The sequence below is a fragment of the Polaromonas sp. P1_G1 genome (assembly GCF_056405595.1).
In genome coordinates, this window is record NZ_JBFUBU010000025.1 from 1 (window position 1) to 53,510 (window position 53,510).

A 53,510-nucleotide genomic window follows, 5' to 3' on the forward strand; every position below is an offset into this window, starting at 1 on the left:
TGCTGGCCGGGGGTAGCCCGGCGGCTACTCACTTTTCTTTTGCTTCGCCAAAAGAAAAGTAAGCAAAAGAAAAGGCGACCCTGGTTGCTGCGTCCCTGCGCTTCGCTGCGGGCAACCTGCGGTGCTCGGTCCAGACGGGGTCTCGCTAAACTCGCCTTCGGCTCAAACAACGCGATCCCTGATCCGTCTGGMCCTSCGCTCCTCGGCGCATCCACAAGGGGTGGGGAAGGAATACCAAATCCAATACCGAATACCTGAAGAAACAAGGACTCGCCACGGCGAGTCCTTGTTTGTATTTGTCTTCTTTCCCCGCTCCCGATTGCCCCGTCCTGGCTGGGCCGAGGAGCGCAGAGACAAGCGGATCAGGGCCGGCGTTGTCTGAGCCGAAGGCGAGTTTAGCCGGACCCCGCTTGGCTCGAGCACCGCAGGTTGCCCGTAGCGAAGCGTAGGGACCCGAATCGCATCCAAAGGAATGTCATGCGGCTCAGGCTCCATATCCGGCAACCACCCATTCGTATACCCCAACCCAACCGTAAACGGCCGAGGTTGCAGCGTCGCCAGCGTCCGGTCATAAAACCCCCCGCCATAACCCAGCCGGTAACCCCCCGGCCCATAGCCCACGCAGGGCACAAACAGCAGGGTCGGGACAATCACCTCGGTGTCTTTGGGTTTGGGGATGCCGTAGGCATCTTCTTCCATCGGGCAACCGGGATACCAGGCATGGAAAGTCAGGGTTTTGTGCAGCTTGTTGACCACCGGCAGTCCGATCTTGCGCGGCGACCGGGCCGCGATGCTTTCGGTGGCCAGCTGGGCAGTCTCTACCTCGGCCAGCGCCGGGTTTGACGAAGAATCCTGACTCAGGATCGCGTCTTCCTGCCATCGGTACAGCGCGGGCAGCGGGTCAAACTCCCCCTTGATGGGCCAGTAGGCGCCGATCACCTCATGGGTGGAACCGACCAGCCAGATGCGCATCACACGCTGGAGCAGGTCGGCGCGCTCCAGGCGGTCTGGCATGTTCAGTCGCGCTTCGACCAGCGCCTTGCGTGTACTTAATTTGTCCATAATGTCCCAGATGCTATACAAATTTCTTATCAACCCCCTGCGGGCGGCGACCCTGGCGCCTTTTTTGGGCGCGATGGCCTCTCTCGCGCTGCTGGCCCCGGCTGCGGCGCAAGCGCCCGCCAGCGCGGGCGACAACGTGATCGTTGAGATGAACAAGGCCTTCAAGCGCGGCGACAGGGCCCGGCTGGCGCAGTTGCTGCCGCAGGCCCGCGGCCATGCGCTGGAGCCATGGGCTGCGTATTGGGAACTCAAGCTGCGCCTGGGCGAGGCCGGCGCGCAGGAGGTGCAGGACTTCTTCAGCCGCTACGCCGGCACCTACCAGGAAGACCGCCTGCGCAACGACTGGCTGCTGCTGCTGGGCCAGCGCCGCGACTGGGCAGGTTTTGCCGCTGAATACCCCAACTACAGAATGAACGACGACAAGGAGGTGCGTTGCTACGCGCTGCTGGTCGAACACCTGAAAAACCCGGTGGCCGATACGCGCCTGGCCGATGAAGTCAAGAAGAACTGGTATGCGCAGCGCGAGGCCGACGACGGCTGCAATTCGGCCGCTGAGCGGCTGGTGACCACCAAAAACCTCAAGCCGCAGGACGCCTGGGTCAAGGCCCGGCTGGCCACCGAAGCCAACCGCCCGCGCTCGGCTGCAGCCGCCGTGCAGATCGTCGCACCCGACGCCGCGGCCATGGTCAACGACCTCAACGCCAGCCCCATCAAGTTCCTGGCCGGCAAGCACCTCGCCCTGAGCAAGTCGCGGCGCGAAATCATCACGCTGGCGCTGATCAAGATGGCGATCAGCGACATCGAGGGTGCGGCCTTCCAGCTGGAAAACAAATGGGGCATGCAGCTGAACACCGAGGAACGCAACTGGGTCTGGGGCGTGATAGGCCGGCAGGCCGCCACGCGCCTGGGCGCCACCCCGGCCGGCGACGCATTGCAATATTTTGCCAACGTCACCAAGGACACCGACCTCAGCGACGACATGCTGGGCTGGAAAGTCCGGGCGGCATTGCGCGCGGGCACACAGCCCAACTGGACGCTGGTGCTGGCAGCCGTCAACGCCATGAGCGAGGACGCGCGCAAGGACCCGACCTGGAGCTACTGGAAAGCGCGCGCACTGCTGGCCACCGCGCCGCCCGATGCGGCGCCCAAGCCCGTCGTTGTGGCCACCACGCCCGGCGTGGCGCAGACCATCCCCACCGGCATCACGATTTCGCCGCAGCGCGCCGAGGCCCTGGCCCTGCTGCAGTCCTTCGCATCGGTGCGCGGCTTCTATGAGCAGCTCGCGCTCGAGGAAACCGGCCAGAAGATCACCGTGCCGGCCAAACCCGCGCCGCTGACACCTGAGGAGAAAGAAGCCGCGCGGATCAATCCGGGTCTGAACCGCGCCGCCTACGCGATTGCCATCGGCCTGCGCCCCGAAGGCACGCGCGAGTGGAACTACAGCACCAACCTGCACCAGCGCGGCGGCATGGGCGACCGCGATCTGCTGGCCGCCGCCCAGTTCGCCTGCGACCGCCAGATCTGGGACCGCTGCATCAACACCAGCGAGCGCACCAAGGGCGAGATTGATTTCGAGCAGCGCTTTCCGATGCCTTTCCGTGAAACCGTGACCAAGCGCGCCCAGTCCATCAGCCTGGACCCGGCTTACGTCTACGGCCTGATCCGCCAGGAAAGCCGCTTCATCATGGACGCGCGCTCCGGCGTGGGCGCCTCGGGGCTGATGCAGGTCATGCCCGCGACGGCGCGCTGGACCGCCAAAAAAATCGGCCTGGAAGGCTTCACGCAAGAGCAGCTCAACGACCGTGACACCAACATCGCGATCGGCACGGCCTACCTCAAGTTCGCACTGGACGACTTCAACGGCTCCATGCCCATGGCCGCGGCCGCCTACAACGCCGGACCCGGCCGGCCGCGCACCTGGCGCAACGGCCCGGTGCTGGACGCGGCGATCTGGGCCGAGAGCATTCCCTTCAGCGAGACGCGCGACTACGTGAAAAAAGTGCTGTCCAACACCACCAACTACGCGGCCCTCCTGACGGGGCGGCCGCAATCGCTGAAAGCCAGGTTGAGCACTGTGGGGCCGCGCGATGCGGCGCAGCCCGAGCCCTACAAGGATCTTCCTTAAACGAGAAGCCTAGGCAGGATAGACCGCGCCCAGCACCCTGAGGCCGCGCGCGCCGGTCACGCTGGGCAGGTTGCCGGGCCGGCCCAGCACCAGTTGCCGAGCCAGCCACGCAAACGCCGCCGCCTCCACCTGCAGCGGCGGCAGGCCGTGCTGGTCGGAGGTGCTGACACGCAGCGAGGGCAGGCCGGCCTGCAGGCGCGCCAGCAAGTGGGTGTTGAAGGCGCCGCCGCCGCAGACGATCAGCGACTCGCTGCCTTTGCCGTAAGCATCGATGCCCAGGATGCAGGCCCTGGCGGTGAACTCGGTCAAGGTGTTCTGGATGTCCTCGGGCCGCTCTGACGCAAACGGTTGGAGCTTGCCCGCCAGCCAGTCCAGGCTGAACAGGTCACGGCCCGTGCTTTTGGGAATCGGTTGCGAAAAATACGGTTCGGCCAGCAGGCTGTCCAGCAGCGCGGGCAGCAGCGTGCCGCTGGCCGCCCAGGCGCCGCCGGCGTCATAGGGCTGGCCGGTATGCTGCCGGCACCAGGCGTCCATCAGCGCATTGCCGGGCCCGCAATCAAAGCCCAGCACCGGCGAACTCGCCGCCTTCGGCAGCACGCTGAGGTTGGAAATACCGCCCAGGTTGAGCACGCACACCGCGCTATCCTCACGGCCGAAGACGCCCTGGTGGAAAGCCGGCACCAGCGGCGCGCCCTGGCCGCCCGCCGCCACGTCGCGGCTGCGGAAATCCGCGCCCACGGTGATGCCCGTGAGCTCGGCCAGCAGGGCCGGGTTGTTGAGCTGCAGCGTATAGCCCGCGCCGGCGGGCTCGTTTGATGTTCTTTGCGGCTGGTGTCGCACGGTCTGGCCGTGTGCGCCTATGGCCTTGATGTCCAGGGGCGAGATATCTTGCTTCGCGGCCTGGGCCAGCAGCGCGGCGACGACCTTGGCATAGACCGCTGCAACCTGGTTGCCGGCGAGAGCGGCGCGGTGCAGTTCGTTGTGGGTGGGTGTATTCAGCGCCAGCAGTTCGGCATGGAAGGCGTCGCTGAAAGCTTCGGTCGCGGCGGCAAGGACGCGCGGCTTGTCGCCCTCAAACACCACGAGCACCCCGTCGGCACCGTCCAGCGAGGTGCCCGACATCAGGCCAATGTAGTAATCCATCATGCGGCTATTTTGCCGCAGGCCATTATTCAGCGCGAGTCTGGGTGATGGTGGCAGCAGCCAGCAACTGCGTCTTCACGCCAGCCGCACGCTCCCGGAACAGCGGCATGGAGGCCGCGGCGACGGGAATGGTCTCGCTTTGCTTGGCGATCATCATCGGGTCCTGGTGCACGCCGTTGACGCGGAATTCGAAATGCAGGTGCGGGCCGGTGGCCCAGCCGGTGCTGCCGACGAGACCGATGGTCTGGCCCTGGCTCACGTTCTGGCCTTTTTGCACCATGAGTTTGCTCAGGTGGGCGTAGACGGTCTCGTGGCCGTTGCGGTGCCGGACGAAAACCACGTTGCCGTAGCCGTTCTGCACGCCGGAAAATTCGACCACGCCGTCGCCCACAGTGCGCGCGGGGGTGCCGGTGGGGGATGCGAAGTCGGTGCCCAGGTGGGCGCGCCACTTTTGCAGGATGGGGTGAAAGCGCATCGAAAAGCCGCTGCTGATGCGCGAGAACTCGACCGGCGAGCTCAGGTAGGCGCGGCGCAGGCTCTGGCCGTCGAGGGTGTAGTAGCCGCCCTTGTTGGCGGCGCCGGCGGCGTCCAGGCCCGGGGGCTGGAACCACATGGCTTGGTAGGCCTTGCCGGCATTGACGAATTCGGCCGACAGCACGCGGCCGGTGCGCAGCGGCTCGCCGTCGGCTTCGAGGGATTCATAGACCACGTTGAAGCGGTCGCCCTTGCGCAGCGCGCGGCGGAAATCGATGTCGCTGGAGAAGATTTCGGCGATCTGCACGGCCACGCCGTCGGGGATGCGGGCATCGTCGGTGGCGGCGAACAGCGAGGTCTGGATGCTGCCGCTTGAGAGGCGCGCGGTGGCGACGTAAGGCGCGGTTTCAATGCGCGACGTGAAGCCGGCGGCGCCGCGCTCGACGACCAGGCGCTTGAACATGGTTTCATCGTCGGTGGGCCAGCGCATGCTGAGCTTGAGCAGTTGCTGGCTGTCGCTGGCTTCGGCCGTCACGTTTTTGCCGGCGCGGCCCATGAGCAGGGTGCGCGCATTGGCGTCGCTGCGCAAAAAGGCGGCGGCGGCGCTGTCGTCGATGTTCAGGCGCTTGAGCAGGGAATCGGCGGTGTCGCTGCTGCGCGTGCTTTCGGTTCGGAACAGCTTGAAGCGGAAATCGATCAGCGAATCGGTCTGGGCCTGGGTGGGCAGGGATTCCACCGCTTCGAGCACCTGGCGTACCGGCAGGTCGGCGGCGTCGGGCGCCATGGGCGCCACACCGAAGGCGGTGACGGCGGTGCCCAGCAGCAGCACAGCGAGGCTGGCGGCAAGCCGTTTGGGGTGGCGGCGAAGGCTGTGGGCGACGGGAAACAGTATCTGGGAGGGGGTTGGCAGTTTCAAGACAAAATTCCCAACAAAAATGCATCGGGCGCTGCGGAGCGCCGGACTGCTGTATAAAACATGGAGAGCTTTGATGGCCAGCCCTGGATTGAGGGGTGGGGCCTGAGCCATCCAGACGATGTGGTTCCTGATCAGCAATTTGCAGGCCAACTAAAATGGCCCGCTGGATGCAGGAGAGCCGCCAGTATATCTGTCGGACAAGTCCCCGACATGTGAAAAACCCTTATGAATCAAGCGCTTGTTACAAAATACCCCGTCACCGACCGTGTAAAGATGGCCCTCCAGACCACCTTGCGAGGCTGCGAAGAACTGATCCCGGAAAACGATTGGATACAAAAACTGGCCAAATCCGAGGCCACCGGCGTCCCGCTGCGCATCAAGCTGGGCCTGGACCCGACCGCGCCTGACATTCATGTCGGCCACACCGTGGTGCTGAACAAAATGCGTCAGCTCCAGGATCTGGGCCATACAGTCATTTTTCTTATAGGCGACTTCACCAGCCTGATCGGCGACCCCTCGGGCCGCAATAGCACGCGCCCGCCGCTCACGCCCGAACAGATCAAGGTCAACGCCGAAACCTATCGCGCACAGGCCGACAAGATCCTCGACCCCTCCAGGACCGAGCTGCGCTACAACAGCGAATGGAGCGAGCCGCTGGGCGCCACCGGCATGATCCAGCTGGCCTCGCGCTACACCGTGGCCCGCATGATGGAGCGCAACGACTTCAACGACCGCTTCAAGGCCGGCACGCCCATCAGCGTGCACGAGTTCTTGTACCCGCTGATGCAGGGCTACGACTCGGTGGCCCTCAAGAGCGACCTCGAGCTTGGCGGCACCGACCAGAAGTTCAACCTCCTGATGGGCCGCCACCTGCAGCAAGAGTATGGGCAGGAGCCGCAGTGCATCCTGACCATGCCGCTGCTTGAGGGCCTGGACGGCATCGACAAGATGTCCAAGAGCAAGAACAACTACATCGGCATCAGCGAGGACGCCAACACCATGTTCGCCAAGGTGCTGTCGATCTCCGACGTGCTGATGTGGAAGTGGTACACGCTGCTGTCCTTCAAGAGTGAAGCCGACATCGCGGCCCTGAAAGCCGAGGTGGCAGGCGGGCGCAACCCCAAGGACGCCAAGGTGGCGCTGGCCAAGGAGATCACGGCGCGCTTTCACTCGGCCGCCGCGGCGGACGCCGCCGAGCAGGACTTCATCAACCGCAGCAAGGGCGGCGTGCCCGACGAGATTCCCGAGGTGTCCCTGACGGGCGCGCCCATGGGCATAGGCGCGCTGCTCAAGGCCGCGGGTCTGGCGCCTTCTGGTAGCGAAGCCACGCGCCTGATCGACGGCGGCGGCGTGCGGGTGGATTCCAGCGTGGTGAGCGACAAGGCGCTCAAGCTGGCGGCCGGCACCTACGTGTTGCAGGTCGGCAAGCGCAAGTTCGCGCGCGTGACGCTGGGCTGAGCCTGCGCCACCCCAGCGCCTGAATTCTGATTAACGAACCTCGATGGTGACGCGCCGGTTGCTCGGCTCGTCCACTTCGTCGGCCGTCGGCACGGCAAGTTCGCGCTCGCCCCGGCCGGCCGCCTCGATGCGCTCAGCCGGAAATTGGCGCTCGGCCAGCATCTGGCGCACCTGTCGCGCGCGCTCAGCCGACAAGGCGTCGTTGCTGGCGCCCGAGCCCACGGTGTCGGTATGGCCGGTGATCACCATGTCGCCGCCGCTGCGGGCCAGCGCCGCGGCCAGCACTTCCTCAAGGACCTTCTGCGATTCGGCCGTGAGCACCGTGCCGCCCGCGTCGAAATACAGCGTGTAGCGCTGCGGCCGGGGCGGCGCCATCTCAAACAAGGAGCGATGCTCGGCCTGCACTTTGGCCGGGTCGGCCTGGTCCAGCCGGGGCGCACCGCCGGCCCCCGATGCCGCGGTGGCGCGGTGGTAGGGTTGGCTCAAGGTGGTTTCGGCGCCGGGGCCGGCTTTGGCGCGCACCACCACGGCGGACGGCGCGCCGCCCTCTTGCGGCAGCAGCACCACGCGCGTGCCGGTCTTGGAACAGGCCGCCAGCAGCAGGGCCAGCGAAAGAGAAAGAAAACGGCCGCTCATGGCTGCTCGTCCGCTTGCACGATAAAGTCCGTTCCGCGCACGCCGACGAAGGCGAACTGCGTTTCGATGCGCACCGCTTCCGGGTGCGACTTGCCGAGCAGGCCGGTAATCATGCGCAGCGAGCCCTTGAGCAGCGAGGCCAGCAAGTTGCCGTCATGGGTGGTCGCATCAAAGCTGAAGGCCTTGAGTTCCATGTGCGAGGACGGCCCGACCACCAGCGTGGTGCCGTCGCGTAGCACCAGGCTGGCGGCGGAATCGGGGCCGGTCGTGATGCGCCCGCCGGGCAACAATGCATCGCCGGCCTGTGCCGGGCGTACCGCGGCGCCGGCGGCTTCCTGCAGTTGCACGTTGCCCCTCAGGGTCTTGATGAAACCAGCCTGCCGGGTGAGGACTTCAACGGGGGTGGGGACCAAAGCCGCCGCGGCGATAACGGGGGCTTCGGGGACGGAGGGTGGCGTGGGCGTTGTTGCCGACGGGGCCTGCGCATGCGCGCCGGCCACAGCCAGCGCCAGCGCCGTGGCTGCGATCAGATGCGGAAAAGTCATTGTTGTACTCCCGCGCCCATTGTCGCACTGGCGACGGGAGTTTCCCGCGCGCGCAAAGCCCGCGCATCCGCCTGGCGCCGCGGGCGCGGCTCAGGGCGCGGGCGAGGCCAGCGGCTTGCCTTTTTCCACGACGTAGACGCCCACCAGCTTGATGGGCACGGCCGCGTTGTTGTGGGCGTCGTGCACCACGCCGGCTGGAATGACAAAGGACTCGCCGGCCTTGACCTGGCGCGGCGGCTGGCCGTCGATCAGCAAGGTGGCCTCGCCTTCGAGCACGTAGCTGATCTCATCGCCGGGATGTGTGTGGCGGCCGGCCTTGGCGCCGGGGGCCACGTCGACGCGAGCCACCACGGCCTCGCGCCCCGGCACCGACACATCGGCTTTGCCGACCAGGGTGCGCGTAAGGCCCGAGGCCTGTGCGAACAAGGCGCCGGCCGAGACGGCCAGCACGGTGCCCAGCATCAGGGCCACACTGCGTTTCTGGATTTTCATGGGTGATTCCTCAGGAGTTGTTCAAGCTTGGGTTGGATCGCGCGCAGGGGCCTGCGGCGCGCACCCATCCTAGCGGCCGCGTCCGGCGCCGGCCTTGGGAACAACCCTTGGCGCGCGCGCCGCCGCGGCCCGTCGTTCACAATAGCGCCATGAGTTCGACCGCCCTCCAGGCCCTGACGCCGCAGCGCATGCTGCTTGCCTCCGTGGCCGTCGCGGTGCTCACCATTGCCCTGAAGACCGCGGCCTGGTACATCACCGGCTCAGTGGGGCTGCTGTCGGATGCGATGGAGTCCTTCGTCAACCTGGCCAGCGCGTTGTTCGGCCTGGCGATGGTCACCATCGCGCAGCGGCCCGCCGACACCGACCATCCCTACGGCCACCACAAGGCCGAGTATTTTTCATCCGGCTTTGAAGGCGCGCTGATCATAGGCGCGGCCGCGGCCATCATCTGGGCCGCGACCCATCGCATCCTGAACCCGCAGCCGCTGGAGAAAATGGGCTGGGGCCTGGCGCTGGCGGTGGGCAGCTCGGCCCTCAACGGCCTGCTGGCCTGGGTGATGTTTCGCGCGGCCAAAGCGCACCGCTCGATCGCACTCGAGGCCGACGCCAGGCACCTGGTGACCGACGTATGGACCTCGGCGGGCGTGGTCGTGGGCATAGGCGCCGTGATCGCCACCGGCTGGCTGTGGCTGGACGCGGTGGTGGCCATAGGCGTGGCCCTCAACATCCTGTGGGAAGGCTGCCGGCTGGTGTGGCGCTCGTCGCAAGGCCTGATGGACGAGGCCGTGGAGCCCGAGGTGATGGCCGAAATCCAGAAGGCACTGGACGGCTTTGCCCATCCCACCATCCGCTTTGACCACCTCAGCACGCGCCGCGCCGGCCAGCGGCGCTTTGTCGACCTGCACATGCACATGCCGGCCAACTGGTCGCTGGGGCGAGCCGCCGCCGTGCGGGCCAGCGTCGAGCAGGCGCTGATGAGCGCCGTGCCCGGCCTGCGCGCCACCATCCAGTTGTTGCCCAGCGACGTGGAAGCGCATTCCGGCGACGAAGCCGACCTGATCTGAATACGCTTTCTCTCTCTCCGATAATTTCCCAGTTCCTTTATTGCCCAGGAGTCCTTCATGAAACCCATCTCGATACTTGCCCAAGCGCTGGCCGGTGCACTGCTCAGCTTGGGCGCGCAAGCCGCCGAGCTTGCGGTGCTCAGCGCCGGCGCCATCGAGCCGGGCCTGAAGGCCGCGGCCGCCGCGTTTGAAAAGCAGACCGGCCACAGCGTGAAGATCAACTTCAACACCGCGCCCGAGCTGAAAAAGCGCATGGAATCCAACCCGGCGTTTGACGTGGTGATTGCACCGCCCGCCGTGATCGGCGAATTCGCGGCGGCCAGCAAGCTGGCCGAAACACGCGCCAACGTCGGCCGTGTCGGCATGGGCGTGGCGGTGCGCGACGGCGCCGCGGCACCCGATATTTCCAGCGCCGAGGCGCTCAAGCGCTCGGTGCTCGTCGCCGACTCGCTGGTGTTCAACCGTGCCTCCACCGGCCTGTACCTCGAAGGCCTGCTCAAGAAGATGGAGGTCTATGCCCAGGTCGAGGGCAAAACCACGCGCTATCCCGACGGCGCCGCCGTGATGGAGCATGTCATCAAGGGCAAAGGCAATGAGATCGGCTTCGGCGCGATCACCGAAATCCTGCTCTACCAGGGCAAGGGCCTGAAGTTCGCCGGCCCGGTGCCGGCCGAAGTGCAGAACTACACCTCCTACACCGCCGCGCCGCTGGCCTCGGGCAAACAGCAGGAACTGTCCCAGCAGTTCGTGAGCTTCCTGTCGGGGCCGGTGGGCAAGCCGCTGTTCGTCGCGGCCGGCGTGACCGACTGATGAAGGCGCTGCTTCAGCGAGTGGCCGAGGCCCGCGTGGTGATTGCCGGCGAGACCGTCGGCCAGATTGGCCCCGGGCTGCTCGTGCTGGTCTGCGCCGAGCGCGGCGATGCCGAGGCGCAGGCCGACAAACTGCTCGCCAAGATCCTCAAGCTGCGCATCTTCTCGGACGAGGCCGGGAAAATGAACCTGTCGGTGCAGGACGTCAAAGGCAGCCTGCTCGTCGTGAGCCAGTTCACCCTGGTCGCCGACGCCTCAGGCGGCAACCGGCCCAGCTTCACCGGCGCGGCGGCGCCTGAGGAAGGCAGGCGGCTTTACGACTACTTTGTGGCCCAGGCGCGGACGCTGCATCCGCAGGTGGAAACGGGACGATTCGCCGCCGACATGCAGGTGCACCTGGTCAACGACGGGCCGGTGACCATCCCGCTACGTATTGACCCGCCAGCCTGACCAGGAGAGGCTGGGGTATAAATCGGCAGATAAATGGTCGGCAAGCGTTTCCCCACGGCCGCCCCAACACCGCAAATTCTTTAGGTTGCCCATGATCCGTTTTGTCGTCGCCACTCGCAGCAGTTTCGAAAATTTTTTCACCGATACGGCCACAGGCCGGACACTGGCTTTGTACTATCGCCTGGGCGGCATGCAGGTACGTGTGTTTGAAAAAAATACCGCCGGCCTTCCTTCGGTATACAACCAGGCCATTGAAGAGTCGCGGGAAAACCCGGCACTGCTGGTTTTTTGCCATGACGACATATGTCTGAGCGACTTTTTCTGGGCCGACCGTCTGCGCGAAGGTATCCAGCACTATGACATCGTGGGCCTGGTTGGCAACCAGCGCCGCGTACCGCGCCAGCCGAGCTGGGCCTTTGTCGATGACAAGAACACCTGGGACGCCCCCGAAAACCTTAGCGGTGTGGTGGGCCACGGCAATAGCTTCCCGCCGAGCAAGCTACACATCTTTGGTCCGTCGGGCGTACCCGTCAAGCTGCTGGACGGCCTGTTGATGGCCTGCGACAGCGAACTGCTGATCAAAAAAAACCTGCGCTTTGACGAGCGCTTTGATTTCCATTTTTACGATCTCGATTTTTGCCGCCAGGCTGAACAACTGGGTCTCAGCATGGGCACCTGGCCGATTTCCGTGATGCACGAAAGCGCCGGCGGTCATGGCCCCTCCTGGGAAGCTGCCTATGCGGTTTATCTGGAGAAATGGCAGTCTTGAGGAGACTCAGGCCTTCAAGACCTGAAATTCAGCGATAGGGATTAGCGAATCCCAATCCCGCCAGGATGCGGATCTCTTCCGCCTCCATGGCCTCGGCATCTTCCTCGCCGGTTTCATGGTCCCAGCCCTGGGCGTGCAGCGTACCGTGCACCAGCAAATGCGCGTAGTGGGCCTGCAGCGTCTTGCCGTTGTCTTTCGCTTCCTGGGCCACCACGGGCGCGCACAGCACCAGGTCGGCGGTGACCACCGGTTCCTGCGTGTAGTCGAAGGTCAGCACATTGGTAGCGTAGTCGCGTTGGCGGTAGTCGCGGTTCAGCGCCTGGCCTTCTTCGGCGTCCACGATGCGCACGGTGATCTCGCCGTCCTGCGCGAGCGCATGGCGTATCCAGCGGATCACGCCGTGGCGCGGCAGGGCCGCGCGGTGGCGCGCGGCGTTCTTCAGGTCGCTGAACTGCAGCGACAGGCTCAATTGCTTAAGAGCCATTGCGGCTCCTGGCGCTAGCACGGCGGGCCGGCGCGGGTTCGGTGGCGCCGTCCTCCGCGGCGGCGGCCACGCCCGGGGATTTGTCGTAGGCATCAACAATGCGCGCCACCAGCGGGTGGCGCACCACGTCAGCGCTGGTCAGGCGGGTGATGGCGATGCCCTTGACGCGCTTGAGCACGCGCTCGGCATCCACCAGGCCGCTGAGCTGCGTGCGGGGCAGGTCCACCTGGCTCACGTCGCCCGTGACCACAGCCTTGCTGCCGAAACCGATACGCGTCAGGAACATCTTCATCTGCTCAGGCGTGGTGTTTTGCGCCTCGTCGAGGATGACGAACGCGTGGTTCAGCGTGCGGCCGCGCATGAAGGCCAGCGGCGCGATCTCGATCTGCTGGCGCTCAAAAGCCTTCTGCACGCGCTCAAAGCCCATCAACTCATGCAGCGCGTCGTAAAGCGGGCGCAGGTAGGGGTCCACCTTCTGGCTCAGGTCGCCCGGCAGAAATCCGAGGCGCTCACCAGCTTCAACCGCGGGGCGCGTCAGCACGATGCGCTGTACGGTGCTGCGCTCCAGGGCATCGACCGCGCAGGCCACGGCCAGATAGGTCTTGCCGGTGCCGGCCGGGCCGATGCCGAAGGTGATGTCGTGTGTTGCGATGTTTTCCAGGTAGGTGCCCTGGTTGGTGGTGCGGGCGCGCAGGTCGGCGCGCCTGGTCGTCAGCGCGATGCCGCCGTCGGGCGCGGTGCTCAGGGCTGTGTCGCCGGCCAGCATCAGCTGCACGGTTTCGGGTTCTATGGGCCGCTGGGCTATTTCGTACAGGGCCTGCAACACTTCCAGCGCCAGCGTCGCCTTGACTTTGGTGCCGTCGATCTTGAACTGCTCGAAGCGGTGCGCGATCGTGACGTCCAGCGCCGCCTCTATGGTGCGGATGTGGCTGTCCATGGGGCCGCACAGGTGGCCCATGCGAGTGTTGTTTGGCGGCGTGAAGGTGTGGCGAAGAATCAAGGGCGGGCTTTCCGGGAGAGATTGCACCAGGCGTGGCCGGCTGGATACAGGCAGATGGGTGATTGTCTCTCCAATATCAAGGCTGCGGGGCCTGCCGGTTTTCATCCCTCCCGGGGGCGGCGGCGCTCCTTACGGCACCCACCAATAGCGCAGCGCATGGAAGTAAATGGGCGCGGCGAACACCACCGAATCCAGCCTGTCCAGCATGCCGCCGTGGCCTTCTATCATGGTGCCCCAGTCCTTCACGCCGCGGTCGCGTTTGATGGCCGACATCACCAGGCCGCCGAAAAATCCCATCATGCAGACGGTGAGCGCCATCAGCGCCGCCTGCCAGGGGTTAAAGGGCGTCGCCCAGTAAAGCGCCGCGCCCAGCGCGGTGGCGCTGGCCACGCCCCCGACCAGGCCTTCCCAGGTTTTGGAAGGTGACAATTCGGGCGCCACCTTGCGCTTGCCGAAAAGTTTGCCCCAGACATACTGCAGCACATCGCTGCCCTGCACCACGATCACCAGGAAGGCGATCAGGAGCAGGTTGCGTCCCTCAAAGCCGGGGATTTGCAGCGTGAGCAGCGCCGGCACGTGGCTGATGCAGAACACGCAGATCATCAGGCCCCATTGCACTTTGGAGGTGCGCTCCAGAAAGCGCTTGGTGTCGCCGCCCACCGCCGCGAGTATGGGCAGCACCAGGAAGGCATAGACCGGGATGAAGATGGAATACAGCCCGTACCAGTCGATCCAGATCAGGAAATACTGCACCGGCAGCGCGATGAAGAACGCCACCGCGATCGCAACGTGGTCGCCGCGCCGCGTGTAGGCCAGGCTCATGAATTCGCGCAGCGCGTAAAAGGAGATCAGGTAGAACAGCACGATCACGCCGCTCCTGCCGCAGGCAAAGGACAGGCCGATGACGCCTATCATCACCCACCAGGCATTGACGCGGGAGTTAAGGTTGTCGATCACCGAATGCGGCTCGCCGCGCGCGATGCGCCACTTGAGCAGTGCGCCTATGCTGGAGGCCAGCAGCAGCACGCCGAAGACACCGCCGAAAAGCATCAGCGTGGTTTGGGTGGAGGGGGAAAGGTTCATGGCGTCGTGTCCTCCGCCCGGTCGTATTCCGGTCGCAGGTCCAGCATGGCGGCGCGCGCACGCGCGATGAAGGTGTTTTTGTCTTCGCCCTCGGCCAGCGCCATGGGTATGCCGTAGCGCACGCTGCAGGCCAGGGGAATGGGCACCAGCGTGCCCTTGGGCAGCACGCGCTTGAGGTTCTCTATCCAGACCGGCACCAGCCGCACCTGCGGGCAAGCCCGCGCCAGGTGGTAGAGCCCGCTTTTAAGCGGCAGCAACACCTCGTCGCCGGTGTTGCGCGTGCCTTCGGGAAACATGATGAGCGAATCCCCGGCGAGCAGCGCCTCGGTCATCTGCCCGACCGGGTCGGAGCCGGCCTGGCCGCCGGCACCGTCGCGCCGGATCATCAGCGCATTGAACACGTCATTGCCGATAAACCGCCGCAGCGCCGAAGTTTCCCAGTAATCCTGGCCCGCCACCGGCCGCGTGATGGCGCGCAGGTCCGCCGGCAGCGTGGCCCACAGCAGCACGAAATCGCCATGGCTGGTGTGGTTGGCGAAATAAAGCGTCTGCTCCGCCTTGGGCGTCGTGCCTGCCCAGATGGCGCGCACGCCGGTCAGCAACCGCGCCGCCAGCACGATCAGCCAGGCTGATGCGGCCGCCGCCAGGCCTAAACCGCTTTGAGGGGATCTACTCATGAAACAAGTCCTTTAAAGGATGAAGCGCGGTCAGCGCAGGTCCTGGGTCAGCAGCGCCAGCAGGAACAGCCCGCTCTGGCAGGCCACGGCAACGCCATGGCGCTGCAACAGCCGGCGCGCGCCCGCCACACGGTCTTCGAGCGCGCGCGGCTGGCCGCTTGCTGGGCGCAAGCCCAGGCGCTGCAATGCGCTGTCCAGGTCGCCCAGTGACGCGATGGCGCCGCCGGCCAGGTCCTTGAACAGGCCGGCATCGAAAGACAGCCGGAAGGCGAGGTAGCGCTCCAGCACGCCGACCAGCGCCACCGCAGCAAAACCCATCGTGGACAGCATGGGCAATGAGCGCCCGGTGAGGGCCAGGACGGCGATTGCCACCACGCTCAGGGCCAGTCCCCATGCGGCCACTATGCGGGCGGCCTGGAGCAGCCTGGCCGTGGCGGAACACAGTGCGCGATCCATGTCGTTCATGCTGCCGTCCGGCGGGTGGCATGGTCCAGCGCTTGCTGCCACGCTGCGCCCAGCACGATTTGCGGCCGCGCCTGGCGCACCAGCCCTTCGGCCTGCACCAGGCTGCCGGCCGCGCCGTGCAGGCGCAGCCAGGTGATGGCCACAGCGGCACTGCGCGAAAAACCAAGGGCGCAACACACCCATACCGCTTTGCCGGCGCGGCGCTGGCCTTCTATCACGCCGGCCGCGCGCTGCAAGTCCAGCGGCGCCGGCACGGCCAGGTCCAGCAGAGGTACGCAGCGCGCGCCTTCGACGCTCGGCAATTGCAACTCCGCGCTGAGGCTGACCAGGCGGGGCCGCCCCGCGGTCTCCCATTCGGCAAGCGTCGGGATGCGCCCAAGCCGCAGGCCCGGCGCGACCTCGACCGATGCCGGCAGGCGGCGCGTCCACAGCCGCGCGTTGATTGCGGCGCCCAGCCGGTACGGCGCCAGCAGCCAGCGTGCGGCCCAGCGCATGCGCCCGCGCCCGTCCATCTGGAAGCCGCGCGCGCCCAAGCCTACATAGTTCAATGCCACCAGCGCCAGCGATACGGCCGGCCAGGCGAGCCAAAGCCCCAGGCCGCCCAGGGCGAACGCCGCGGCAAGAAAAGCGATGGCCCCCAGGGCGTACAACCCGGCCAGCTTCCAGCGCCGCGCGTCGCGCGCCAGGCGCCAGCCCCGCGGCAGCGACACCACCCGCTCAAGCGGCCACAGCCACACGCAGACCAGCCCCAGCAGCGCGCCGGTCGGAATGTCGATGAAGTGGTGCTGCCAGGTCGTGAGCACCGACGCACAGATCGCGAAGGCCCACAGATGCAATACGGCGCGCGCCCAGGCAGCGGTGACGAAACGGCGGTACCAGTCCCACAGGATTACCGCCAGCGCGATGTGCAGCGACGGGGCCTGGTTAAAGGGCTGGTCGAAACTGCGCAAGGCATTGAACAGAAAGGCCGGTGCGCCGCTGACCTCCGGCTGGCCGAAACTGAAGCGCAGCGGCCACAACACAAAACAGGCCACCGCCAGGCAGGTCGCGGTCAACAGCCGCGCGCCATGCCGGTCCAGCGTGTGGCGGTCACGCGCCAGGAACAGCGACAGGGCATAAAAGACGTTGATGGTCCAGTAGGGAAAGATGGTCCACGGCCAGAACGGCAGCGAGCGCTCCCAGTCGAAGGCAAGCGTCGGAACGGCCGCGCGGGAAGCGGCCCACCAGTTGGCGAAACCGTAGGCCGCGTAAAACAGTGGCCCCAGCAGCGCCAGCCAGGCGGCCGCGCGCTTCCAGGGACGTTGCGCGAACCGGCGTGTCATGCGCCGACGCGGACCGCGAGGGAAACCGTGAAAATGCCCCATTCGTCGATGCGCTGCGCGATCTTGCGAAAGCCCGCCTCTTCCACCAACTGGTCCATTTCGGCCTGGGTGCGGCGGCGCATGACCCAGGCTTCGCCCTGGCGGTGGCTGGTGAGCGCCCGCGCGATCATCTCCAGCTGCGGATGCCAGGGCTGGCCTGTGTAGACCAGGTAGCCGCCTTCTTCCACCGCGTCGCCGACACCGGCGAGCGAGCGGCGCACCATCGCGTTGTCGGGAAAAAGCTCATAAAGCCCCGACACCACAGCCACCGTGGGCCGCGGCACGACGCCCGCCAGGCTGGTACGGTCGAAGGCGTCGGCCTGCACGAATTGCGCAACGCCGGCGAGCCCTTTTTCCGCGATCAGCGCGCTGCCGTCGCGCACGTTGATGTCGCTGTAGTCGCGCAGCAGAATGGAGGCCGGCTTCACCGGGCTGGACAGCGCGGCGTCAAGCACGTAGCGGCCGTGGCCCGCGGCGATGTCCATCAGCCGCACGTCACGGTGCTGCGCAGCCAGGCGCTCCATGGCCTCGCGCAGCAGTTCCTCGACATGGATCTTGCGCTGGCGTATGCCGCGCCAGCCTATCGAATTGAGGTAGGTCTTGTCGATGTTCCGGCCCAGCGGGCCCGCGCCTTCGGGCTTGTTGCGGTAAACATAGTCCAGCGTGCTGCCGGAATCAAAACCCGTGTCATGGCCCAGTTTGACGCCGCGCGAGAGCAGGCCGCCCAGGCGCAGGCTGCCGCGGGTCAGGGCCCAATAGGCGCCACGCGGCGACAGGGGTGACAGCGGCTCGGCCAGCGCGCGCGATTCATCGGCCGTTTCGCCGCGCAGGTGGGCCTCGCGCAGGTCGACGGGCGGCGCGGGGGCGTCAAAGCGCTCCAGGATGAAGCTGCGTATGCCCAGCACCGCCGGCGCGCGGTCCCTCTCGCCCAGCGTGTCGTGAAAAAACCCGGGCAGCTCGGTCTTGGTTTTCACGGCGCTGCCCAGGCGCTCGAAGAAGCGGTGCTGGGGTTTGTGGTGCACCACCCAGTCGGCGCCGGAGATAAGCAACTGCACCGGCTGGGTGATGGCATTGGCGTCCGCCACGATGCGGTCGGCCGCCGTGTACAGGTCCAGCAGGATGTTGACCGCGATGGGGCGCGAGATCAGCGGGTCGCTTTCGTAGCTCGCGATGCGCGCGGGGTCGTGCGTGAGGAACTTCGCCTTGACATAGCTGTTGACGAAAAACAGGCCGCGCAGCTTGTGCATCAATGCCAGCCCGGCGCGCGCGAAAGGCACATAGAGCTTGACCTTGAAAGCCGGTGAGGCCAGCGTCAGGCCGCGAACCCTGGGCGCATAGTCGTGCGCCCAGGTCGCGATCAGCACCGCTCCCACGCTTTGCGCGATGACATGGATGTCGCGCTCCGGCACGCCGTGCGCGCTGCCGATGTGGTCGACAAAGGTCTGCACGTCGCGCACCGAGGTCGCGAAGCTGGGGCTGTAGCCGCGCTGGCCCGGTGAGCGGCCGTGGCCGCGCGCATCCCAGGCGAAAAAGTCGAACTCCGGAAGGTTGAGCTCATCCACCAGATGCGCCATGCGCGCGCCATGTTCGTGGCCGCGATGGAACAGCACGACGGCGCCGCGCCTCGGGCCTTGCGTGGCGGGCCAGTGCCGGTAAAACAGGGACTGCCCGTCATGCGTGCTGAAGTGGTGTTCGTCGGGGGTGCGGGAAGTGCTCATTCAATCCTTGGGGTTGTTGTTGGCATGGGTCGCAAGAGTTTTTGCCTCAGCCACGGCCAGGCGTGTCCGGTTGGCAATGGTCCAGGCGATGAGGGCGGCAAGCAGCGGCATCAGCCAGGCGGTCCATGCCGGCAGGGGCCAACCTGATGCGACATAAAGCGCCAGCGCGCCGAACACAAAAGCCCGGTCGCTTTTTCCGAGCGGGCCGTCGTAGCGGCGCGATGCGCCTATGGTGGGCCCGAGCGCGCCTGCGAATTCGCTGAGGCCGGCCAGCACGATCACGGCGCCAACCCAGAAAGGGCTGAAAGGCGCCACCAGGGCAAAGGGGAGGTAAAGCGCGGCATCCGACACAACGTCGGTCAGCTCGTTGAGAAAGGCGCCCAGGGGGCTTTGCTGGCCGTGCTCGCGCGCCAGCATGCCGTCGATGGCATTGAAGCCCATGCGCACGAGCATCCACAGGGCAATCAGGCCGAAAGCAAGCGGTGAAGGCTGCGCGAAGAAAAGCCAGAGTCCCAGGGCCGTTGAAATCACGCAAGCGGCCAGCGTGACCTGGTTGGCGGTCACGCCCAGGGCGTGCAGCCACCTCACCAGGGGCCTGAGCAGGGCCTGAAAACGCGGCTTCAATCGATAGATCGACATTTCTTTTGACTCCCCCTCTTTCGCCGGATTCTATAGATGACTGCGTTTTCACGGGAACTCTGGAATTCCGGCCGGATCCGCAAGCCTCCCGGCGCTTCCCTGGCGGTGGATCGTCGTCTGGTGTGGAAACAGGCGCGACTGATAAGATTTGCCCATGATTGGAAGACTCTCCGGCCAACTGGCCGAAAAAACCCCCCCGGAAATCCTGGTGGACTGCAACGGCGTCGGCTACGAGGTGCTGGTGCCCATGAGCACCTTCTACAACCTGCCCGGCCTGGGCGAAAAAGTCAGCCTGCTGACGCATTTTGTGGTGCGCGAAGACGCGCAAATCCTCTACGGCTTCGGCAGCGCCACCGAGCGCGCCGCCTTCCGCCAACTGATCAAGATTTCCGGCGTCGGCCCGCGCACCGCGCTCAGCGTGCTAAGCGGCATGAGTGTCGAAGAACTCTCGCAAGCAGTGACCCAGCAGGAGGCCGGCCGCATCATCAAGGTGCCCGGCATCGGCAAAAAAACCGCCGAGCGCCTGCTGCTCGAGTTGAAGGGCAAGCTGGGCGCCGACATCGGCGTGCAGGTCAGCGTGGCCAACGACGCCCAGTCCGACATCCTGCAGGCCCTGGTGGCGCTGGGCTACAGCGACCGCGATGCCGCGCTGGCGCTCAAGGCCTTGCCCAAGGACATCGGCGTGAGCGACGGCATCAAGCTGGCGCTGAAGGCGCTGGCGAAATAGCCGATAAAGCACCATGAGCATTCAGACTGACGATTTCTCTCCCGGGGATTTTCCGCCGGCCAAGCGCGTGATGTCGGCGGCGCCGGCCTCGCCCGGCGAGGAGGCCATCGAACGCGCGCTACGCCCCAAGCTGTTTGACGAGTACGTGGGCCAGACCAAGGTGCGCGACCAGCTCGAAATTTTCATAGGCGCGGCCAAAAAGCGGCAAGAGGCGCTGGACCACGTTCTGCTGTTCGGCCCGCCCGGCCTGGGCAAGACCACGCTGTCCCACATCATCGCGCACGAACTCGGCGTAAACCTGCGGCAGACCTCGGGCCCGGTGCTCGAAAAGCCCAAGGACCTGGCGGCGCTGCTGACCAACCTCGAAAAGAACGACGTCTTGTTCATCGACGAAATCCACCGCCTGAGCCCGGTGGTGGAAGAAATTCTTTACCCCGCGCTCGAGGACTACCAGATCGACATCATGATCGGCGAAGGCCCGGCGGCACGCAGCATCAAGCTCGACCTGCAGCCCTTCACCCTGGTGGGCGCCACCACGCGCGCCGGCATGCTGACCAACCCGCTGCGCGACCGCTTCGGCATCGTCGCGCGGCTGGAGTTCTACACCCCCGACGAACTCGCGCGCATCGTCAGGCGCAGCGCCAAGCTGCTCAACGCGCCCATGGACGAGGAAGGCGGCTTTGAGATCGCCCGCCGCTCGCGCGGCACGCCGCGCATCGCCAACCGCCTGCTGCGCCGCGTGCGCGACTATGCCGACGTCAAGGGCAGCGGCCACATCTCGCTGGACATCGCCAACAAGGCGCTGGCCATGCTGGACGTGGACCCGCAGGGCTTTGACGTGATGGACAGAAAACTGCTGGAGGCTGTCATCCACCGCTTCGACGGTGGGCCTGTGGGCCTGGACAACATCGCCGCCAGCATCGGCGAGGAACGCGACACGATCGAGGATGTGATCGAGCCCTACCTGATCCAGCAGGGCTATCTGCAGCGCACGCCGCGCGGGCGCATCGCCACGCTGGCCGCTTACCGGCACCTGGGCGTGGCGCCGCCGGCCAGCGGCAACGACATGTTTAACGCCTGAACATGGGGCAGTGGGTGGCCCTGTCGACGGCGGCAGACCCGAAGGCGGCCTGGACGAAATCCAGTGCCGAGCAGCGCTTCTTCAACTCAACAGGCCTGGGCGTGACGGTGGCGGTCATGCTGGCCTATGCCCTGAGCGGTGTGGTGTTCGGCTACCTGCCTTTGTTTGTGCTGGAGGGCTTCGCCATGCTGCAGGGAACGGGCGCATGGCTTGGCTCGGCCGGGACCACGCTTCTGGCGCTGGGATGGGCCACGCACCTGGTGCAGCGCCACTGGTCGAACGCCTCGGCAGCCGCCTGTACGACGTTTCGCCACATCTGCTACGTTGCCGTGGCCACCTGCGTGTGTGTCCTCGCCCTGGCGGAAGTGTCAGGCGGGCCCCTTTCCAGACTTCGATGGAGCGGGCTGGCGCCCACGTCCGAATGGCTGTTCGCGCCTCTGCCCTGGATATGGCAACAACTGCTGCCGCTGGGATCGCCCAAGGTGACGGGAAAGTTTTTTTTCGCGGGCGGCGCAAGCTTTGCGCTGGCACTTTTCTTCCTCAAAATCGAGTGGCGAAGGGCGTTTATGTTTTTCTTTGGCGTGGCCACTTGCATCATGGGGTTTTATTTTCTGGGCGATGCCGCGCTTGACTACAGCGCGGCTCGTGGTCTGCCCGGCGCGTCACCGGACTATGCCAGGGAACTGAAAACCAACCCAGGCCGCTATAACGCCTGGAACTTTTTGTCCTGGCTGGGAGCGCTTGCCTGCCTGGCCTATGGGGTGCTCATGGTGTCCATATCCCTGGTCGTCCACGCGCATGACGCCGAAGCCTTGGCCGCGAGATCATGACGCCACGGTTTTACTTCCGGCTTTTCCCGAGGCTTGCGGATCGTATGCCTGCCGCCCTCCTGGGCCTGGCCTGCCTGCTGGCCGGCTGCGCGGCCACCGGCACTCCGCCCGCACCGCGCACACCCAACCCGGCCGTGCCGCTGGCGGCCACCTCCAGCCTGCCGGAATTTCCCGAGCTGTTCAAGCAGATGAGCAAGCTCTACGCCGACCACCCGCAGGCGCCGAAGATGCAGGACGGCGACGGCATGGGGCAGAAGATTTCCATCGCGCGCGTGCGCAAGCCGGGTGCGCTGGATGCGCTGCAGGCCKGGCGTGCGCAGGGCCTGCACGGCCGTGTCGTGGTGATTGCGCTGCTGGACGCCGAAGGCAAGCTGCTTGATGTGCGCGTGCTGTCGTCCACGCATGCCGAGTTCAACGAGGCGGTGCTGCAGTCGGCGCGTGAGGCCGAGTACCGCGGCGGGCGCATCAACGGCGCGGCCTCAGCGATGTATGCCGTCTACGGCGTGAACTTCTAGAGCGAGACCGGCTGCCTCAGGTCAGCGCGCCGCGCGCATCGACCCGGAAGATGCGCTGCACGGTGCCGCTGCGCAGGCCGCCCGTCACGGCGATCATCACGTCGTGCAGGTTCACGGTCGGGTCGCAGTGCCCCGGGATCAGCCACAGCATGCGGCCCAGGCCGGGCAGGCGGGTGCTGTCGCCGGCGGGCCGCAGGATGCCGTGCTCGTCGCCGCCGTTGAAATACTCAAGCTCGCTTTCGGCGTCGAAGGCATGCACCAGCGGCAGGCCGGAATCGATCGCATGGCTTTTGTGGCCGGCGTCGCAGACCGCGTGGCCGCCGTGCGTGCTGATGACCTGGGTCTTGATGAAGAGCGCGTGCTCGAACTGCGGCTGGGCCGCGTCGCGCTCGTTCTTTGCGTAGTCGGCGTCCATGAACATGAAGGACCCCGCCTGCAGTTCGCCGTAAACGCCGCTGGCCGCTTCCAGCATCAGGCTGCCGGTGCCGGCGCCGGTGACCAGGTCCACCGTGATGCCCTGGGCCTCGACCAGCTTGCGCGTGAGCACCACGGCCTCCACGGCCTTGGCGATGGCCTCGCGCCTTTCCTGCCCGCTGCGCATGTGCTGGGCCTTGCCGTGGTAGGCCTGCAGGCCGGCAAAGCGCAGGGCCGGGTGTTTTCGGATTTCCAGCACCAGCGTGACGGCGGCGGCGCCGGGCTCGACCCCGCAGCGGCCCTGGCCGACGTCGATTTCGACGAACACGTCGATCACGGTGGCCACGCCGGTGGCGCTGCGCGCTTCGGTCATGGCCTGAGCCAGGCGGATCACGCCTTCGGTGCTGTCGACCGCGATGGCGAGCCGGCCGCCCTGGGCCGCGAGCTTCTGGGCAAGGGCAGCCACACGCGCCAGCTTGGCGGGGGCGATGACCTCATTGCTGATGTAGACGTCAGTGACGCCGCCGGCCACCATGATTTCGGCTTCGGAGGTCTTCTGCACGCAGACGCCGACTGCGCCGGCGCGCACCTGCATCTTGGCCAGCGTGGCGCTTTTGTGCAGCTTGGCATGCGGGCGCCAGCGGATGTTGTGCTTTTTGGCGAACTCGGCCATGCGCGCGAGGTTGCGCTTCATCGCGTCCATGTCGATGACCAGGGCGGGGGTGTCGATGTCGTTGACCGGCTTGCCGATCAGCTCGGCCAGGCGGGTGGGCAAGGTGCTCATGAGGTGCGTCGTATCTCTTCGGGTCTTTATTGTGCGCTCAGCGGGTTGCGGGATCCGCCGCCGGGAAATGCACTGTCGTCCAGTGTGCCATCGTCCAGGTGTTGGGTGTCAGCCCAGCCGACGAGCGTAAAGCCTTCGGGTGTCCAAAGGAGGCGGTTGATGGCCGCATTGCCAAGTTCCCAGGTGCGCGGCGCCTGGATGTCCAGCCGCGTCGCGGCGCGGTAAAGCACGTCCATCACGCCACCGTGGCCGACCATCGCGATCAACTCGCCCGGGTGGGCAGCCGCCAGGCGCTCGGCCGTGGCGACCACGCGGCTGCGCAGGGCGATCAGGGATTCGCCGCCGGCGGGCGCGAATTCGGGGTCGCGCTTGCGCCAGCGCATGGACTGGTCGGGCAGCAGGGCCGCGATCTCGGCAAAGGTTTTGCCCTCAAAGTCGCCGAAGCCGCGCTCACGCAGGCCTTCCTCGCGCGTCACCTCCATACCCTGGATGCGGGCCAGGTACTGCGCGGTTTCCCAGGCGCGGGTCAGGTCGCTCGCATAGATGGCGCTGATGGGCTCGTCGGCCAGCGCCAGCGCCATGCGCTCGGCCTGCTTGCGGCCGGTCTCATTGAGCGGGATGTCCAGGTGGCCCTGGATGCGGGTGTCCACGTTCCAGGTGGTTTCGCCATGGCGAATGGCGATGATACGAGTGGGTTCAGTCATGGGCGATCAGTTTCTCAAGAAACGCGTAGCGCAGCAATTCGTGCCGGGGGTCGCGGCCTTCGCATAGTCGGGTGAGCGTGGCATCACCGCAACTCATGTCAGCAGGGGCCGCGGAACCGGCTTTGCCGGGCCGCAGGCGCAGCGCCCCCTCGGGGGGCAGCGCATTACACAAAGTGAAAAGCGTGGGGGCCACATTTATCGAGGAATCTCTACATTGATTCGGCGCGTGCCTGGTGGTGGTTGGGGAAAGCCGCGCAGGGCCGAGTCCAGCATGGCGGGCAGCACGGCCAGCGTGTCGCCCCAGACGCCGTCGTGCAGGGCTCGCGTCTCAAAAGTGACCTGGTTGGTCCGCAGGTCGCGCATCACGATGCTCAGGTCGCGCTTGAAATAAGGCGGCTCGGCAATCCCGCCGCCAATCGGAAACGACAGGCCGACCGAGGTGCCGCGGCTACCGCCGCCCACAAATACACCGGTTCCAAAGCCAAAGCCGCCGTAGGGACTGTAGCCATAAGGCCCGCGGTCGACGATCTGGGTGTTGGCCACGATTTGCACGCTGTATCGCGCGGCGGGCGGGTTGAGCTCCATCCCCACTTTGGCCAGCGCGGTGCGCGCCAGGCCTTCCACATGATCCTGCGAGCTGCCCGCGGCCTGCTGCGAGGGCAGGCGCTCAAAGCGATAAGGCGTGGCTGGCGCGGGAGGCGGGCCGTTCCAGTTGTAGAAGGCGGTGACGTCACTGTCGACCACGCGCACGGTGGAGCAACCAGTCATCAGCAAGGCCATGGCGGCGATGGAAAGAATCACTGCGAATGCGCGTTTCATAAGGCCTCCAGGGTCAGGTGTTGAAGGAAAGCGCCCTCAGCGCGAAGTGATGCCCACGACGGACAGTCCCGGCAGCGCCGGCTCGCGAAATTCCTCGGCGTCGAAGGCCTTGTCGCCGTCGGCGTCGGCCACACCGGTGGCCTTGATGCCCTTGAAGTCATGGCGCTTGTTGTCCATCAGGTGCGAGGGCACGATGTTCTGCAGCGAGGCGAACATGTTCTCGAGCCGGCCGGGGAATTTTTTCTCCCACTCGCGCAGCATGTTGCCGACCTGCTTGCGCTGCAGGTTTTCCTGGCTGCCGCACAGCGTGCAGGGAATGATGGGGAATTCGCGCACCTGGGCCCAGCGCGTCAGGTCTTTTTCGGTGACGTAGGCCATGGGGCGTATCACCACGTTCTTGCCGTCGTCGCTCACCAGCTTCGGCGGCATGCCCTTGAGCTTGGCCGCGAAGAACATGTTGAGGAAAAAGGTCTGCAGCATGTCGTCGCGATGGTGGCCCAGCGCGACCTTGGTGCAGCCGAGTTCGCCGGCCACGCGGTACAAAATGCCGCGGCGCAGGCGTGAGCACAGCGAGCACAGCGTCTTGCCTTCGGGGATCACGCGCTTGACGATGCTGTAGGTGTCCTGGTTTTCGATGTGGAAGGGCACGCCCAGCTTGCCCAGGTAATCGGGCAGGATGTGCTCGGGAAAACCGGGCTGCTTCTGGTCGAGGTTGACGGCCACCAGCTCGAAGTTGATGGGCGCGCGCTTTTGCAGCTTGAGCAGGATGTCGAGCATGGCGTAGCTGTCTTTCCCGCCCGAGACGCAGACCATGACCTTGTCGCCCTCTTCAATCATGTTGAAGTCGACGATGGCGCGGCCGACTTCGCGGCACAGGCGTTTTTCGAGCTTGTGGTCCTCGCGCTCTATCTTCATGCTGTTCTGCACGCGCGCGGAGCTTTCCTGCTGCTCGTACTCGGCCACGGCTTCTTCCCAGATTGCGCTCATATCGTTCGCTCCCATATCGTTCACCACTGTCCCGTCTCGACGCGAATGGCCACTTCGCAGTCGTCAAAAATTTCAAGTTTCGCGATCTTCACGCGCACGCCCAGCACGCCGGGCAGCCGCATCAGGCGATGCGCCAGCTTGCCGATCAGGCTTTCCAGCAAGTTGCTGTGCTCGGCCGTGCATTCGCTGATGATGATCTGGCGCACCTTGCGGTAGTCCAGCACATGGTGGATATCGTCGTCATGGGGCAGCAGCGGCTGTGTGCCCAGGTTCAGTTCGGCGTCGACCTGTATGGGCTGCGGCGCCGTTTTTTCGTGGTCCAGGATGCCCAGGTTGGCGTCGAAGCGCAAGCCGGTCAGGTTCAGGATTTGGGTGCCCCGGGTGTTGTACATGGCGCCAGTCTTGGTGGATGAGGTGGGGTGGTGTGTCAGCCGGTTCCGCCGGTTCACATCAGCGAAAAATCACGTTCGAACTTCATCAGGTGCTGGCCGCCGTCCACCAGCAGCGTGGTGCCGGTGATGGAGCGGTTTTCCAGCGCGAATTTGACTGCGGCCGCGACGTCGGCGGGCGTGGAGGAGCGGCCCAGCGGCGACAGCTTGTGCCTGGCCTCGAACTGCGCGTCGCTCAGCAAATGGCTGGTCAGAGTGAGGCCGGGCGCCACGCCGACCACCCGCACCAGGGGCGCGAGCGCCAGCGCCAGCATGGTGCCGGCCGCTTCCAGCGCGGCTTTGGAGAGGGTGTAGCTGAAAAAATCGGGATTCTGGTTCCAGAGCTTCTGGTCCAGCAGGTTGACCACGGCGCCCTGGACGCCTTCCGCGCTTCCTGCGCCTTGCCCGCCGCGTGCCGCGATGTGGGCGTGCAGCGCCTGCGCCAGCAGCACGGCGGCGCCGGTGTTGCTGTGCAGGTGCTTGTCCAGGGCCGCGAAGCCGAAACTGGCGGCGCTGTCCTGCTCAAAGGTGGAGGCGTTGTTGACCACCGCATCGACCCTCCCCATGCGCGSGCCACGGCCGGCAGCAGGCCGCGCACCGCGGCCTCGTCGCCCAGGTCCGCCTGGAAAGCGGCCGAGGCGCCGGCCAGCCTGGCGCAGTCGGCGACGGTGGCCGTCGCCTCGGCTTCGGAGTCTCGGTAATGCACTGCCACCTGCCAGCCGCCGGCCGCCAGCGCCAGTGCGATCTCGCGCCCCAGCCGCCGCGAGGCGCCGGTCACCAGGACCACGGGAGGAGAGGACGGAACAGGGTTCATGGGCGGGCGTCGAGGCTCAAAAAAGGTGGCGGGGCGCGGGATGAGGAGGCCGTGGGGATCGCCGACAATGGCGGGTGGTGACCCATGACCCCGACGACCGATACCCCTATTTTAACGACCAGCCTCGCCGCCCACATCGCCAAGGCCATTGAGGCCGCCGGCGGCTGGCTGGGTTTTGACCAGTTCATGGCGCTGGCCCTCTACACCCCGGGCCTGGGCTACTACGCGAACGATTCGCGCAAATTCGGCCTGATGCCGGGCACCGGCAGCGATTTTGTCACCGCACCCGAGCTGTCGCCGCATTTCGGCCAGGCCCTGGCGCGCCAGGCGGCCCAGGCCCTGGAAGCCACCGGCACGGCCGAAATCTGGGAGTTCGGCGCGGGCTCGGGCGCGCTGGCGCAGCAGGTTCTGGAGGCGCTGGGGCCGCGGCTGGAGCGCTACACCATCGTCGATTTGTCGGGCAGCTTGCAGGCACGCCAGCGCGAACGGCTGGCCGCCTACGGCGACAAGGTGCAGTGGGCGACGGCGTTGCCGCCCAGGATGCGCGGCGTGGTGCTGGGCAACGAGGTGCTGGACGCCATGCCGGTCAAGCTGCTGGCACGCCTGCACAACACCTGGCACGAACGCGGTGTGGTTCTGCATAAGGATGGTTTCCTCTACGCCGACCAGCGCACCGACCTGCGGCCCCCCTTCGAGGTGGAAGGCGCGCACGATTACCTTACCGAAATCCATCCCCAGGCCGAAGGCTTTGTCGCCACCCTGGCCGACCGCCTGGAGGCAGGCGCGGTCTTCCTGCTCGACTACGGCTTCCCGGAGCACGAGTACTACCATCCGCAACGCAGCATGGGCACCGTGATGTGCCACCGCGGCCACCTGGCGGACGCCGACGCGCTGGCCGACGTGGGCAGCAAGGACATCACCGCGCACGTCAACTTCACCGGCATCGCGCTGGCCGGCCAGGAGGCCGGGCTGGAGGTGCTGGGCTATACCAGCCAGGGGCGGTTTTTGCTCAACTGCGGCCTGGTCGACGGCATGGAAGATGCGCCGCTGGAGCAGCGCGTCATGGTGCAAAAACTGGTCGCCGAGCACGAGATGGGGGAGCTCTTCAAGGTCATCGCTTTTGGCGCCAAAGGCGGCCCGGTGTGGGAGCCTGTCGGCTTTGCCGCCGGCGACCGCATGCACACCTTGTAGTTTGCAGTTTCGGTTGCACCGCCCTAGGCATTTGGCCGGCGCAGCGTCAGCGAGATCAAGCCGCAAAGCAGGCAGATCGCCGCCGCTGCGAAAAATGCCGCATGGTAGCCGCGCAGCAGAGCGCCGGGCAGCGCGAGGTCCCCGGCCATTGCGTGGGCCAGGGTCGCCAGCACGGCCACGCCCATCGCGCCGCCCAGTTGGCGCGCGGTGTTGGCAATGCCGGAGGCCATGCCCGCATCTTGCGCCGGCACACCGCCGGTGACGGCATGCGTGGCCGACAAGATCACCATTCCCAAACCAAAACCTGCCAGAAGCGTGGGACCCAACACCTGCGTCAGATAGTCAGCCTGCAGCGGCAGAATGCCCAGCCAGGCCAGCCCCGCAGCGGCAAGCAGTGAACCCCAGAATGGCAGCAGCCGGCCTTCGCCTCTGGCCATGCTGCGCGAGAACACCAGCCGCGCTGCGGCCAGCACGATGCCCATGGGCAGCATGGCCAGGCCCGTGTCGTGCGCGGTGTAGCCGGCGACCTGTTGCAGCACGGTGGAGATAAGGTAGATCGAGGCTGTAAGTGCGGCGCCCAGGCACAACATCAACAGGTTGCCGGCACGAAGATTGGGCAGCTGGAAGATTGACAACCGCACCAGCGGATGGGCGCTGCGCGCTTCAATGGCAAAAAAAAGGCCCATCAGCACCACTGAGGCCGCCAGGGCGCCTGCGGCGTCCGGCGAGCCCCAGCCCTGGCCCATGGATTGCGTGATGCCGTAAATCAGCGCGCTGCAGCCCAGGGTGGCGGTGACTGCGCCCGGGATGTCCAGCGGTGGGCGCTGCGCGCGGATGGGCGGGGCCAGCAAGCTGCTTGCGACTCCGGCCATCAAAGCCAGCCCCACCGGCACATTGACGAACATGACCCAGCGCCAGCCCGCGCCGTCTGTCAGCAAGCCGCCTGCGACCACACCAAAGGCAAAGGCCGCCGAATTCAGCGCGGCCCACAGCGACAGGGCATTGGCCCGCGCCTGTTTGTCGTGGTGCGTTGCGGCCATGACCAGCGCCATCGACGAAGTGGCCAGCACCGAAGCGCCCAGGCCTTGCACGGCGCGGGCCACCAGCATCAGCGTGCCGTTGGCGGCCAGCCCACCGGCCAGGCTGGCCAGGGTGAACAGCGCCAGCCCTGCTTGCAGGACGGGCCTGCGGCCGTAGAGGTCGCCGGCGCGGGCAGCCAGCAGCATGCAGCCGCCGAAGCTCAGCAGGTAGGCATCGACCACCCATTGCTGGGCGATGGGTGACAGCTGCAGGTCGCGCTGCATGGCGGGCAAGGCTACGTTCACGATGGAGCCGTCCATGACCACCATAAAGGAGGCCAGGCAAGCCAGGGCGATCACCACCCACTGTGGATGTTGCGGGCGGACGAGGGGCGGCGGCGGGGTGGCAGCGGGGGTGCGGGAAGTGGACACGGTTATTCCTCTGGACTTGGATGAAGCGGCGCCATGCGCCGGGCAAACCAGTGTCAAAGCACCGCGAGAAAGTCTGGTAACGTTGTTTAGACTAAAAACAATGAATTTGAGCCATGCCTGCCTCTTTCGCCACCGCTGCTTCCTCTGCCGCCACGTCCCAGGACACGGAAACGCCCAACCGGGCGCTGCGTGAATTCAGCGAGCGCAGCGACGGTCCCGCGCTGTTCGCGGTCTGGGGCGAAGACAGGCCGGACAGCATGTTCCAGCTGGGCACGCGCGAGACCGGTTGGCACAGCCATGTGCGCGGCCAGATCTTCTGCATCGACAACGGGCTGGTGCATGTGCGTACCCGGCACGGTTCCTGGCTGTTGCCGCCGCACCGGGCCGGCTGGATCCCGCCCGGCGAGCCCCATATGGCCAGCATCAGCGGAGTGATGCGCGGCTGGAATATGGTGGTCACGCCCGAAGCCAGCCGCGGCCTGCCCGCCGTTCCCTGTGTTGTCGGGGTCAGCGAAGTGATGCGCGCACTGGTGCAACGCGCCGTCACCTGGACCTGGGAGGAAGAGCTCCAACCCGGGCAGGAGCGCATGATTGCCGTGCTGCTGGACGAGATGGCCCGCGCGCCGCACGAGCCGCTTCACTTGCCGATGCCATCCGACCGCCGCCTGCTGCGCATTGCCCGGGCCATCCTGGCCGGCCCACAGGACGCGCGCACCTTGGCGCAATGGGCGCAGTGGGCCGGTTTGTCGTCGCGCACGCTCAGCCGCCTGTTTTTGGCGGAGGCCGGCATCAGCTTTGCCCAGTGGCGCCAGCAGGCCAGGCTGGTGCATGCGCTTGAGCGGCTGGCTCGGGGCGAAGCCGTCGCAGCCGTGGCCGACGCGCTCGGGTATTCCACGCCCAGCAATTTCATCGCGATGTTCCGGCGTTGCTTTGGCGAGTCGCCGGCCCGCTACTTTGCCCACCGCCGTACCRAAGGCTCTAAACTGGCCCCATGATCCGCTGGTTCATCGTCATCTTCCTGGCCCTGGTGCTCATCAGCTGGTTCAGCCCGCTGCTGCAGAAGCTCGGCTTCGGCAAGCTGCCCGGCGACCTGCGTTTTCGCCTGTTCGGGCGCGAATGGTTCATTCCGCTCACCACCACCATCCTGCTGAGCTTTATCGCCAGCCTGGTCGCCAAAATTCTTTGAGGAAGCACTGCCCACCATGAAAGCCTGCATTGACCTGGGTGGTACCAAGATCGCGGTCAGCCTGATTGAAGGCGGGCAAGAACTCAGCCTGGCCCAGGCCTCGCTGGCTCTGCAGTCCCGTCGCGTGGAACCCACCGAAAAAGCCGGCCCGCCCGACACCGTCGCGCGCCAGGTGCTGCGCATGCTGGACCAGGCCTGTGAGGCCGCCGGTGTCCGCGAGCAGGACATCACGGCCGTCGGCGTGTCGTCCTGCGGACCCTTTATCGCCGCAAACGGCATGCTGGAAATTTCCAATCCCAATATCTGCGGCGGCATGGCCGGCCCGGCGCGCGGCCTGCCCAACGACTGGGTCAGCGTGCCGCTGGAAGCGCCGCTGCGCGGCCGTTTTGCCGAAAGACTACGCCTCGAAAACGACGGCATCGGCGCCCTGCAGGCTGAGCGCCGCTGGGGCGCGCTGCAGGGGTACAGCCACTGCGCCTATGTGACCTGGAGCACCGGCATAGGCTTCGGCCTGTGCGTGGACGGCCGCATCCTGCGCGGCAAACACGGCAACGCCGGCCACGCGGGCCACACCTTTGTCAGCGACCAGAGCGACGCCCTGTGCGGCTGCGGCAACATGGGCGACCTTGAAGGCGTGGTCGCCGGCAACGCAATCGCACGGCGCTTTGCCGGCGCGGGCTATCCCGGCGCCTCCGCGCTGTTCGCGGCCGCGCAAGCCGGCGACGCGGCCGCGCAGGCCATCGTCGACGAACTGTGCCGCGTGCTGGGACGTGGCCTCTACAACATGGTCGCCACCCTGGACCTGGAACGCATCAGCCTGGGCGGCGGCGTGTTCTGGAATCACCGGGAGTATTTGTTGCCGCGCCTGAGCGCACAGATCCATGGCAAGCTGCCTGCGTTGACGGATGAGTTTGAGCTGGTGCCGGCTGGCTTGGGGGAGAGGGTTGGGGATTTTGGGGCTTTGGCGTTAGTAAGCTGAGCTTGCCGGGTCTTGCGCCGGCTGTCCGCGCTTCCTCTGTTCTCTTTGCTTAGGTCTGCTGGCCGGGGATTGCCCGGCGGCAAGTAACTTTCTTTTGCTTCGCCAAAAGAAAGTCACCAAAGAAAAGGCGACCCGCAGTCTGGGTCCCCTACGCTGCGCTACGGGGCAACCTGCGGTGCTCGAGCCAAGCGGGGTCCGGCTAAACTCGCCTTCGGCTCAGACAACGCCGGCCCTGATCCGCTTGTCTCTGCGCTCCTCGGCCCAGCCAGGACGGGGCAATCGGGAGCGGGGACAAAAATACAAAGAACAAACCAAGACAAACAAGGACTCGCCAAGGCGAGTCCTTGTTTCTTCTGTATTTGGTATTTGTATTCTTAATCCCCACCCCTTGTGGATGCGCCGAGGAGCGCAGGTTCAGGCGGATCAGGGATCGCGTTGTTTGAGCCGAAGGCGAGTTTAGCGAGACCCCGCCTGAACCGAGCACCGCAGGTTGCCCGTAGCGAAGCGAAGGGACGCAGCAACCAGGGTCGCCTTTTCTTTGCTTATTTTCTTTTGGCGAAGCAAAAGAAAGTGAGTCGCATGCCGGGCGATCCCGGCCAGCAGGACCCAGCAACAAGCGCACGGCAAGAACAAGCAAGGCTTCGACAAGCTCAGCCCGAACGGTTGGGGGGCAGCCTCAGCCCGCCGGAATCTCCGCGCCCTCGACCAGGAAACGCACCCGCTTCACGCCCTGCCACTCGTCCGCATCCAGCCGGAAGGCCAGCTTGACCCGTGCCGGCAGCGCCTCGGTATGGCCGAACCAGATACCGTCCACCGGCTGGCCCTGGTGCTTGAGTTTGAGCGCCAGGTGTTTTTCGCCGACCAGGCGCTGCGACACCACTTCCACGATTTCGCTGAAGGTCGGCGCCGCAAAACCCTGGCCCCAGACCTCCTTGTGCAGCGTGTCGACCAGGTCGGCGCGCCGGTACTCGGGCGCCAGCGGGCCGTCGGTGTCCATGCGCCGCGTCAGCGTGGCCGCGTCCAGCCATTCGTGGGCCACCTGCTGCAGCGCCTGCTCAAAAAGCTCGAAATTTTCCTCGGCAATGGTGCAGCCCGCCGCCATCGCGTGGCCGCCGAAGCGCAGCATCACGCCAGGGTGGCGCTTGGTCATCAGGTCCAGCGCATCGCGCAGGTGAAAGCCGGGGATCGACCGGCCCGAGCCCTTGAGCTCATGCTCCTTGCCCGGTGCCTGGCTCGCGGCAAATACAAAGGTCGGCCGGTGCAGCTTGTCCTTGATGCGCGAGGCCACGATGCCGACCACGCCTTCGTGGAACTCCGGGTCGAAAATCGCGATGGCCGGCGGCGGCTCCTCGTCCTCGTCGATCATCGCGTCGGCCGCCAGCTGCGCCTGCTCGCGCATGCCGGCCTCGATGTCGCGGCGCTCGCGGTTGATGCCGTCCAGCGTCTTGGCGAGTTCTTCGCCGCGCGCAGCGTCGTCGGTCAGCAGGCATTCAATGCCCAGCGTCATGTCGCTGAGCCGGCCCGCCGCATTGATGCGCGGGCCCAGCGCGAAGGCGAAGTCAAAAGTGGTCGCCACCGTCGCCTGCCGGCCCGCCGCGCTGAACAGACCCGCCAGGCCGGCCGGCAAGTGGCCCGCGCGTATGCGCTTCAAGCCTTGCGCCACCAGGCGGCGGTTGTTCGCGTCCAGCTTCACYACRTCGGCCACGGTGCCYAGCGCGACCAAAGGCAGCAGCGCGTCGAGTTTTGGCTGATTGGCGGCATCGAACAGGCCCCGCGCCCGCAGCTCCGCCCGCAGCGCCAGCAGCACGTAAAACATCACGCCGACGCCGGCAATCGATTTGCTCTCAAACGTGCAATCCGGATGGTTGGGGTTCACGATCACGTCGGCCTCGGGCAGCACCACGATCCCATCTTTGAGCGCCGGCAAGTGGTGGTCGGTCACCAGCACCCGCATGCCGAGTTCACGCGCGCGCGCCACGCCGTCCATGCTCGCGATGCCGTTGTCCACCGTCACCAGCAGGTCGGCGCCGCCGGCCTTCACGCGCTCGGCAATCGGCGCCGTCAGGCCGTAGCCGTCGGTCACGCGGTCAGGCACCAGGTAGCCCACATGTTGCGCGCCCAGCAGCTTGAGGCCGCGCAGCGCCACAGCGCAGGCCGTCGCGCCGTCGCAGTCGTAATCGGCCACGATGCAGATCTTTTGGCCGGCGGCCATCACGTCGGCCAGCAGCTTGGCTGCCTCCTGCGCGCCGCGCAGCGACGAAGGCGGCAGCAGCCGGCCCAGGCCGTCGTCGAGTTCGTCAATCGAATGCACGCCCCGCGCCGCATACAGCTGCGCCAGCAGCGGGTGGATGCCGGCCTGTTGCAGCGCCCAGACGCTGCGCGGCGGGACTTCGCGTACCTGGATTTTCATGAGGGGGTCAAAACTCTCTATATATATGAGGGGGTGTCTGGGCGCAGGGAATGCTGGGCGTTTTACAGCCGTTCCAGCACGGTCAACAAAGGGGTGGGGGACAGGGCGCCAGCGATTTTGGCGAAGAAACCCTGGCTAGCCGTTTCAAAGGTCGTCGCGCCACGCTCGCCGCACAGCGTCAGCCGCACAGCCTCGCCCGCGCGCTGGCGTGCCAGCAGGGCGGCGATTTCGTTCGCATCGAGCGCCGCCCAGGCCTGGGCATAGGCCGCCCAGTCGTCGGCGAACACGGCTTGCGCCAGGCTGCGCGGCGCGGCGGGCGCCTCGCCGGGTGTGTAAGCAGCCGCCAGAGCGCCCGTGCCGCTAAGCCAGAAGGAATTGACCGGCAGCTGGCGCCGCGCCGCGCGCTCGTCATTGAGCGCATGCGTGTACAGCAGCATCTGCATCTCGTTTTGCAGCAGCTTCATCTTGCGCGCCGTGCTGTTGGCATCGTTCTTGTCCTGTTTGGGCAGCCAGGGGTCCACATTGCGGCCCAGCACCCGGTCCAGCGAGGCGGTCGGCAGGTGGCGGAACAGCTCGCCCTCGGCCAGCCAGCGAGCCGGCCCCAGGGCTGGCACATAGTGAAGCGTGATGCCGTCGTCGACGAAATAAGGCTGCATGGCCGCCAGCAGCGAGCGTGATTCACCTTCCTGCAGGCCCAGCGCGGCCGGGTCCGTCAAGGTCGCATGCTCGCGGCCCATGGCCCAGTGGCAGGGCGTGATCCAGGCCCAGGCTTTGCCGGTAGAGGCCGGCAGGTGCAGCGCCGCATCGCGCGCCGCCCAGGGAATCAGCCCGTCCGCCGTGCTGGAATCCGCCAGGCTCAGTGCCCTGGCCAAAGCCCGTTCATGCGGCGGCGACAGCGTGTGGGCATCGGCTTCATCAGTGTGCACTGACTTCATGCCCTTCAGCAGCAGGCCCAGGTTGCGCGTGCTGTCGGCCGGCAAGGTCTTCATCGTGGGCAACCAGGCCTCCGCGCTGCAGGCCGCGAAGGGAAGCAGTAGCTGCGGCCCTGTGAAAGGGGTGGGGGAATTGGCTGACATGGGGCTATTGTCCGGGATGCAACAATACCCGCATGCAAATCCCTTATGAGCTGATCCTCGGCTGGCGCTATACCCGCGCCGGCCGCGCCACCCGGCGCAACGGTTTTATCTCTTTTATCTCGGGTGTCTCCATGCTGGGCATCGCGCTTGGCGTCGCGGCCCTGATCATCGTGCTCAGCGTGATGAACGGCTTCCAGAAGGAAGTGCGCGACCGCATGCTGGGCGTGATCTCCCACATCGAGGTCTTCGCCCCGGGCGGCGTGGCGCTGCCCGACCCCGCCAAGACCCTGGCCGAAATCAAGGCCAACCCGCAGGTCACAGGCGCCGCCACCTTTATCGCCGCGCAAGCGCTGCTGGCGCGCGGTGAAGACATGAAGGGCACCATCGTCCGCGGCATAGATCCGGCGCTCGAAGGCCAGGTCACCGACCTCGCCGTGACCTCGGCGCCCACGCTGGCCAAGCTGGTGCCCGGCAATTTCGGCGTGGTGCTGGGCGGCGAACTGGCCCGCGCCATGGGCGTGCGCGAAGGCGACACCGTCACCCTGATCGCGCCCAGCGGCCAGGTCACCCCGGCCGGCGTGGTGCCSCGCCTGAARCAGATGACGGTRRTGGGCACSTTTGACTCCGGCCAYTACGAATACGACTCGGCCCTGGTCATGATGCACCAGGAAGACGCCGCGAAAATCTTCCGCCTCGAAGGCCCGACCGGCATACGCATACGCCTGAAAGATTTGCACCAGGCGCGCGAGGTGGCTTATGAATTGTCGAGAAGCCTCAGCGGCGACCTGCTGATACGCGACTGGACGCGCCAGAACAAGACCTGGTTCGCCGCCGTGCAGCTCGAAAAACGCATGATGTTCATCATCCTCACGCTCATCGTCGCGGTCGCGGCCTTCAACCTCGTCAGCACCCTGGTCATGACGGTCACCGACAAGCGTGCCGACATCGCCATCCTGCGCACCCTGGGTTCCAGCCCGAAAAGCATCATGAAAATCTTCATGGTGCAGGGCGCGCTGGTCGGTGTCATCGGCACGCTCTCCGGTCTGCTGCTGGGCCTGGGCATCGCCTTCAACATCGACGTCATCGTGCCGGCCATAGAGCGCGCGCTCAACGCCAGCTTTTTGCCCAAAGACATTTACCTGATCAGCCGCATGCCCAGTGAACCGCAATACGCCGACATCATGCCCATCGTCGTCATCTCCCTGGTGCTGTCCTTCCTGGCCACCATCTACCCCAGCTGGCGCGCCAGCCGTGTGAACCCAGCGGAGGCTCTCCGCTATGAATGATCAAAACATGAGCTCAGCTTCCCCTTCTTCACCCCCTCTCCCCCTGGGAGAGGGCAGGGGTGAGGGCCAGCGGCCTCAACCCAACAGCGGCGAAGTCGTCCTCAAAGCCCAAGCCCTCACCAAACGCTTCCACGAAGGCCGTATAGACCTGACGGTGCTTCATGGCGTCGACCTGCAAGTCCACGCCGGCGAAACCCTGGCCATCGTCGGCGCCTCGGGTTCCGGCAAAAGCACGCTGCTGCATTTGATGGGCGGCCTGGACGCGCCCACCAGCGGCCAGGTTGAACTCAAGGGCCAGACGCTCTCGGCCCTGTCGCCCCAGCAGCAGGGCGACCTGCGCAACAAACACCTGGGTTTTGTCTACCAGTTCCACCACCTGCTGCCAGAATTCAGCGCCCTCGACAACGTCGCCATGCCCCTGTGGATACGCCGCGAGTCGCCCGCAGAATGCGCACGCGTCGCAACAGCGATGCTGGCCGCCGTAGGCCTCAAAGACCGCATCCACCATCGGCCCGCGGAGCTGTCAGGCGGTGAACGCCAGCGCGTCGCGATTGCACGTGCACTCGTCACGCGGCCAGCGTGCGTGCTGGCCGATGAGCCAACCGGCAACCTGGACCGCAGCACGGCCGACGGTGTGTTCGACCTGATGCTGCAGCTGGCGCGCGACCACGGCACCGCGTTTGTGATGGTCACGCATGACGCCACGCTCGCGCAGCGCTGCGGGCGCCAACTGAGTCTTGTCAGCGGTTTACTTCAATCGTAAAAAAGAGGGAGAGAGAGAAGCATGGGAAAACTGAACTGGAAAATCCTGATGCTCGCGCCGGCGCTGGCTGTGTTGCTGGCCTCATGCGCAGGCTCGAGCGTCACCAGCAAGGCGGTTGCCGCCACTCAATTCAAGATCACTGCGGCCCAAGCCCGCTGGGACCGATTTGACAGCATCACCATGCGCTATCCAGGCAGCGCCCAGATCAATCCGTCGCGCGAAAAAGTGACCCCACTTCTGGATGCCTTTCTCAAAAGTGCCCCACGCCAGGTCGAAGCTGAACTCGCGAAGAACGGCGTGCCAAAAGGCACGGCATACACAGTCGAGCTGACACCAGGGGTGTTGAGCGTTGCCGCAGGCGGCGGCAGAAGTTTCGAGGTTTCCGTGATCGTGCGCGACGCAACAGGCGCTTCGCGTGGCTACATCAGCATCCTCTCTTACGGCCCGGCCGGCATGGAGCCCGAGGCTTATGTCGAATCGTTCAGCCGCATGCTGGTAGACGAGCTGAAGAAGGCTGGTTGGCTATAAGCGGGGGAAGCCGCACGGGTCAGGCGCCGGGTTGAGCTGATGCTGCAACTCGCACGTGACTTCGGCACGGCCTTTGTACTGGTCACGCATGATGAAACGCTGGCCTCGCGCTGCGGGCGGCGGTTCAGATTGATGTCGGGGCGGTTGTCGGAGTGGGGTTGATTTGCTGCGTCGATAAGTGACGTGCTTGTCGAGGGTCGTGTTCTATATCGTTCCCAACGTGGGGTAACTTCCGAGATGACCGGCGCACAAATCGCGACTGCGCGGAGCGCTAAGACGCATTTGTGCATCCGTGTCGATTGAGCTGTTAGCCTGCAGGCGATTCACTTCGGTGCACCAAGTAAGTCTGCGGCGAGAGCCTGGGCCTCTTCCAACGCTGCGTTCGGCAGGCACATACTGAGTTTGTCACCTAGCACTCCGGCGACGCGCGCGTAGACAACGACACTTTCATTCACAACGACCGCGAGCATTGAACCGAGGTTTGCTTCAGTCCATCGACGCATAGCGGCCGCGCCTTCTGGCGAGAAGGTCAATCGAACTGAAGGTTCTTCGGGGCCCAGCCCAATCGCCTCGCAATCCCAAGATGCAATAGCGCTGGTTACTTGCTCTTCGGTTAAGAGGGCTGTTGTGTCAACCCACACGGGCGAGGATTCTCCTCGTCGGGGCAGTTGTCTCATTCCCGGCCGAGAAGTGTCACCCGCTGAAGCAACCTGAAGGCTAGCTCTAGGAGGTCCCTGACGCGGAGCACTATCCTGAAGCCGAGATTCTTTTAGGATCTTCGCGAATCGATCGACCCGCTCCCAAGCTTCAACTGGAACTTGAACGACCCAACATGCGCCCGCCAAGTACGCGGAGAATTCGCGCCGCTGTGTTGAAGTAGTCGTGGGCGTCTCAATTTGATAGGACACTGTCACCTCTCTGTCGGAGAGATAGCTGCGTCTGCTCTCGATCGCTCGCACTTCCGAAATCCGCCAGCCCTTTCGCAGCTGCTCACCTCCTGCCAAAAACCGACCCACCAACTCCTGGTCAGAGGCCGTTTCGATTCGCTGTTGCGTCCAGTCTGACCCGAGAAGTCGATTCCTGAATCGCGCTGAATCGGGAGAGTATCTGTCGTCAACAATCTGCTGAAGGCGAGCACGATACTGCTTAAGGTTACGAGGCTGAATGAGTTCGACAGTTCGCACAGCATCTTCGACGCTCCAACGCGCGAAAGTCACAGCTGCCTCTTCGGGGCCCTTCATGCAGACATTGGCAGCGCTGGAGAAGGTCGCGCCGATTGCCATGCTCAACCCGAGCCCGGTTTTTAGAAAGACTGAGTAATGCCACATAACTTGATTCTGCAGGCTAACGTGAGCGTTCAGCGGGCGGCGGAGCCGTCCGCTGCAGCAAAAGGTTAAACGTCATGTTCGCGCCTCTCGTCCGCCGTGACCCGCTGCACTGAGTACGGCTCGATGGATGATGGCCAAAATCCCCACGGCCCAAAGCCGCCACGCCCCAAAGACCCTACAGGCTTGAGCGAGGCGATGCTTTGAACAACTCCATATACCCGGACGCGCTTGCCTACCCAACGCTGAAGGGCGTTTGTATTCAGCTGCAGACTCCCGTTGTCAGGCGCGAGCCAGACCGCCGGCTCGTACGAATCCTCGCCGTCGACCAACTTGCCACGCCTATTCACCTTTGGATAGTGCAGCAATTCGTAGCCCTCGGCATGCTCGGCAAGCACGCCCTCAAGCTCGACCGGCTTTCCATCAAACTCATTGAGACCGGCCAGGAGGTCGTTGACGGAACGGTGGTGGGTCATGACGTTTAACGTTTGACATGAGTGGCGGCGCGCGGCTTGCCGGGCGGCGTCCTCTCGATGGAAGGGTTGGGTATCGCGTGCCTCAGTTCCGATTCTCTTCGCGCAACTTCGCAACGAAACTCTGCACAGCCTTTTCGAGAAGAGGACCTGCATTAGGCGCCTCTTGTGCAACAGCACCGGTGACGATCGCGACTCGGCCCTTGATGTTTACAAGCTCTGTATATGCGTGGCGACCATCTGGCTGTCGGAGAGACGCGCAGATTCTGTCAGGCTGGTTGCAAGTAATCTGCTCCTTCTTGAATTCACCGGAGAACTGCCGTTTGACCGACTCGAACCGTTCCGCCTGTATCGGCAGTGGTCCTGGTCGCGTGTCATCTAGGACGATGACTAGCTGATTCGCCTCAGGCCGCTCCGCCGTTGCGTTGCTCGGAGTGAAGGCCCCTAAGAAAAGGCTTGCATTCACGGCTGGCCCAAGACGCTTGTCAGTTGCGGGATCAAGCAACAGAGGTTGCCAACCCGAAGGCGCACTTATGGAGAGAGAGCTTTTGGGTGTGCGGCCGACACGGAGTCCTGTTTCTCCGCGAGGCTCGCAACGTGCATTCCCTTCAACTGGAACTCGAACCGAGACGGAGCGAATCCGTGTAGGTTGTTTGCTCCCTGTCCCTGTCGCTGTCGAGGGGAGTAACTGTCGATCAAGAAGCAACCATTCGCCTTCAATCTGATACCGCATGATTGCCGGGGCCGCTTTGGGTTTTGCGGTGGAGGAATCTAGTGCCGTCACCCGAAGTTGTCCGGGCTCGACAACTTCGTAGGCTGAGAGACTTTCTGTTCTTCCTATATCTGCTTGGCAACGGGAAAAGACTTGGGCCACGGTGTACTGAATGACGCAGTCACCATTCGTCTGTCGGAGGCTGCCATCTGGCATTGTCATTTCGACTTGCTGACTTCGCCAACAGCCTTCTAGCGGAGTGTTTTGACCTGCGAAAGCCACGCCGCATACACACAGCAGTGTCAGAAATGTTGAGCGCCCCACAAGGGTTGTTTGCACGAAGGTTCCTTGAGCTACCGAGTACCGATTTCGAAAACTTGTCGACGTTGATTCTGAGATGCCGGACGTAAAAATGACCGGACCACCACCCTTCGCGGCGAATCCGCCTCCTGCAGATGTGAGTCCGCGTCGATTGACAAGTTAGATGCGAAATTAGGTAGTCCTAGCATGATCTGACGTCTATTCCAATTTGAATGTGATCGAAGTTTCGAACCACATTGCGCTTGACACGCCACGGATACTACCTGGCTCGAATCTGAAGCAGGACGCACCTTCTACGGCCGCCTGATCCAGCCGCGTGTACCCGCTCGACTTCGCGACGTGGATTTGAGTTGGCACTCCGTCAACCTGTACCAACATCTTCACAAAGACCACCCCGGATTCTCCAAGTCGTCGTGAACGGTCCGGGTACACCGGCTTGCAGCCTTCCTTCGGCCGAAGCTCCAGTGGTACGGTACTGGATTCTGCCAAGACGGTCGTACAAACAGTTGCCGCGAGAACGAGCGTGAAGAGACGGCGCATTTGCAAGAGCATCTAACGTAATGTTTACCGCAAGGTCTGCGGTATAACCTGGCCGCCAAAAAAACCAGCCAAGTGCTTGTTATTAAAAGACTTATTGTCCATTGTGAGTTTTGTTCAGGTCGATAAAAAGAATACCCAACCCCGCAAACCGATTCTAGGGGGGCATTGCGGTTACCACCTCCTCAATATGGACGAGCGCAGCTGTACCTGCGGCCGACCTGCGGGCCGCAAGTACGGCACAAGGTCAATTACCGCCCACCAGCCTGCACGGCGCCGGACAGGCATAATCCTTGATCCCTTCGCCGCGCGCGCAGGCGTATCCCCTCACTTCGTGAGTCTTTCAACATGCCGTGCAGCTCCCTGCCTGCGGTCCAGACACAGCACCTTCGCATGACTGATCACTACACCGCCCTCGGGCTGGACAGCGCGGCAACGCTGGCCGATGTCAAAAAAGCCTTTCGCCAGAAGGCCTCCTTCTGGCACCCGGACAAAAATGCCGACGCCGAGGCGCCCGGGCGTTTCAGGGCAGTGCAGCAGGCCTATGAAGTGCTGTCGGATGCGGACAAGCGCCAGGCCTATGACGACAACCGCCGCCGCAACCTGCTCGACAGCCCGATAGATACGGCGCGTGCCATCTGGGCCGATTATTTCAACCCGCTGCTGTGACCCCGGCTGACCCAAAGAAGAACACCCCATGAAAAACCCGTCAGCATGAGCGTCTCCCCCTATTTCCTCGACCTGCGCTCGGCCTACCAGTCCGAGATGGATGACCTGCGATTCGACTCCGAGGGGCGCGACGTGTTGCACCAGCGCCTGGCCGGCAAACGCCAGGAGATGGCCTTTCTGGTCCAGATGATGGACACCAGCCCCGAGATGGTGGCGGTGGTGTTTCACCAGGGTTTCGATTTCACGGGAAAAGCCGTGATGGAACACCTGCTCACCCACGATGACGATGTCGATGGCTTTCCGGCCTGGGGCAGCCTGGCGGATGGCTTTGTGCTGGCGCCCTGGGCCCAGGACCTGGCGCACATCGTGTTGCAGGCGCCCGGCGGGGAGAAATTCCTGACGCTGACGGCGGGGCTGGAATACATGGCGGGCCTGCCGGTGGCCCCGTCCATCGTGAGCGCCGAAGATGACGATGGCGATGACGACGAAGACAGTGATGAGAACGGCGAACAAAACGCCCCGGTGATGTTTGAGGGCGATGACGAGCGTGAGCAAAGCGGCGATGCCCGGGCACGCCACGAGGCAGGTTCCGACTGGCTGGTCCAGCAGGGCTTTGACGCCAAAGACTGATCAAAGACTGATGCAAGCAAACATGACCTGGAAGGTAAACCCCTGATGACAACGCATCTCGCCCTGATAGCAAAAACCCAAAGCCTGATTGCGGCCGGCGACATCGTCGGCGCCGAGGCCGCGCTGGTCGGGCTGGCCGACGCCGAAGGTGATGCAGCGCTGATGGTGGTGCTGGAGCAGTTGCCGCCCAAGGATGTCCTGGCGGTCATTCGCGAATACGACAACTCCCGGGCGTCGGTGGTCGGCCTGCTGGTCACGCCCGCGCAGTTTGCCCGCGCCGTGGTGATTGAAAAGCTCTACAAGGACCTGACCCGCACGCACCTGCGCGGCATGGTCAATGCGGTGATCTTCCGCGAGGATGCGGACCCGGTGGAATTTCTCAGCGCGATCGGCGACCTGGACGGCGGCAGCGAAGCCCTCGCCGATTATTTTTCCGACCAGTGGAGCCGTGTCGAGGGCTTTGCGCGCAGCGGCGGCTTTGAGGCGGCCGACGAATACGGCAAGATGCTGTCCCAGTCCGCCCTGCTGGCCTCGGCCTACGAAAGACCGCGTGTCCAGCAGGAGGAGATCGCCGACCAGGACTGGATGCAGCTCGCCTGGATACTGCGTTACGAACTGCCGGACCTGTTCATTGAAATGCTGATGGTGCTGCGCGCCAAGGGCAGTGCGCACAAGGCGGTTTCCGACGAAGAGGACGAGAACGACGACGATGTGCAGGACGACGGCAAGGTCGAGACCGGCGACACCGATCGCGGCAAGGCCACACCGACGGCGCGCGAGTCCGACGAGGAGTCGGCGATTTGAGGCTTCGCAGCCATCTCCCTATCCAGACTACCTAGACCACCCAGACCAGCCTCGTACCCATGCCGTCGCCTTCCGCCATCTCGCTCTACGATACGCGCCACTTTTTTGAGAAGGCGCTGCAGTACGGCGTGCAGCACGGCATTATCGGTGCCGAAAAAATCGAAGCCATGCGGGTCGAAGGCCCCAAGGGCATGGTGCAGATCGCGCGTTATTTCGGCAATGAGTTTCTGCGCCCGGACCTTGAAAAAGCCCGCGATCGCATGGTGAACCTGATCAGCCTGTACCTCGAAAATTCCTGCCACGGCGACCTCCGGCAGGCGGCTGAATCGCTGCGCGATTTCTCGCTGCTGTCGCGCTCCAAGGGCGGGTCGGACATGCTCAAGGCCCTGATCGCCATGCCGCAAAACAGCCACTTCGGCATGAATGAGCGCGGCGGCTTCACCGACGCGCACATTCCGCTGCTGGCCAAATGGTCGCTGCGCAGCCTGGCCGACTACCAGGCCGAACTTGCCCGGCGCAGCCAGGTGGCGCAGGTGATCGATGCGGCCGTCTGGCTTGCCGGCGAGCTGGGCATGGACGCCGCCGAACTCGAAGACGCGGGCAAGGATGCCGAAGCGGTGATTCGCACCGCCTTGCTGGTGCCGGCGACGGGCCGCACCGAGATGCCCGACTGGGTCGCGTTTGAGAAGATGATCGCCGCCTTGCGCAAAAAACACGGGGCCGTTCCGCCTGCGGTTACGGCTGCGCTGCCGCTCATCGTTCCGAAAAAGCTGCCTGCCCACCTGCGGGACGTGGTGGAGGCGGTGCGGCAGTCCGTGATGGCCGACGCGCCCAAAATACTCGATGCGGCCTTGCCGCCGCGCCAGTTGTTTGACCGCAGCCCGGCCTTCATGGGCCGGTATTTCTGGGTGGAAGACGGCCTGAACGAGGTCGATCACCATGACCGCCAGGCATCCGCTGTGTGGAGCAAGGTCACCGGCGGCAATGCGGACGATGGTTCGCTGTTGACCCTGTTCCTGTGCGTGGCCGCCGGTTCCGCGCCCAAGACCGTGCTGACGGAAAAAAGCGCCGCCACCCTGCTGCGCAAGATCCGCAAATCAAGTTTCAATCCCGCGCTGGCCCACCAATACCTCCTAGCCCACGCACCGGTGCAGCACCAGGACGCCTACGCCAGCTTGTGGGATGAGTTTGTGGAAGAGGCGCAGGCCACGCTGCAAAGCGATGCCGTACATGCGCTCCACGACGCGCTGGCCTTGCTGCGGCGGGAATGCCATGTGCAATAGGTGGTTTCTGCCTGCGGTGGCGGCAACGCGGGCCAGGGCCTGAATCTYGGCCAGGTATCAAGCTTGATCTGCCGCCCTTTCCCGGCTTCCGCCAAAAAAGACAAGCAGCAAGGAAAGCACCGGAAGCAGGAAAAGATTGAGATACCCGGGAATCCACGAAGTGAACCCGGTGTTGGTGGGAATGAAGGCCGACAGCAGGAACAGCGGCGCTAAAAAATCGGACTGGACACGCGCCGCAAACAGCAGAAAGGTGAAGATGTTCACCAGGTGCAGCAGGGCGAGCAGAACGATGGGGATGGCGAGGCCTCTGGGAAGCTTCCCGCCGGAAAACAAGCAGTAGGCCGCCCCGAAACAAAGGACCGCCATCGCGATGTTTAACGCGGCCGGAATGGTGCGCCCGGTGTGAGCTATCCACTGAACGCCGCCTATGGCCGACCCCAAAAAGAAGAAGGCCGCGAGCCAGCCCAGGCCTGCCGCGGTCCACGTCATTGCGCGTATATGTCTCATCTGATCTCCCGTGTTAGCCGGAACCATACCGCACCTGGCACGCAAGGCCTCAGGATATTTTCATCCCATGCGCGCCTGCGGCGGACCACCGACCCTCAAGCCTCAACATAAAAATAGCGGTCCGCATTCTCGCAAAGATGCCGGACCAGCCGCGGAATGCGCTCCCAGTCCTCTTTGTACGGATTGTTGTCCTCTGCTTCGTAAGCCGCCTCAATCCGGTCGTAGTCCAATGGTGTTTGTGTGTACTGCGCCAGCATGCGCTCCAGCGCCATGGCTTCCTCGGGCATACCCGCCTCGGCATAGGCTTTTGCCGCGGCCTGGACCAGTTCAGCCCCCGAGTTGTCGGTCCCCGTCTTGAACCCTTCGCCGGCCCGGCTCGTTTCCCACTGGAAGATCGCGTAGACCATCCGGTAGCCGGGTGGGAGCTGGTCGAGAAAATGGTCGGGGTCTTCAATGTCCAGCTCAAGCGCCAGCTGGTACATGCCTTCCTCCGGCGTTCCCTCGCTGTCCGATTGCCAGAACGGGGAAACATCGGAGCCGGCGGAACTGGAGGCCTCGTTCACCATCTCGAGGACCAGGGGCGGAATGATGCGTGTCATGTGTGGGCCTTGACGTTGAAGCCGCTTATGCGCCCAGCATCCGGCTGAATGAACCGAATCGATAGAAGGCAAAGCCGGCCATCAAAAGCAGAAACAGCATGAAGACGATGAAGGTTTTCCTGTTCTCGCGGCGCGCACGCTGCAAGGCGTCGGTGCTCGAGGCCTGCCACTCGCCGGCCTGGTCCATCGCCAGCAGATTCCGGCCTGCGGCCTCGACGTTCATGGCCTTGATGTCGGCGATAAGCGTGTTCTGCTCTTTCAGCAGGTCACGGATCTCGGATAGCAGCGCTGTCTGGTTAGTGTCCATTGGTTTCTCCCCCTTTGACTTCTGTTGGCTAAGTAGCTGTCACGACAAATCCCGCAAATGATTCTAGGCGAGTGGTCGCCTAGCGCTCATACCTTGCGTCCACGCCGATCCAGCCGTTGGTCCGCAGAACTTTGTTCGCTGCCGCCATGACGTCGAGCTAGACAGGTGATTCAAGCATCTCGGAAAGCCGGTCCGGAAGCTGCGAAACCCGCGCGTCGTAGAACTGGTTAAATTCGGCCAGGGTTTCAAGCTCGCGTGGCGAAAATTCGGCATCAAATTTCGCATCACCCGGATGGTAGAAGTCGTCAAACCATTGATTCACCAGTTCCGTTGCCACGTTGATGCCTGGTGCGTTCTGTTGATACTCAAGCTGCTCAGACGGCGCTGCGATCAGCTGCAGCGTGTTGATGACGTTGACGCGGTGTGGTCCCATAAGAGCTAGCGTCCAATCCGGGCGGCTCTGCAGGTGCTGGCTTTGGGGGGATTGCGGTGTGGTTTACCCAACATATCGCCTCCAGATTCCGATCACAACAAACCAGAGAACTGCGATGCCCAGGAGTTGAAGGATTCCCTTGGCGGTCAAGGACATCGGGCCACGCCTTTTCGCGGCGACTTCTTTCTTGAAGTCGGTGAACGAGGCGATGAAGTCTTCTTCAAACTTGATCTGCCTGTTGAGCTGCTCGTACGCCTCCGGCTGGCTTGCAGCATCCGGCAATGCCCGCTCCCGCAAGAGCTGGTCCCGGCGCTTGCGAGTATCCGACAGGGGGTCGACCCACAATGAGCGAAGCTTAGCCATGCGCCGGAACCTGGCGAAACGCCCGGCTCGAAACACTCACCGAATTCTTGTCCGGGTCGTTGGCGTTGGCGAATGAATAGCCATTGGCCTCATGGATCGCCCCGAACTTGAGCCCCCGCGCCGCCGCTTCGGCCACAAAGGCCGCGACGTCCTTCACCTGGAACACCAGCTTCACGCCGACCTGCCCGAGCTTCACCGACTTGGCGGCCTGGTGGATCAGTATCCCGGCGCCCGCATTGGGCGCGCGCAGTTCGATGAGCCCTTCGCTGACTTCGCCAGTCGTGATGAAACCAAAATGCGTGGCGTAGAACCCGGCGGACTTTTTCATGTCTCGCGCGTAGATGATGATGGTGCCTAGTGGTGATCGCATAGGAGGTATCGCCTTATGTGTCCTGGCCTCAATTTGAAATGCCGAGCCTCGCGCTCAACCGCCTGCTGAACGTCTGGCATACCATCCGAAGAACCAACGGATGGCGACGTAATGCATGGCCGAGATGAAAAGGAAAAAACCGGCGGCCAAAGCCAACGCACTCCCCGATGTGAAGGTGCGCAGGAAACTCCAGACCTCGCTTGCCGGAACCAGGGCTGCAATGAACACGGCTGCGCAAAGAAGCGAGACCAGCCACACACACAAGAGGGCGCGCCATGCAAAAGACGATTTCTCTTCATTGGTCGGAGCGCGAGCATGATCCTTTGCGAATGCCATGGACGCGAAGAGGGTGGCGCCCAACACGGAGGTCACGGCGAACGGTGCGCCAGATTGAATTTTCAGGATTTCGGCGAGTCCTGCCAATAGAACAATCAGGATGAGGTAAGAGGCGGTGAAAATTTTGATGTAGCGGCTCAAGATGCCCTCCAGTGGATTGTTGTGATTCGTCTAACCTGGATCGATGTCGCGGATCATTCTAGGCCGCAAAGCATCCCCTGGCACCGTCAATCCCTGGAAGCTGTCCTACACCACCGTGGCAAATTTGAGCCATACCATGCGCCTTTTAACAAGAGACAGACAGGAGACCGTATGGACAACTACCACATCAAATCGCACGATGGCCATTGGGACCTGACCCGGCAAGGGGCTGATCGCGCGTCCCTCAGCAAGCCCACCAAGGCGGAGATCCTCGAAGCCACGCAGCAGTTCATGGCCGGAAAGACCGGCTCCGTGAAAATCCACCGCGCCGACGGAACGTTCGAGGAAGAGCGGACTTATCCGCGCTCTGCGGACCCGTCCACATCCAAGGGTTAGTTCGGCATCCCAAGCCTGGATTCAATGAATACGATAGGCGCTCTTGCCTCCCCCCGGTGGTTGCCGGGTGCCCAATGCTTCAACTCACCACAACTTCAGGAGACACACAATGGCCAGCAAAAAAGTCAGCAAGAACACCATCTGCCTCTGGTACGAGCGCGACGCGCTGGAGGCTGCGAAGTTCTATGCCAAAACATTTCCCGACAGCAAGGTCGGGGACATATTTCACGCGCCGGGCGACTACCCCGACGGCAAGCAGGGCGACGTGTTGACGGTCGAGTTCACCGTCGCCGGCATCCCCTGCATCGGCCTCAACGGTGGCCCGCAGTTCAAGCAGAGCGAGGCTTTCTCTTTCCAGATCGCGACCGACGACCAGGCCGAGACGGATCGCCTGTGGAATGCGGTTGTCGGCAACGGCGGCCAGGAAAGCGCGTGCGGCTGGTGCAAGGACAAGTGGGGCCTGTCATGGCAGATCACCCCGCGCGCCCTCACCGATGCGATTGCCGACCCTGATCGCAAGGCGGCCAAGCGCGCCTTCGAGGCGATGATGGAGATGCAGAAAATCGACATCGCCAAGATTGAGGCTGCACGACGGGGCTGAAGCCCGCCTTCGCGTGGATGGCCGCGCGTGCCGCGGCACGGCTGTTCTTGCCGGGCCGCTGACCTTGTCGTGGCTGTTTTCGCTGCAATATCGCCTGGCGAAACTGGACGGGACCTCGGGGTTTCGTCCTACACCCGTGAACACCCAGCCTTCTAGCATGAATGAACCAGCAATGAAAAGCCATCGCAGTGGCTTGCAGGCTTGCAAGCAGCAGCGATGAGCGGTTCATTCACGTGACGAAGGGTTTGATGGCGTGATCAAGAATGAGGCGGCATTTGCTCTTCAACTTTCATCCACTTGTTGAAGGAGAGTCAAAATGAACAGCATCAAAAAATACAGCGCAGTTTTCGCGCTCGCCGCGATGGGTCTTGCAGGTTGCAGCGGCATGACGACACAGGAAAGAAACACCGCGATCGGCGCCGGTGTGGGCGGCCTGGCCGGCTCGGCACTCACGGGCGGCAGCACGGCGGGTACGTTGGGCGGCGCCGCGGTCGGCGGTGTGATCGGCCACGAAGTCACCAAACCGAAACGCTAAGCCTTAGCCAGGAGGCCGGGTTCGTTCGCGCATGAAGCGCCAGGCAGGCGCCGCATGCGTGCGAGCCCGGATGCTTTATGCGCACCGACACCCTGGACCATCAGGGCCTGACACTCGGCTTGATCGCGGCCGGTGATCCCACCAGGCCCGCCATCGTGCTTTTGCACGGCTGGCCCCATTCCAAGGACCTTTATGCCCCGGTGATCGACACGCTCGCCACCGGGCATTTTGTGCTGGCCTTCGATTTACCCGGCATCGGCGATTCACGCGGCGCCCCGCCTTCCGCGGAGAAGACCGTATTGGCCGACATCGTGATCGGCGCGGCGGAACGCGCCGGTGCGCGCTCCCCCATCATTGCCGGCCTCGATGTGGGCGGCATGATCGCCTATGCGGCCGCACGCGACCACGGCGAGCGCATCGCAGGCGCCGTGGTCATGAACACCGTGATCCCCGGCATCGACCCCTGGGACAAGATCCTGGCCGATCCTCGCATCTGGCACTTCGCCTTCCATGCCCTGCCTGAGCTGCCCGAGCTTCTGGTCATGGGCCACCAGCGCGCTTACTTTGATTTTTTCACCGACTTCCTGGCCGGCAACAAGGAGGCCGTGACCGAGGCGCATAGAGCCGCCTTCGCACAAGCCTACGAGCGCCCCGAGGCGCTCAAGGCCGGCTTTGACTGGTACCGTGCACTGCAGGCCGATGCCCGGCACAACAGCCGGCACAAAAACATCGAAACGCCGATGCTCTACCTGCGCGGCGACGCCGACGGCCGTTCGCCCGACGACTACCTCCCCGCGCTGAAGGCCGCGGGTGCCAAGCGCCTCAAGGGTGAGGTGCTGGAGGGCAGCGGCGAGTTCGCGCCGCTGGAGGTCCCCAAGGCTTTCACGAGGGCGCTGGCCGCCTTCGCGAAAGAATGCCAGGCCGGTTGATCCGGCCGTGCCGTTTCAGGCTCAGGCCGCTTGCGGCAGGTAGCTGGGCCGTGCCGCCGTCATGCCTTGCTTGACATGCTGCGTCACCTCATCGGCCAGCACTTCATCGGCGCCGGCTTCCAGGCCGTCCAGCGCACGCTTGACGATGTCCTCGGGGCTGGACTTGGGCACTTCGAAGCCGCGCGTGAGGTCGGTGTCGACATAGGCCATGTGCAGGCCCAGCACCTGGGTTTTCTGGGGCGCGAGTTCGCTGCGCAGGGCATTGGTGAGCGACCAGGCCGCCGACTTGCTCGCCGAGTAGGCCGCCAGTTCGCCGCCGTTGACCCAGGATGCGACCGACAGCACATTGAGCAGCGCGCCGCCGCCGTTGCCCTTGAGCACCGGCGCGAAGGCCTTGCTCATGCGCAGCACGGCGAAGAAGTTGGTCTCAAAAATCCGCCGCGCGACGTCCTCGCTGTCGGCCGCCAGGAAGCCGCCTGGTTGGGCAATGCCGGCGTTGTTGATCACCAGGGTCACGTCCGAAGCCAGCGCCGCGGCAGCCGCCACGTCTTCGGGTTTGTTGACGTCCAGGCGCAAGGCCTGCACACCGGGCAGGGTGGCGGTGGCCGGGTCGCGCGCCGCCGCATACACCTTGCGGGCGCCGCGTGCCAGCAGCTCGCGCGCAAAAGCCAGGCCTATGCCGCGGTTGGCGCCGGTGACGAGGACAACGGAATCTTTGATCTTCATAAACATCTCCAAAAATAAAAAGTGGGGAAAAACATTCCGCTGCCGGTTTCCACCCGAACCGGCACGAACAAAACTCAACGAACCTTGATCACGACCTTGCCTTTGGCGCGTCCCTGGCCGAGGTAGTCAAGCGCTTCCTTGGCCTGCTCAAACGGAAACACCTTGTCGATCACCGGCCGGATTTGCTCCGTCTTGAGCAGTTCGCCGATGTGGGCAAGCTGGGCGCCATCGGGATGCGCAAAGAGAAATGAATAGCTGACGTCGTGCCGTTTCGCAAGGCCCATGATCTTGCGGCTCATCATCGCGAACACAAAGGTCAGGAAGAAGTTCAGCCCCCGGGCGCGGGCGAATGCCGCGTCCAGCGGCCCGACCAGGGAGACCATGCTGGCCCCCGGCTTGAGGATGGCGACGGCTTTTTCCATCGCGTCACCCCTGACAGTGCCCAGCACCGCGTCATAGCCGCGCAGCACCTTCTCGAATTCCTGTTTTTTGTAGTCGACGATCTCGTCAGCGCCCAGGCTGCGCACCAGTTCGACATTGCCGGTGCTGGTGGTCGTGCCCACCCTGGCGCCCAGGTGTTTGGCCAGCTGGATCGCGAAGGTGCCGATGCCACCGGACCCTGCGGGGATAAACACCTTCTGGCCGGGCCTGAGCTTCACCCGCTCTTTCAGCGCCTGCCATGAGGTCAACCCGACCATGGGGATCGAAGCCGCCTGCACAAAGTCCAGGTTGTCGGGCTTCAGCGCGGCCGCGCTTTCCGGCACCACCGCGAACTCGGCAATCGCGCCCGTGCCGATGTCGAAGATGCTCGCAAAAACCGCATCACCCGGCTTGAAGCGGGTCACGCGGCTGCCGACCTCCGTCACCACACCGGCCAGGTCGCTGCCCATCACAGCAGGAAGCTGCAACTTCACCACCGCCTTGAAGAGCCCGGTCGGGATCATGTTGTCGATCGGGTTCACGGCCGCGGCATGGACCTGGACCAGCAGCTCGTCGGGCTTCAGCGTGGGCCGGGGCACATCGGCAAAACCGATGTCGGGAGATTTGCCGTAGCGTTTGAAGGTCAGTGCTTTCATTGTTTTCCTTGTTCCCGGTGTGCCGGGTTGTGTTGACGCTGGTGTTGAATCAGGGCTTGGACTATTTGCTGAGCGCTGCGGCGCGGGGCAGCGACAGCCCTGGCGCATCGAGTTGCAGGTTCTTGCGGATCCCGGCATCCACCAGGCCGGCGGGCGCCAGGCGGCGCAGCCATTGCAGGCTGCCCGCGCGAGGGCCGGCCGTGTAGCGCCGCTTGGGGTGCGCCGCGAGCGCGGCCTCGAGCACGGTGTCGGCCACCACGGCAGGCTTGTCGCCGGCCTCGACGAGTTCCTTCATCTTGCGTGTCACGGCCGCGCGGACCTCACGGTAGGCCTCGAGTTTTTCGTCGGGCTCCAGCAGGTTGGCGTCGAACTGCGTGTTCGTGTTCGCGGGCTCTATCACCGAGACGCGGATGCCGGCCGTGCGCAGCTCATGGTCCAGCGATTCCGAATAGCCTTCCACCGCGTGTTTGGTCGCGGCATACAGCGCCATGTAGGGCATGGGCAAAAAACCAAACACCGAGCCCATGTTGATGATGCGGCCGCTGCCCTGGCGCCGCATGTGCGGCAGCACGGCACGGGTCATGCGCACCAGGCCGAAGAAGTTGGTGTCGAAGATCGCCTGGGCCTGCGCCATCGAACTCTCTTCCGCGCCCGCGGCGGCGACGCCAAAGCCCGCGTTGTTGACCAGCAGGTCGATGCGGCCTTCAAGCTGGATCAGCTTCTGCACCGCGGCCTCCACCGACGCGTCCTGGGTCACATCCAGTGGCAGCATCTCAAAAGCTTGCCCGCCTGCCTGGCCGCCGCGCCGGCTGGTGCCGTAGACCTTGTAGCCTGCGCCGGCCAGCCGCTGCGCGGTTGCTTCGCCTATGCCAGAGGAGGCACCTGTCACCAGGGCAATCTTGTTGTGGGTGTTCATGGTGCGTGTCTTTCGGTGAAAAGTGAATTTGGCATGATGTTCGTCATATATGAGGGCGAAGAAAAAAGCAGAGAAAGCTCTGAAAGAGGAATTCAGTGGGAAACCGGAACCAGCTGCTGCAGCGCAGCCTCGCAAAAGCTGTCCGCCAGCGCGGGCTCGTCGACCACGCGCGCCACCA

At 64.5% G+C, this 53,510-nt stretch carries 60 protein-coding genes and 3 pseudogenes (1 of these 63 running past the window's edge); 26 read left to right on the top strand and 37 right to left on the bottom strand.

The genetic code is table 11. The features are described from left to right. Window positions 1–456: 456 nt before the first annotated feature. A pseudogene (locus tag AC1D1Y_RS13920) lies at window positions 457–1,062 on the bottom strand (5-formyltetrahydrofolate cyclo-ligase); the annotation flags it as partial. 10 nt (window positions 1,063–1,072) lie between these two features. Here AC1D1Y_RS13920 and AC1D1Y_RS13925 point away from each other — a divergent pair. Next, a complete protein-coding gene (locus AC1D1Y_RS13925) occupies window positions 1,073–3,187 on the top strand; it encodes a lytic transglycosylase domain-containing protein (RefSeq protein WP_477682905.1) in 2,115 nt (704 codons plus the stop codon). A gap of 9 nt (window positions 3,188–3,196) precedes the next feature. Here AC1D1Y_RS13925 and AC1D1Y_RS13930 read toward each other — a convergent pair whose 3' ends face one another. Both AC1D1Y_RS13930 and AC1D1Y_RS13935 read right to left on the bottom strand, forming a co-directional pair. After that, on the bottom strand, window positions 3,197–4,333 hold the full coding sequence (locus AC1D1Y_RS13930) for an anhydro-N-acetylmuramic acid kinase (RefSeq protein WP_477682844.1): 1,137 nt from the start codon (window positions 4,331–4,333) through the stop codon (window positions 3,197–3,199). Window positions 4,334–4,355: 22 nt separating this feature from the next. Then, window positions 4,356–5,720, bottom strand: coding sequence for a M23 family metallopeptidase (locus tag AC1D1Y_RS13935; protein WP_477682845.1), 1,365 nt, complete (start codon window positions 5,718–5,720; stop codon window positions 4,356–4,358). A 225-nt stretch (window positions 5,721–5,945) separates the two neighbouring features. Here AC1D1Y_RS13935 and tyrS point away from each other — a divergent pair, with 225 nt between their 5' ends. Next, complete coding sequence (gene tyrS / locus AC1D1Y_RS13940; protein WP_477682846.1) at window positions 5,946–7,178, top strand: tyrosine--tRNA ligase; 1,233 nt, start codon at window positions 5,946–5,948, stop codon at window positions 7,176–7,178. A gap of 30 nt (window positions 7,179–7,208) precedes the next feature. On the opposite strand, the gene AC1D1Y_RS13945 is transcribed toward tyrS, so the two are convergent. The 3 genes from AC1D1Y_RS13945 to AC1D1Y_RS13955 form a co-directional block, all read right to left on the bottom strand. Further along, on the bottom strand, window positions 7,209–7,814 hold the full coding sequence (locus tag AC1D1Y_RS13945; protein WP_477682847.1) for an OmpA family protein: 606 nt from the start codon (window positions 7,812–7,814) through the stop codon (window positions 7,209–7,211). After that, window positions 7,811–8,359, bottom strand: a complete 549-nt coding sequence (locus AC1D1Y_RS13950; RefSeq protein ID WP_477682848.1) for a FecR family protein — start codon at window positions 8,357–8,359, stop codon at window positions 7,811–7,813. Before AC1D1Y_RS13950 ends, AC1D1Y_RS13945 begins: the two co-directional genes overlap by 4 nt. A gap of 90 nt (window positions 8,360–8,449) precedes the next feature. Next, window positions 8,450–8,821 (bottom strand): cupin domain-containing protein, encoded by a 372-nt coding sequence (locus AC1D1Y_RS13955; RefSeq protein ID WP_477682906.1) that lies wholly within the window; start codon window positions 8,819–8,821, stop codon window positions 8,450–8,452. Between the two features lie 179 nt (window positions 8,822–9,000). Between AC1D1Y_RS13955 and AC1D1Y_RS13960 the strand changes: the two genes are divergently transcribed. The 4 genes from AC1D1Y_RS13960 to AC1D1Y_RS13975 are packed head-to-tail and all read left to right on the top strand — an operon-like array spanning window position 9,001 to window position 11,943. Further along, window positions 9,001–9,915 carry a cation diffusion facilitator family transporter gene (locus tag AC1D1Y_RS13960; protein ID WP_477682849.1) on the top strand — a complete coding sequence of 305 codons (915 nt, stop codon included), beginning with the start codon at window positions 9,001–9,003 and terminating at the stop codon, window positions 9,913–9,915. 57 nt (window positions 9,916–9,972) lie between these two features. Beyond that, window positions 9,973–10,725: a substrate-binding domain-containing protein gene (locus AC1D1Y_RS13965; RefSeq protein WP_477682850.1), complete on the top strand. Its 753-nt coding sequence runs from the start codon at window positions 9,973–9,975 to the stop codon at window positions 10,723–10,725. Continuing rightward, entirely contained in the window at window positions 10,725–11,174 is a 450-nt protein-coding gene (gene dtd / locus AC1D1Y_RS13970) for a D-aminoacyl-tRNA deacylase (RefSeq protein ID WP_477682851.1), read from the top strand. Before AC1D1Y_RS13965 ends, dtd begins: the two co-directional genes overlap by 1 nt. Further along, window positions 11,158–11,943 carry a glycosyltransferase gene (locus AC1D1Y_RS13975; RefSeq protein WP_477682852.1) on the top strand — a complete coding sequence of 262 codons (786 nt, stop codon included), beginning with the start codon at window positions 11,158–11,160 and terminating at the stop codon, window positions 11,941–11,943. Before dtd ends, AC1D1Y_RS13975 begins: the two co-directional genes overlap by 17 nt. 28 nt (window positions 11,944–11,971) lie before the next feature. On the opposite strand, the gene ybeY is transcribed toward AC1D1Y_RS13975, so the two are convergent. The 8 genes from ybeY to AC1D1Y_RS14015 all read right to left on the bottom strand — a co-directional run bounded on the left by ybeY (window position 11,972) and on the right by AC1D1Y_RS14015 (window position 19,370). Continuing rightward, on the bottom strand, window positions 11,972–12,427 hold the full coding sequence (gene ybeY, locus AC1D1Y_RS13980; protein WP_477682853.1) for an rRNA maturation RNase YbeY: 456 nt from the start codon (window positions 12,425–12,427) through the stop codon (window positions 11,972–11,974). Then, window positions 12,417–13,427, bottom strand: a complete 1,011-nt coding sequence (locus AC1D1Y_RS13985; RefSeq protein ID WP_477682854.1) for a PhoH family protein — start codon at window positions 13,425–13,427, stop codon at window positions 12,417–12,419. Before AC1D1Y_RS13985 ends, ybeY begins: the two co-directional genes overlap by 11 nt. A gap of 129 nt (window positions 13,428–13,556) precedes the next feature. Further along, on the bottom strand, window positions 13,557–14,510 hold the full coding sequence (locus AC1D1Y_RS13990) for a phosphatidate cytidylyltransferase (protein ID WP_477682855.1): 954 nt from the start codon (window positions 14,508–14,510) through the stop codon (window positions 13,557–13,559). Further along, a complete protein-coding gene (locus AC1D1Y_RS13995) occupies window positions 14,507–15,187 on the bottom strand; it encodes a lysophospholipid acyltransferase family protein (protein ID WP_477682856.1) in 681 nt (226 codons plus the stop codon). The genes AC1D1Y_RS13990 and AC1D1Y_RS13995 overlap by 4 nt, the downstream gene beginning before the upstream one ends. Before the next feature lie 30 nt (window positions 15,188–15,217). After that, window positions 15,218–15,652: a hypothetical protein gene (locus tag AC1D1Y_RS14000; RefSeq protein WP_477682857.1), complete on the bottom strand. Its 435-nt coding sequence runs from the start codon at window positions 15,650–15,652 to the stop codon at window positions 15,218–15,220. Beyond that, entirely contained in the window at window positions 15,649–16,974 is a 1,326-nt protein-coding gene (locus AC1D1Y_RS14005; protein WP_477682858.1) for a phosphatase PAP2/dual specificity phosphatase family protein, read from the bottom strand. The genes AC1D1Y_RS14000 and AC1D1Y_RS14005 overlap by 4 nt, the downstream gene beginning before the upstream one ends. Continuing rightward, window positions 16,971–18,731: a bifunctional alpha/beta hydrolase/class I SAM-dependent methyltransferase gene (locus AC1D1Y_RS14010; protein WP_477682859.1), complete on the bottom strand. Its 1,761-nt coding sequence runs from the start codon at window positions 18,729–18,731 to the stop codon at window positions 16,971–16,973. Before AC1D1Y_RS14010 ends, AC1D1Y_RS14005 begins: the two co-directional genes overlap by 4 nt. Next, entirely contained in the window at window positions 18,732–19,370 is a 639-nt protein-coding gene (locus tag AC1D1Y_RS14015; RefSeq protein ID WP_477682860.1) for a CDP-alcohol phosphatidyltransferase family protein, read from the bottom strand. 154 nt (window positions 19,371–19,524) lie between these two features. Here AC1D1Y_RS14015 and ruvA point away from each other — a divergent pair, with 154 nt between their 5' ends. From ruvA to AC1D1Y_RS14035, 4 genes are read left to right on the top strand one after another with little or no spacing between them, the layout of a single operon-like run. Then, a complete protein-coding gene (gene ruvA, locus AC1D1Y_RS14020; protein WP_477682861.1) occupies window positions 19,525–20,097 on the top strand; it encodes a Holliday junction branch migration protein RuvA in 573 nt (190 codons plus the stop codon). Window positions 20,098–20,110: 13 nt separating this feature from the next. Next, complete coding sequence (ruvB, locus tag AC1D1Y_RS14025) at window positions 20,111–21,178, top strand: Holliday junction branch migration DNA helicase RuvB (protein ID WP_477682862.1); 1,068 nt, start codon at window positions 20,111–20,113, stop codon at window positions 21,176–21,178. Window positions 21,179–21,180: 2 nt separating this feature from the next. Then, the gene (locus AC1D1Y_RS14030) at window positions 21,181–22,008 is read left to right on the top strand and encodes a hypothetical protein (protein WP_477682863.1); all 828 of its coding nucleotides are present in this window, start codon (window positions 21,181–21,183) and stop codon (window positions 22,006–22,008) included. Between the two features lie 44 nt (window positions 22,009–22,052). Continuing rightward, window positions 22,053–22,523, top strand: coding sequence for an energy transducer TonB family protein (locus tag AC1D1Y_RS14035; RefSeq protein ID WP_477682864.1), 471 nt, complete (start codon window positions 22,053–22,055; stop codon window positions 22,521–22,523). Window positions 22,524–22,539: 16 nt separating this feature from the next. Here AC1D1Y_RS14035 and AC1D1Y_RS14040 read toward each other — a convergent pair whose 3' ends face one another. The 6 genes and pseudogenes from AC1D1Y_RS14040 to AC1D1Y_RS14065 form a co-directional block, all read right to left on the bottom strand. Further along, complete coding sequence (locus AC1D1Y_RS14040; RefSeq protein WP_477682865.1) at window positions 22,540–23,721, bottom strand: DSD1 family PLP-dependent enzyme; 1,182 nt, start codon at window positions 23,719–23,721, stop codon at window positions 22,540–22,542. Between the two features lie 26 nt (window positions 23,722–23,747). Next, the gene (locus AC1D1Y_RS14045; RefSeq protein WP_477682866.1) at window positions 23,748–24,425 is read right to left on the bottom strand and encodes a histidine phosphatase family protein; all 678 of its coding nucleotides are present in this window, start codon (window positions 24,423–24,425) and stop codon (window positions 23,748–23,750) included. 195 nt (window positions 24,426–24,620) lie between these two features. Further along, window positions 24,621–25,244, bottom strand: a complete 624-nt coding sequence (locus tag AC1D1Y_RS14050; protein WP_477677474.1) for a DUF4136 domain-containing protein — start codon at window positions 25,242–25,244, stop codon at window positions 24,621–24,623. A 36-nt stretch (window positions 25,245–25,280) separates the two neighbouring features. Next, window positions 25,281–26,231: a tRNA 2-thiocytidine(32) synthetase TtcA gene (gene ttcA / locus AC1D1Y_RS14055; RefSeq protein ID WP_477682867.1), complete on the bottom strand. Its 951-nt coding sequence runs from the start codon at window positions 26,229–26,231 to the stop codon at window positions 25,281–25,283. Window positions 26,232–26,251: 20 nt separating this feature from the next. Next, window positions 26,252–26,623: a dihydroneopterin aldolase gene (locus AC1D1Y_RS14060; RefSeq protein WP_477654964.1), complete on the bottom strand. Its 372-nt coding sequence runs from the start codon at window positions 26,621–26,623 to the stop codon at window positions 26,252–26,254. A gap of 53 nt (window positions 26,624–26,676) precedes the next feature. Then, window positions 26,677–27,473, bottom strand: a pseudogene (locus AC1D1Y_RS14065) (SDR family oxidoreductase). Between the two features lie 84 nt (window positions 27,474–27,557). Here AC1D1Y_RS14065 and AC1D1Y_RS14070 point away from each other — a divergent pair. Further along, window positions 27,558–28,664, top strand: a complete 1,107-nt coding sequence (locus AC1D1Y_RS14070; RefSeq protein ID WP_477682868.1) for a class I SAM-dependent methyltransferase — start codon at window positions 27,558–27,560, stop codon at window positions 28,662–28,664. 23 nt (window positions 28,665–28,687) lie between these two features. Here the strand turns inward: AC1D1Y_RS14070 and AC1D1Y_RS14075 are convergent, their stop codons facing one another. Beyond that, a complete protein-coding gene (locus AC1D1Y_RS14075) occupies window positions 28,688–30,115 on the bottom strand; it encodes an MFS transporter (RefSeq protein ID WP_477682869.1) in 1,428 nt (475 codons plus the stop codon). Window positions 30,116–30,228: 113 nt separating this feature from the next. Here AC1D1Y_RS14075 and AC1D1Y_RS14080 point away from each other — a divergent pair, with 113 nt between their 5' ends. From AC1D1Y_RS14080 to AC1D1Y_RS14090, 3 genes are read left to right on the top strand one after another with little or no spacing between them, the layout of a single operon-like run. Continuing rightward, entirely contained in the window at window positions 30,229–31,110 is an 882-nt protein-coding gene (locus AC1D1Y_RS14080; RefSeq protein ID WP_477682870.1) for an AraC family transcriptional regulator, read from the top strand. Further along, window positions 31,107–31,301, top strand: coding sequence for a DUF2905 domain-containing protein (locus AC1D1Y_RS14085; RefSeq protein WP_436156073.1), 195 nt, complete (start codon window positions 31,107–31,109; stop codon window positions 31,299–31,301). The genes AC1D1Y_RS14080 and AC1D1Y_RS14085 overlap by 4 nt, the downstream gene beginning before the upstream one ends. 16 nt (window positions 31,302–31,317) lie before the next feature. After that, entirely contained in the window at window positions 31,318–32,280 is a 963-nt protein-coding gene (locus AC1D1Y_RS14090; protein WP_477682871.1) for an ROK family protein, read from the top strand. Window positions 32,281–32,956: 676 nt separating this feature from the next. Here the strand turns inward: AC1D1Y_RS14090 and recJ are convergent. Together recJ and AC1D1Y_RS14100 are read right to left on the bottom strand one after the other, a co-directional pair. After that, window positions 32,957–34,690 (bottom strand): single-stranded-DNA-specific exonuclease RecJ, encoded by a 1,734-nt coding sequence (recJ, locus tag AC1D1Y_RS14095; RefSeq protein ID WP_477682872.1) that lies wholly within the window; start codon window positions 34,688–34,690, stop codon window positions 32,957–32,959. Window positions 34,691–34,752: 62 nt separating this feature from the next. After that, entirely contained in the window at window positions 34,753–35,766 is a 1,014-nt protein-coding gene (locus AC1D1Y_RS14100) for a hypothetical protein (protein WP_477682873.1), read from the bottom strand. Between the two features lie 32 nt (window positions 35,767–35,798). Between AC1D1Y_RS14100 and AC1D1Y_RS14105 the strand changes: the two genes are divergently transcribed. The 4 genes and pseudogenes from AC1D1Y_RS14105 to AC1D1Y_RS14120 all read left to right on the top strand — a co-directional run. Continuing rightward, complete coding sequence (locus AC1D1Y_RS14105; protein WP_477682874.1) at window positions 35,799–37,052, top strand: lipoprotein-releasing ABC transporter permease subunit; 1,254 nt, start codon at window positions 35,799–35,801, stop codon at window positions 37,050–37,052. 7 nt (window positions 37,053–37,059) lie between these two features. Then, the gene (lolD, locus tag AC1D1Y_RS14110) at window positions 37,060–37,815 is read left to right on the top strand and encodes a lipoprotein-releasing ABC transporter ATP-binding protein LolD (RefSeq protein ID WP_477682875.1); all 756 of its coding nucleotides are present in this window, start codon (window positions 37,060–37,062) and stop codon (window positions 37,813–37,815) included. Window positions 37,816–37,836: 21 nt separating this feature from the next. Beyond that, window positions 37,837–38,343: a hypothetical protein gene (locus AC1D1Y_RS14115; protein WP_477682876.1), complete on the top strand. Its 507-nt coding sequence runs from the start codon at window positions 37,837–37,839 to the stop codon at window positions 38,341–38,343. Window positions 38,344–38,376: 33 nt separating this feature from the next. Further along, window positions 38,377–38,505 (top strand): annotated as a pseudogene (locus AC1D1Y_RS14120) (lipoprotein-releasing system ATP-binding protein LolD); the annotation flags it as partial. 161 nt (window positions 38,506–38,666) lie between these two features. On the opposite strand, the gene AC1D1Y_RS14125 reads toward AC1D1Y_RS14120, so the two are convergent. The 3 genes from AC1D1Y_RS14125 to AC1D1Y_RS14135 all read right to left on the bottom strand — a co-directional run bounded on the left by AC1D1Y_RS14125 (window position 38,667) and on the right by AC1D1Y_RS14135 (window position 41,726). Beyond that, on the bottom strand, window positions 38,667–39,671 hold the full coding sequence (locus AC1D1Y_RS14125) for a SecDF P1 head subdomain-containing protein (RefSeq protein ID WP_477682877.1): 1,005 nt from the start codon (window positions 39,669–39,671) through the stop codon (window positions 38,667–38,669). A 65-nt stretch (window positions 39,672–39,736) separates the two neighbouring features. Further along, window positions 39,737–40,144: a hypothetical protein gene (locus tag AC1D1Y_RS14130; RefSeq protein WP_477682878.1), complete on the bottom strand. Its 408-nt coding sequence runs from the start codon at window positions 40,142–40,144 to the stop codon at window positions 39,737–39,739. Window positions 40,145–41,372: 1,228 nt separating this feature from the next. Further along, on the bottom strand, window positions 41,373–41,726 hold the full coding sequence (locus AC1D1Y_RS14135; protein ID WP_477682879.1) for an energy transducer TonB: 354 nt from the start codon (window positions 41,724–41,726) through the stop codon (window positions 41,373–41,375). Window positions 41,727–42,104: 378 nt separating this feature from the next. Here AC1D1Y_RS14135 and AC1D1Y_RS14140 point away from each other — a divergent pair, with 378 nt between their 5' ends. Genes AC1D1Y_RS14140 through AC1D1Y_RS14155 form a run of 4 tightly spaced genes read left to right on the top strand, consistent with a single transcriptional unit; the run spans window position 42,105 to window position 45,097 of the window. After that, complete coding sequence (locus tag AC1D1Y_RS14140) at window positions 42,105–42,380, top strand: DnaJ domain-containing protein (RefSeq protein ID WP_477682880.1); 276 nt, start codon at window positions 42,105–42,107, stop codon at window positions 42,378–42,380. 45 nt (window positions 42,381–42,425) lie between these two features. Next, entirely contained in the window at window positions 42,426–43,010 is a 585-nt protein-coding gene (locus AC1D1Y_RS14145; RefSeq protein ID WP_477682881.1) for a hypothetical protein, read from the top strand. Between the two features lie 45 nt (window positions 43,011–43,055). Beyond that, entirely contained in the window at window positions 43,056–43,814 is a 759-nt protein-coding gene (locus AC1D1Y_RS14150; RefSeq protein ID WP_477682882.1) for a hypothetical protein, read from the top strand. Between the two features lie 59 nt (window positions 43,815–43,873). Further along, window positions 43,874–45,097, top strand: coding sequence for a hypothetical protein (locus AC1D1Y_RS14155; RefSeq protein ID WP_477682883.1), 1,224 nt, complete (start codon window positions 43,874–43,876; stop codon window positions 45,095–45,097). Between the two features lie 57 nt (window positions 45,098–45,154). Here AC1D1Y_RS14155 and AC1D1Y_RS14160 read toward each other — a convergent pair whose 3' ends face one another. The 7 genes from AC1D1Y_RS14160 to AC1D1Y_RS14190 all read right to left on the bottom strand — a co-directional run bounded on the left by AC1D1Y_RS14160 (window position 45,155) and on the right by AC1D1Y_RS14190 (window position 48,153). After that, window positions 45,155–45,586 carry a hypothetical protein gene (locus AC1D1Y_RS14160; RefSeq protein ID WP_477682884.1) on the bottom strand — a complete coding sequence of 144 codons (432 nt, stop codon included), beginning with the start codon at window positions 45,584–45,586 and terminating at the stop codon, window positions 45,155–45,157. Window positions 45,587–45,699: 113 nt separating this feature from the next. Further along, on the bottom strand, window positions 45,700–46,203 hold the full coding sequence (locus AC1D1Y_RS14165; RefSeq protein ID WP_477682885.1) for a DMP19 family protein: 504 nt from the start codon (window positions 46,201–46,203) through the stop codon (window positions 45,700–45,702). Between the two features lie 25 nt (window positions 46,204–46,228). Further along, window positions 46,229–46,510, bottom strand: a complete 282-nt coding sequence (locus AC1D1Y_RS14170; RefSeq protein WP_477652599.1) for a hypothetical protein — start codon at window positions 46,508–46,510, stop codon at window positions 46,229–46,231. 157 nt (window positions 46,511–46,667) lie between these two features. Continuing rightward, entirely contained in the window at window positions 46,668–46,943 is a 276-nt protein-coding gene (locus AC1D1Y_RS14175; protein ID WP_477682886.1) for a hypothetical protein, read from the bottom strand. 63 nt (window positions 46,944–47,006) lie between these two features. Further along, window positions 47,007–47,306: a hypothetical protein gene (locus AC1D1Y_RS14180; protein ID WP_477682887.1), complete on the bottom strand. Its 300-nt coding sequence runs from the start codon at window positions 47,304–47,306 to the stop codon at window positions 47,007–47,009. Then, window positions 47,299–47,676: a VOC family protein gene (locus AC1D1Y_RS14185; protein WP_477652602.1), complete on the bottom strand. Its 378-nt coding sequence runs from the start codon at window positions 47,674–47,676 to the stop codon at window positions 47,299–47,301. The genes AC1D1Y_RS14180 and AC1D1Y_RS14185 overlap by 8 nt, the downstream gene beginning before the upstream one ends. A gap of 54 nt (window positions 47,677–47,730) precedes the next feature. Then, window positions 47,731–48,153 carry an ABZJ_00895 family protein gene (locus tag AC1D1Y_RS14190; protein ID WP_477682888.1) on the bottom strand — a complete coding sequence of 141 codons (423 nt, stop codon included), beginning with the start codon at window positions 48,151–48,153 and terminating at the stop codon, window positions 47,731–47,733. Between the two features lie 171 nt (window positions 48,154–48,324). Between AC1D1Y_RS14190 and AC1D1Y_RS14195 the strand changes: the two genes are divergently transcribed. From AC1D1Y_RS14195 to AC1D1Y_RS14210, 4 genes are all read left to right on the top strand, one after another. Further along, window positions 48,325–48,549, top strand: coding sequence for a DUF2188 domain-containing protein (locus tag AC1D1Y_RS14195; RefSeq protein WP_477652604.1), 225 nt, complete (start codon window positions 48,325–48,327; stop codon window positions 48,547–48,549). 109 nt (window positions 48,550–48,658) lie between these two features. Then, window positions 48,659–49,150 carry a VOC family protein gene (locus tag AC1D1Y_RS14200; protein WP_477682889.1) on the top strand — a complete coding sequence of 164 codons (492 nt, stop codon included), beginning with the start codon at window positions 48,659–48,661 and terminating at the stop codon, window positions 49,148–49,150. Window positions 49,151–49,466: 316 nt separating this feature from the next. Continuing rightward, window positions 49,467–49,685: a glycine zipper 2TM domain-containing protein gene (locus AC1D1Y_RS14205; protein ID WP_477682890.1), complete on the top strand. Its 219-nt coding sequence runs from the start codon at window positions 49,467–49,469 to the stop codon at window positions 49,683–49,685. Window positions 49,686–49,762: 77 nt separating this feature from the next. After that, the gene (locus AC1D1Y_RS14210) at window positions 49,763–50,614 is read left to right on the top strand and encodes an alpha/beta fold hydrolase (protein WP_477682891.1); all 852 of its coding nucleotides are present in this window, start codon (window positions 49,763–49,765) and stop codon (window positions 50,612–50,614) included. Window positions 50,615–50,635: 21 nt separating this feature from the next. On the opposite strand, the gene AC1D1Y_RS14215 is transcribed toward AC1D1Y_RS14210, so the two are convergent. From AC1D1Y_RS14215 to AC1D1Y_RS14230, 4 genes are all read right to left on the bottom strand, one after another. Beyond that, a complete protein-coding gene (locus tag AC1D1Y_RS14215; RefSeq protein WP_477682892.1) occupies window positions 50,636–51,340 on the bottom strand; it encodes an SDR family oxidoreductase in 705 nt (234 codons plus the stop codon). A 74-nt stretch (window positions 51,341–51,414) separates the two neighbouring features. Next, window positions 51,415–52,416 (bottom strand): NADP-dependent oxidoreductase, encoded by a 1,002-nt coding sequence (locus AC1D1Y_RS14220; RefSeq protein WP_477682893.1) that lies wholly within the window; start codon window positions 52,414–52,416, stop codon window positions 51,415–51,417. Window positions 52,417–52,477: 61 nt separating this feature from the next. After that, complete coding sequence (locus tag AC1D1Y_RS14225) at window positions 52,478–53,332, bottom strand: oxidoreductase (RefSeq protein WP_477682894.1); 855 nt, start codon at window positions 53,330–53,332, stop codon at window positions 52,478–52,480. A 92-nt stretch (window positions 53,333–53,424) separates the two neighbouring features. Then, window positions 53,425–53,510 carry the 3' portion of a TetR/AcrR family transcriptional regulator gene (locus tag AC1D1Y_RS14230; protein WP_477682895.1) on the bottom strand. The gene runs 529 nt beyond the window's last position, so 86 of the gene's 615 nt are visible here — the last part of the coding sequence; its start codon lies beyond the right edge, outside the window — the gene reads right to left on this strand; its stop codon occupies window positions 53,425–53,427.

Coding starts and splice junctions, on each gene's coding strand:
- ybeY (WP_477682853.1), bottom strand. CDS start 12,427: ATGGCTCTTAAGCAATTGAGCCTGTCGCTGCAGTTCAGCGACCTGAAG.
- AC1D1Y_RS14070 (WP_477682868.1), top strand. CDS start 27,558: ATGACCCCGACGACCGATACCCCTATTTTAACGACCAGCCTCGCCGCC.
- AC1D1Y_RS14090 (WP_477682871.1), top strand. CDS start 31,318: ATGAAAGCCTGCATTGACCTGGGTGGTACCAAGATCGCGGTCAGCCTG.
- AC1D1Y_RS13960 (WP_477682849.1), top strand. CDS start 9,001: ATGAGTTCGACCGCCCTCCAGGCCCTGACGCCGCAGCGCATGCTGCTT.
- AC1D1Y_RS14150 (WP_477682882.1), top strand. CDS start 43,056: ATGACAACGCATCTCGCCCTGATAGCAAAAACCCAAAGCCTGATTGCG.
- lolD (WP_477682875.1), top strand. CDS start 37,060: ATGAGCTCAGCTTCCCCTTCTTCACCCCCTCTCCCCCTGGGAGAGGGC.
- ttcA (WP_477682867.1), bottom strand. CDS start 26,231: ATGAGCGCAATCTGGGAAGAAGCCGTGGCCGAGTACGAGCAGCAGGAA.
- AC1D1Y_RS14135 (WP_477682879.1), bottom strand. CDS start 41,726: ATGCTCTTGCAAATGCGCCGTCTCTTCACGCTCGTTCTCGCGGCAACT.
- AC1D1Y_RS14155 (WP_477682883.1), top strand. CDS start 43,874: ATGCCGTCGCCTTCCGCCATCTCGCTCTACGATACGCGCCACTTTTTT.
- ruvB (WP_477682862.1), top strand. CDS start 20,111: ATGAGCATTCAGACTGACGATTTCTCTCCCGGGGATTTTCCGCCGGCC.
- AC1D1Y_RS13990 (WP_477682855.1), bottom strand. CDS start 14,510: ATGAACCTTTCCCCCTCCACCCAAACCACGCTGATGCTTTTCGGCGGT.
- AC1D1Y_RS14185 (WP_477652602.1), bottom strand. CDS start 47,676: ATGCGATCACCACTAGGCACCATCATCATCTACGCGCGAGACATGAAA.
- AC1D1Y_RS13995 (WP_477682856.1), bottom strand. CDS start 15,187: ATGAGTAGATCCCCTCAAAGCGGTTTAGGCCTGGCGGCGGCCGCATCA.
- AC1D1Y_RS14005 (WP_477682858.1), bottom strand. CDS start 16,974: ATGACACGCCGGTTCGCGCAACGTCCCTGGAAGCGCGCGGCCGCCTGG.
- AC1D1Y_RS14210 (WP_477682891.1), top strand. CDS start 49,763: ATGCGCACCGACACCCTGGACCATCAGGGCCTGACACTCGGCTTGATC.
- AC1D1Y_RS14125 (WP_477682877.1), bottom strand. CDS start 39,671: ATGTGGCATTACTCAGTCTTTCTAAAAACCGGGCTCGGGTTGAGCATG.
- AC1D1Y_RS14175 (WP_477682886.1), bottom strand. CDS start 46,943: ATGGGACCACACCGCGTCAACGTCATCAACACGCTGCAGCTGATCGCA.
- AC1D1Y_RS14225 (WP_477682894.1), bottom strand. CDS start 53,332: ATGAACACCCACAACAAGATTGCCCTGGTGACAGGTGCCTCCTCTGGC.
- AC1D1Y_RS14010 (WP_477682859.1), bottom strand. CDS start 18,731: ATGAGCACTTCCCGCACCCCCGACGAACACCACTTCAGCACGCATGAC.
- AC1D1Y_RS14085 (WP_436156073.1), top strand. CDS start 31,107: ATGATCCGCTGGTTCATCGTCATCTTCCTGGCCCTGGTGCTCATCAGC.
- AC1D1Y_RS14000 (WP_477682857.1), bottom strand. CDS start 15,652: ATGAACGACATGGATCGCGCACTGTGTTCCGCCACGGCCAGGCTGCTC.
- AC1D1Y_RS14040 (WP_477682865.1), bottom strand. CDS start 23,721: ATGAGCACCTTGCCCACCCGCCTGGCCGAGCTGATCGGCAAGCCGGTC.
- AC1D1Y_RS14130 (WP_477682878.1), bottom strand. CDS start 40,144: ATGACCCACCACCGTTCCGTCAACGACCTCCTGGCCGGTCTCAATGAG.
- AC1D1Y_RS13930 (WP_477682844.1), bottom strand. CDS start 4,333: ATGATGGATTACTACATTGGCCTGATGTCGGGCACCTCGCTGGACGGT.
- AC1D1Y_RS14140 (WP_477682880.1), top strand. CDS start 42,105: ATGACTGATCACTACACCGCCCTCGGGCTGGACAGCGCGGCAACGCTG.
- AC1D1Y_RS14015 (WP_477682860.1), bottom strand. CDS start 19,370: ATGTCGATCTATCGATTGAAGCCGCGTTTTCAGGCCCTGCTCAGGCCC.
- AC1D1Y_RS14215 (WP_477682892.1), bottom strand. CDS start 51,340: ATGAAGATCAAAGATTCCGTTGTCCTCGTCACCGGCGCCAACCGCGGC.
- AC1D1Y_RS14045 (WP_477682866.1), bottom strand. CDS start 24,425: ATGACTGAACCCACTCGTATCATCGCCATTCGCCATGGCGAAACCACC.
- AC1D1Y_RS14100 (WP_477682873.1), bottom strand. CDS start 35,766: ATGTCAGCCAATTCCCCCACCCCTTTCACAGGGCCGCAGCTACTGCTT.
- AC1D1Y_RS14115 (WP_477682876.1), top strand. CDS start 37,837: ATGGGAAAACTGAACTGGAAAATCCTGATGCTCGCGCCGGCGCTGGCT.
- AC1D1Y_RS13965 (WP_477682850.1), top strand. CDS start 9,973: ATGAAACCCATCTCGATACTTGCCCAAGCGCTGGCCGGTGCACTGCTC.
- AC1D1Y_RS14050 (WP_477677474.1), bottom strand. CDS start 25,244: ATGAAACGCGCATTCGCAGTGATTCTTTCCATCGCCGCCATGGCCTTG.
- AC1D1Y_RS13945 (WP_477682847.1), bottom strand. CDS start 7,814: ATGAGCGGCCGTTTTCTTTCTCTTTCGCTGGCCCTGCTGCTGGCGGCC.
- AC1D1Y_RS14165 (WP_477682885.1), bottom strand. CDS start 46,203: ATGACACGCATCATTCCGCCCCTGGTCCTCGAGATGGTGAACGAGGCC.
- AC1D1Y_RS14195 (WP_477652604.1), top strand. CDS start 48,325: ATGGACAACTACCACATCAAATCGCACGATGGCCATTGGGACCTGACC.
- AC1D1Y_RS14060 (WP_477654964.1), bottom strand. CDS start 26,623: ATGTACAACACCCGGGGCACCCAAATCCTGAACCTGACCGGCTTGCGC.
- AC1D1Y_RS14205 (WP_477682890.1), top strand. CDS start 49,467: ATGAACAGCATCAAAAAATACAGCGCAGTTTTCGCGCTCGCCGCGATG.
- AC1D1Y_RS14220 (WP_477682893.1), bottom strand. CDS start 52,416: ATGAAAGCACTGACCTTCAAACGCTACGGCAAATCTCCCGACATCGGT.
- AC1D1Y_RS14160 (WP_477682884.1), bottom strand. CDS start 45,586: ATGACGTGGACCGCGGCAGGCCTGGGCTGGCTCGCGGCCTTCTTCTTT.
- dtd (WP_477682851.1), top strand. CDS start 10,725: ATGAAGGCGCTGCTTCAGCGAGTGGCCGAGGCCCGCGTGGTGATTGCC.
- ruvA (WP_477682861.1), top strand. CDS start 19,525: ATGATTGGAAGACTCTCCGGCCAACTGGCCGAAAAAACCCCCCCGGAA.
- AC1D1Y_RS14030 (WP_477682863.1), top strand. CDS start 21,181: ATGGGGCAGTGGGTGGCCCTGTCGACGGCGGCAGACCCGAAGGCGGCC.
- AC1D1Y_RS14180 (WP_477682887.1), bottom strand. CDS start 47,306: ATGGCTAAGCTTCGCTCATTGTGGGTCGACCCCCTGTCGGATACTCGC.
- AC1D1Y_RS14200 (WP_477682889.1), top strand. CDS start 48,659: ATGGCCAGCAAAAAAGTCAGCAAGAACACCATCTGCCTCTGGTACGAG.
- AC1D1Y_RS13925 (WP_477682905.1), top strand. CDS start 1,073: ATGCTATACAAATTTCTTATCAACCCCCTGCGGGCGGCGACCCTGGCG.
- AC1D1Y_RS14145 (WP_477682881.1), top strand. CDS start 42,426: ATGAGCGTCTCCCCCTATTTCCTCGACCTGCGCTCGGCCTACCAGTCC.
- AC1D1Y_RS13955 (WP_477682906.1), bottom strand. CDS start 8,821: ATGCTGGGCACCGTGCTGGCCGTCTCGGCCGGCGCCTTGTTCGCACAG.
- tyrS (WP_477682846.1), top strand. CDS start 5,946: ATGAATCAAGCGCTTGTTACAAAATACCCCGTCACCGACCGTGTAAAG.
- AC1D1Y_RS13950 (WP_477682848.1), bottom strand. CDS start 8,359: ATGACTTTTCCGCATCTGATCGCAGCCACGGCGCTGGCGCTGGCTGTG.
- AC1D1Y_RS14170 (WP_477652599.1), bottom strand. CDS start 46,510: ATGGACACTAACCAGACAGCGCTGCTATCCGAGATCCGTGACCTGCTG.